The following is a 48,797-nucleotide window of genomic DNA, read 5'->3' as shown; positions in this document are numbered from 1 at the left end:
CCCCCCCCCCCCCCCCCCCCCCCCCCCCCCCCCCCCCCCCCCCCCCCCCCCCCCCCCCCCCCCCCCCCCCCCCCCCCCCCCCCCCCCCCCCCGCGTCGGCGTTCCCCCGGGCGCCCCGCGGTCCTAAACGGCCGAGCGAACCGCTGAGACGGCCTTGCGGGCGGCGACCAGGACCGGGTCCCAGACCGGGGAGAACGGCGGGGCGTACCCCAGGTCCAGGGAGACCACCTGCTCCACCGTCATCCCCGCCGTCAGGGCGACCGCGGCGATGTCCACCCGCTTCGCGGAGCCGGCACCGCCGACGATCTGGACACCGAGCAGGCGGCCCGTGCGCCGCTCCGCCAGCATCTTGACCGTCATCTCCTCCGCGCCCGGGTAGTAGCCCGCCGTGTTCGTCGAGCGGATGGCGGCCGTCACGAAGCGCAGGCCCGCCTCCCGGGCGTCCTTCTCGCGCAGCCCCGTACGGGCGATCTCCAGGTCGCAGACCTTGCTGACCGCCGTGCCGACGACGCCGGGGAAGGTGGCGTAGCCGCCGCCCACGCCCGAGCCGATCACCTGTCCGTGCTTGTTGGCGTGGGTGCCCAGCGGGATGTGCCGCAGGCGGCCCGCCACCAGGTCCAGCACCTCCACGCAGTCACCGCCGGCCCAGATGTCCTCGTGGCCCCGGACCCGCATCGACAGGTCCGTCAGCAGGCCCCCCGACTCTCCCAGCGGCAGCCCTGCCGCGCGGGCCAGGGCCGTACGCGGCTCCACGCCGAGGCCGAGCACGACCACGTCCGCCTCGTACTCCCGGCCGTCCGCCGTGGCCACCGCGCGGGCCCGGCCCTCCTCGTCCGTGAGGATCTTCACCACCTCGGCGTCGGCGACCGTCACGATGCCCATGGCGTTCATCGCGGCGTGCACCAGGCCGCCCATGTCCGGGTCCAGGGTGGACATGGGCTGCGGGCCCCGGTGCAGGACGGTCACCTCGTACCCCCGGTTCACCAGGGCCTCCGCCATCTCCACGCCGATGTAGCCCGCCCCGACCACGACCGCCCGGCGGCCCTCCGTGCGCTCCAGGGTGTCCGCCAGGCGCTGCCCGTCGTCCAGGGACTGGATGCCGTGCACCCCGTGCGCGCCGATCCCCGGCAGCTTCGGCCGGACCGGGCGGGCGCCCGTCGCCAGGACCAGCTTGTCGTAGCCCGTCCAGGACTCGGCACCGCTCTCCAAGTCCCGGGAGCGCACCCGGCGGCCCGGCACGTCGAGCTCCACGACCTCCGTCCGGGTGCGCAGGTCGATGCCCCGGGCACGGTGCTCCTGCGGGGTGCGGGCGATCAGGTCGTCCCGCTCGCCCACAAGTCCGCCGACCCAGTACGGGATCCCGCACGCGGAGTACGAGGTGAAGTGCCCGCGCTCGAACGCGACGATCTCCAGCTCCGCCGGGTCCTTCAGCCGCCGTGCCTGTGACGCGGCGGACATCCCCGCCGCGTCACCGCCGACCACCACCAGTCGTTCCACCGCCATCGTCCGCCCCGCCTCCGCGCCGTCGCCTGCGTGTACGGGGACACGCTACGGGCGGACCCGGCGTCAGTCCTGGAGATCCGCTCCAGTCCGCTCTGGGGCACCGGCGCCCCCGGGGGCCGGCTCCGGTGCGGCGGGCGGGGCCTGGCGGGGCACCAGGGTCCGCCCGAGGCCCGTCTTCGGCTTCGCCGGGCGGAAGCGGCGGTACGCCCTGAACCCGAGGGCCAGCAGCCCGGCGGCGATCACGAACGGCAGGACCGCCGCCACCGCCAGGGCCAGGTAGCGCACGAGCGTGACGAACACGCCCCAGCCGCCGCTCAGGGCATCGCCCAGACCCGGCTCCTCTTCCTCCCGGGGCTTCTCCGGCCCGGCGGCGGGCTCCGAGACCGACACCGTGATCGTGCCCAGCGAGGTCTGGTCCTTCAGCGCGTTCTGCTGGGCCAGCAGCGATTCCAGGTCGGACTGGCGCCGGCTCAGCTCGCCCTCCAGCATCACCACGTCGCTCAGCGCCGAGGCCTTCTCCATCATCTCCCGCACCCGGGCCACGCTCGCCTGCTGCGACTTGACCCGGCTGTCGACGTCGGCGACCTTCTCGGTGACGTCCTGCGCCTCGACCTTCCGGTTCAGCAGCTTCCCGCTGCCCTCCAGTGCGCCGATCACCGCGTCGAAGCGCTCGCCCGGCACCCGCAGGGTCAGCGTCGAGGTCAGCCGGCCGTCGCGGCCGCGCTCGGTGGACTCGTTCCCGACGTACCCGCCCGCGCCCTCGGCCGCCGTGCGCGCCGCGGCGAGCGCCTTCTGCGGCTCGGCCGTCTCGAGGGCCAGCGTCCCCGTACGGATGACGTGCGGGCGCAGCGGCGCCTGCGACCCGGCCTTGGAGTCCTGAGCGGCCGCCGGGGGAGCGGCGGCCCCGGCCCCCGGCTTGCCCGGGGCGGCCGCGCCCTCCCGGGGGCCGGCGACCGCCGCCCGGTCGGAGGCGGCGCTTCCGCCGCCGTCCGCCCCGCAGCCCGTGAGCACGAGGGCCGCCGCGAGCGGGAGGCCGGCCAGCGCCGCGGCGCGGCGGTGTCTGTGGAGCGTGTGCATCGTCAGTACCCCCGGGGGATCGGCTGATGTCCCCGTTTCGACGTCCGGCGGCCCCCGCCGGGTTGCGCCCGCGAGGTTCCGGCCCGGTCCCGATGCGGTCACGTTCAGGCCTCACCGGCCGGTCTGAGACGATGTGTTCATGCACGAAGCGGACACACGTACGGACCGGCCGGGCCCCTCGCGGCACGCCGTCGTCATCGGCGGTGGCATCTCCGGCCTCGCCGCCGCCCACCGGCTGCTCTCCGACGGAGTCCGCGTCACCCTCCTGGAGGCCGGCCCGCGCCTCGGCGGCAAGCTGTACGCCGGAGAGCTCGCGGGGAACCCCGTCGACCTCGGCGCCGAATCCGTGCTCGCCCGCCGCCCCGAGGCGCTGGAACTGGCGCGCGCCGTCGGCCTCGGCGACGCCCTCCAGGCCCCGGCCACGACCACCGCCCGGCTGTGGACCCGGGGCACGCTGCGGGAGATGCCGCGCGGGCACGTGATGGGGGTCCCGGGCGACCCGGCCGCGCTGGCAGCCTCCGGCGTGCTGTCCGCCGAGGGCCTCGCCCGTATCGCCGCCGACACCGGGCTCCCGCCCACCGAGGTCGGCGAGGACGTCGCCGTCGGCGAGTACGTCGCCGCCCGGATGGGCCGCGAGGTCGTCGACCGGCTGGTCGAACCGCTGCTCGGCGGGGTCTACGCCGGCGACGCGTACCGCATCTCCCTGCGCGCCGCCGTTCCCGCCCTCTACGAGGCCGTCCGCACCCACCGCACGCTGACCGAGAGCGTCCGCGCCCTCCAGAGCGGGGCGGCGGCCCGCGCGGCCGCCGGGCGGAACACCGTCATCGGCGCGGGCGCCGCCGGAGCCTTCTTCGCCGGGATCTCCGGCGGCATCGGCCGGCTGCCGCTCGCCGTCGCCGAAGCCTGCCGGGCCGCCGGGGCGCGGGTCCTGACCGGCACCCCGGTGCGCGGCCTCACCCGTACGCCCACGGGCTGGCGGGTCATCGCCGACGGCGAGGCCATCGACGCCGACGCCGTGGTCCTCGCCACCCCGGCCGGACCCGCCGCCGAGCTGCTCGCCGACCTCGCCCCGGCGGCGGCCGCCGGGCTGCGCGAGGTCGAGTACGCCTCCATGGCCCTGGTCACGATGGCCTTCCGGCGCTCCGACCTGCCCGCCCCGATCACCGACGGGGACGCCAGCGGGTTCCTCGTGCCGCCCGTGGACGGCCGCACGATCAAGGCGTCCACCTTCTCCAGCAACAAGTGGTCCTGGGCCGGGGCCGACCCCGGGCTCTTCCTGCTGCGCACCTCCATCGGCCGCCACGGCGACGAGGGCGACCTCGAACGGGAGGACTCCGAGCTGGTCGACGTCTCCCTCGGCGACCTCGGCGAGGCCGTCGGGCTGGCCGCCCGGCCGGTGGCCGCCACCGTCACCCGCTGGGACGGCGGACTGCCCCAGTACCCGGTCGGCCACCTCGCCCGGGTGGAGCGGATCCGGGCCGCCGTGGCCGGGCTGCCGGGCCTCGCGGTCTGCGGGGCCCTGTACGACGGGGTCGGCATTCCGGCCTGCGTCGCGAGCGCCGGGAAGGCGGCCGACGCGGTGACCGCCGCTTTGGCCACCCCTGGGACAGACCACTGATCAGCACACGGGACAATGGACACATGACTGCACCAGAGAAGATTCCCAACGCGGGGAAGAAGGCGAAGGACCTCAACGAGGTCATCCGCTACACCCTGTGGTCCGTCTTCAAGCTGAAGGACGTCCTGCCCGAGGACCGCACCGGCTTCGCCGACGAGGTCCAGGAGCTGTTCGACCAGCTGGCCGCCAAGGACATCACCGTCCGCGGCACCTACGACGTCTCCGGCCTGCGCGCCGACGCGGACATCATGATCTGGTGGCACGCCGAGACCTCGGACGAGCTGCAGACCGCCTACAACCTGTTCCGCCGCACCAAGCTGGGCCGCGCGCTGGAGCCGGTGTGGTCGAACATGGCCCTGCACCGCCCGGCCGAGTTCAACAAGTCGCACATCCCGGCCTTCCTGGCCGACGAGGTCGCCCGCGACTACGTCAGCGTCTACCCCTTCGTGCGCAGCTACGACTGGTACCTGCTGCCCGACGAGGACCGCCGCCGCATGCTCGCCGACCACGGCAAGATGGCCCGCGGCTACCCGGACGTGCGCGCCAACACCGTCGCCTCCTTCTCGCTGGGCGACTACGAGTGGCTGCTGGCCTTCGAGGCCGACGAGCTCTACCGCATCGTCGACCTCATGCGCCACCTGCGTGCCTCCGAGGCCCGGATGCACGTCCGCGAGGAGGTGCCCTTCTACACCGGGCGCCGCAAGTCCGTCGCCGACCTGGTGGCCGGGCTCGCCTGATACCTCCCCTGGGGGGAAGGACCGGAGGAACACCCGTGACACAAGGGTGGCCTCCGGGGATCGGGAGGCCCTGCCCCCGAATCGACGCAGCCGGAGACCCCGCCCGGAAGTTCAGACGACCGGCGGCAGCAGCGCCCTGGAGGTGCCCGCCGCCCCGTCGTCCAGCGACACCGGCGCGGGCTCCGGATGCGGCGCACACGTGACACGCCACCCCGGGGTGGCGCCCGTCAGCAGATACCGCTCCACATGCCGGTCCACGCACGCGTTGCGTCCGCCGGACACCCCGTGGGCGCCCGCCCCCCGCTCCGTGACCAGCGCGGCCCGGGCCCCGAGCCGCCCCTGCAGTGCCAGCGCGCCCCGGTGGGGCGTGGCCCCGTCCCGCTCCGCCGCGACGATCAGCGTGCCGGGCAGACGGCCCGGTTCCGGCCGGACCTCGACGGGCCGCTGCCGGCCGGATACGGGCCAGGAGGCGCACGGCAGGTTCAGGAAGGCGTTGGCCCAGGTCTCGAAGGGGGCCCGGCGGGCCAGTTCGGTGTTGTCGCGGTCCCAGGTCTCCCAGTCGGCGGGCCAGGGGGCGTCGTTGCACAGCACCGCCGTGTAGACGGCCGTCGCGTTGGCCGCCTCGCGCGCCGTTCGCGGATCGCGGGCCGCCTGCCGCACGAGCGGGGCCGGGTCCCCGCGCAGGAAGGCGGCGAGGGCCGCGGCCCGGTCCGGCCAGACGTCGTCGTAGTACGCGGCCTGGAGGTAGGCGGCGTGCAGCTCGCCCGTCCCGACCACCCCGCCCGCCGGGGTGCGGGCCACGGCCGCGCGGACCTTCTCGTAGCTCCCCCGCACGGCCCGCGCCGTGGTGCCGAGCCCGTACGTCGCGTGGTGACGGGCCGCCCAGGCGCGGAAGTCGGCCCAGCGGCGCTCGAAGCCCGGGGCCTGGGCGAGGTTGTTGAGGTACCAGATGCGGCGCGGGTCGGGGTCGACCGCCGAGTCGAAGACCATGCGGCGCACGCGCTCCGGGTGGCGGGTGGCGTAGACGGCCCCGAGGTAGGTGCCGTACGAGGCCCCCATGAAGGTCAGCCGCCGCTCTCCGAGCGCGGCCCGGAGCACGTCGAGGTCGCGGGCGTTGTTCAGGGTCGTGTAGTACGCGAGCGCGGAGCCGGCGTGCCGGGCGCAGCCTTCGGCGTAGGCCCGGGCGGCGGCCAGCCGTTCCCGCTTGTGGGCGGCGGAGGGCTCGGCCGGGACCTGGGTCGGCCCCTGCGGCCACTCGGCCGGGTCCTGGCAGGCCAGCGGGGCGGAGCGGCCGACTCCGCGCGGGGCGTAGCCGACGAGGTCGTAGGCGGCCGCGATGCGCCGCCACGCGGGGCGGTCGGCGAGCAGCGGGAAGGACATCCCGGAGGCGCCCGGTCCGCCGGGGTTGTGGACGAGGGCGCCCTGCCGGGCGGCGCCGCCGCGGCCGCTCGCCGGAACCCGGCTGACGGTGAGGGAGATCTGCGGGCCGTCGGGGCGGGCGTAGTCGAGCGGCACCCGCAGCGTGGCGCACCGCACGGGATCGGGCAGTTCCTCGACGGCGGGACACGGCCGGAACTCCAGCCGCCCGCCCCCGACGGAGGGCCGGGGCACGGGCCGGGTCCCCGCCGCCGGAGCCCCGGCCGCCCCTGCCGGCCCGGCCGCCGGCCGCAGCGCGGCGGCAGCGGCCGCCCGCCGGGCGACGAGCTCCGCTCCGGCGTCCTCGGCAGCGGTGCTTCCGCCCCCGGGCCCGCCCCCCGGCCCGTCCCCGGTGCCGGTCCCGCTCGCCCGGGCCGGGGCGGGCGTGCACAGGGTGAGGCAGAGCGCCGCGGCGGCGGCCCCCTGCCGTAGGCGCGTCGTCGTCCGGAACGTCCGCATGGCGGCCCCTTCATCTCATCGTCCGGTCTGATGAGATGCCAGGACCGCGCGCCAGTACAGGCACACCGCCGGAACACCGCGACGGGTACGCCCTCTTGCCGTACGCCTCACGGCGTGTCGCGCCCCAGCGCCGCCCGCAGCTCCGGGTCCCGTACCGCGCGCAGTCCCCGGACGGCCGCGTCCGCCCCTCCGCCGGGAGGGCCGGCGAAGCCCCCGCCCCGCCACCACCGGCACGGCGGCCCACCGCACCGGCCGGACCGCCGGTGATGGACGGTCAGGAACTGCTGGAGCAGCTGGAACCGGAGGAACCGCCGCAACTCGACCCGCTGGAGCTGCTCGAACCGGAACCGCCGGAGCAGCTCGAACCGGAACCACCCGAACCACCGGAACACCCGTGGCCGGAGCCGCCGGAACAGCCGCTGCCCGAGGCTCCGCAGCCGCCCGCCCCGGAGGAACCGCCCCCGCCGTCGCTCATCGCGCACCAGAGCACCGGAAGCAGCTCCGCGGACGCACCGGACGTGCCCGCCGAACCGGTCCCGCGCCCCCGGGACTGCGCCGCCGCCAGCCGGGTACCGCGAGCCGCCGGCACCAGCTGCTCGCGCAGGTACGGATCCGGCAGGCCCCGCAGCCCGAACAGTGCCGTCCGCACCCGGGGCGCCGGATCGGCCGCGTACCGCGCGCGGAAGGCGGCCAGTGCCCGCCGCCCCGCCGGGGTGATCCGCCGCCCGGCCCGCCGCGCGCACACCAGGCCCGCCACGAGGCCGCCCACCAGGGCCGGGAGCACGGTGAGGGCGAACGGCACCCCGGGTTCCGGGTCCGCCAGCAGGAAGATGAAGGTGAGCGGCAGCGACAAGGGCAGCATCACCAGGCACGCCACCGCCTGCGCCAGCCCCCACCGCCGCACCACGCGCCCGGCGCCGGGAGCCGAGAGCAGCCCGCGCGCCGCCAGCGCGTCCCCGGTCTCCTGGACGGCCGGCTCGCACATGGCGGCGTACCGCACCTGGTAGAGCCACCCCGACGGCGCCCGGGACAGCGCCAGCAGCACGGCCCGCTCCACGGGGTCCGCGCCCCGTGCCCCGGGCCGGGCCTGCACGATGCCGGGGCCGCCGACGACCAGTCGGCCGTCCCCGAGCAGCGAGACGAGCGCGGTGTCGACCACCGTCCCGGGGCCGCCCGCGAGGAACGCCGCCTCGGAGAGGTCGTGCACGGCGGGCGCGGGCCCGGGCACCGGCGGCCGGGAGCGGCGCAGGGCGCGCAGCAGCAGGAGGGTGGAGACGGTCACCGCCGCCCAGACGGCGACGGCCAGCGTGTTCACGGCGACGCCTTTCCCACGAGGGCGCGGGCCCAGCGGGTGAAGCGGCCCGGCGGCCGCACCCCCGCCCGCTCCCGCCACCAGGCGGCGAGCCGGCCGCGGGCGGCCGGGTCGGTCGGCAGCTCCCGCACGAGCAGGTGCTCGGCGAAGTCCAGCGCGTCCCGGCGGTACCCGGCCGTCATCGGGCGGCTGCGGGCGTAGCGGAGGAAGGCCGTGCGGTACGCGGCGGGACCGCCCAGGATGCCGGGCAGCTCCGGCGCCACCTTCGCGACCACCGAGGCCCGCTTGGCGGCGAGCGCCCGCGCCTGCACGCGGACCCGCTGCCGGTCGAAGCCCTCGGGCACGGGTGTCCCGGCGACCAGCGCCGACAGCAGGGCCGCCTGCCCGAGCCCCAGCCGGGTCCGCGCGGTCTCACCGGCCGTGCCCGCCGCGTCCTCGCGGAGGGCGACCCGCTCCCGCAGGGCGCCGGGGGGCCCGCCCGCGTCCACCACCGCGCGGATCCGGCCCAGTTCGGCGGCCAGCTCCGCCTCGGGCGGGAAGTCGTCGTCCCGCTCCAGCAGGACGCCGGGCGGGTCCACCCGCTCGCGCAGCCGGGCCAGTACGTCGAGCACCACGGGCGGCACGGGGTGGGCGTGGGTGTCGTGCCAGACGCCGTCGCGCTCCACGCCCCCGGCGACGTGCACGTACGCCAGCGCCTCCAGCGGGATCCCGTCCAGCACGGCGGCGGGGTCCTCGCCGCGGTTGACGCGGTTGGTGTGCAGGTTGGCCACGTCGACGAGCAGCCGTACGCCGGTCCGCTCGACCAGCTCGGTCAGGAACCGCCCCTCCGTCAGCTCCTCCCCGGGCCAGGTGATCAGCGCGGCGATGTTCTCCAGGGCCAGCGGCACGGGCAGCGCGTCCTGCGCGATCCGGACGTTCTCGCAGAGCACGTCCAGCGCGTCCCGGGTCCGGGGCACGGGCAGCAGGTGCCCGGCCTCCAGCAGCGGCGAGGAGGTCCGTACGAAGGCGATGTGCTCGGTGACCAGCGGCGACCCCAGGGCCACCGCCCGCTCCCCGAGCGCCGCCAGCTTCGCCGGGTCGGGACGGTCGGCGCCGCCGAGGCCCAGCGAGACCCCGTGCGGCACGACCCGGACCCCCCGCTCGCGCAACCGCAGCAGGGACTCGGGCAGGTGGCCCGGACAGACGTTCTCCGCCACCACCTCGACCCAGTCCAGGCCGTCCAGCCGCTCGACCGCGTCCGCGATCTCCGGCCGCCAGCCGATGCCCACCCCCAGGCGTTCCATGGGCTTCATGTCCCCCTCGCCCCCTTCACGGACCGTGTGCCGAAGTGATGGCCCCCCACGGGCACGCCCAACCACGGGGAGGGGACGTTCAGAGCAACATTTGAGGTTCCCGCCGGTTCAAGGCGGGTTCACAGCCGGGCGCGCAGTGCCGGGTGGTCCGAGACCACCGTGCAGGAGCCCGGGGCGATCTCCGTGAAGCCGGCGTCCCGGACCACCGGCAGGCCGCTCCCGCTCAACCGCGCCCACCCCTCGCGCGGGGCGGTGCGTACCGCCAGCCGGAAGCCGGAGGCCTGCCACAGGGCCCGCTCGGCCGCGGTCAGCTCCCACCACGCCAGCTGCGCCGCGTGCCCGGCCTGCGCCATCGCCTTGCCCGCCGACATGTCGAGGTCCGGGTTCAGCCACAGCACCGGGACGCCCGGCTCGACCGGACCGGCCGGCCCGGGGTCGTCCAGGTCGGTGCCCGACACCTGGAGCTTGGCCAGCTCCTTGGGCCAGCCGTCCAGCGGCACCGGCGGGAAGACGCGGACCTCGGACGCCTCCCCCTCCACGGTGACCCCCGGCAGGGTCCCCGCCTTGCGCCACTCCGCCCCGCGCGCCCGCCGGACCACCTTGCGGATCCGCGCGTCCTGCCAGTCGCGCACCGCGCGGGCCCACTCGCCCTCGCCGTGCGACCGCTCGTCCGCCAGCAGGACCAGCACCGCGCGGGCCGCGGTCTCCAGCGCGTCGGTCCGCGCCGGCGGGCCGGTCTTCTCGATCCGCACCACCAGCGGCAGGACGAACTGGGGGGCCTCGTCGCGCAGGGCGTGCTCGCGCCGGAAGGGGCTGTCCGCGCCGACCGCGGGTAGGTCTGTGGTCTCGTTCGGGTGCTGGCTGCTCATCCCGCCAAGGATGCCAGGCTCCGCCTTCAGGAGGATGTCCCGGGTGGCCGGCGCGGGTGAGGATCGGGTCCATGAAGAGCGACTTATCGACGCACTCGCCGTGTCCCCCGAAAGTCGTGTCGTATAGGGGCCCGCTGGAGCCCGGGCCGGTGTCGCGTACGGTACGGGTCCCGGTGTCGCATTCGAGCGCGGCGAAGACCCTACCGCCGTGGCGGGCGTCACACTCGATGGAGTGAGGAGGCGCTGCGGTGGCACGTCTGTGTAGGTAGGGCCAGCACAACCAGATCCTGGCCGTCGTCGTCGGCGGCGATCAGATGACCGGGGGTCGGCCCAGCTGGGTCATCCGCCACACGGTCCGCCAGCGCATGGGTCGCCTTGGCGGGCAGGGCACCCGTACGCCTTCGAAGAATCCGGCCCACCAGGCGGCCAGGCCGGACGGCGGGGGTCGCTGCGCGAGCGTGTACGCGGCCCACGTCGCGAGGTAGACCGGGATCAGGACGGCGGGCAGGTGCCGCTTGGCCAGCCAGACGCGGTTCCGGCCGGTGTTGCGGTAGTAGACCGCGTGTCGGGACGCCTCGGTGCGGGGGTGCTGGAGCACCATGTCCGCCCGGTAGTCGATCTCCCAGCCGGCGTCGAGCGCCCGCCAGGCGAAGTCGGTCTCCTCGTGGGCGTAGAAGAACTGGGTGGGGAAGTCGCCTACCTGGTCGATCACGGTCATGCGGATGGCGTGGCCGCCGCCGAGGAACGTGGTCACCGGCCCGGACACCATGGGGTTCTTGCCGCCCAGACGGGGGACGTGCCTGCGCTGGCTTGCCCCGGTCTCGTCCGCGATGCGGAAGCCCGCGATGCCCAGGCGTGGCCTGCTGGCGAACACTTCCCGGACTAGGCGGAAGGTGTCGGTGCGGGGCAACAGGCCGTCGTCGTCCAGGACCACGACGACGTCCACGCCGCCGCGCTCGCGCAGCCAGGCCACGCCGGCGTTCCGGCCGCCGGGGATGCCCAGGTTGTGCGGCAGCTCCACGCCGTCCACGCCGTCCGGGAGGGGTGGGAGTTTCACGCCCTGGCCGAGGACGACGACGGTTGCCGGATCGCCTTCCTGGGCGCCCACGGAGGCCAGCAGGGCCCCCAGTTCTGCGGGCCGGTCGCCCATGGTCAGGACCACAACCCCGATCTTCGGCATTCTGGTGTTCGTTCCTTTCACGCCTGGTTGTTGAGCAGTTCGGTGGCGCGCTGGTTCAGGCTGGCCGCGCCGGCCACACCGCGCTTGCGGTACCGGGTCGCCGCCGCCTGGATCTCCCTGACTGCCTGTCTGTTGCGGTCGGAGACCACGCCGCCCATGAAGTCCAGGGACCTGGTCCACAGGCCCACGGCTTCCTCGTGCCGGTGCTGCCCGGCCACCGATCGCCCCAGGTTGGCCATGGTCAGCCCGTGCTTGAGCTGGTAGGTGCCCGGGGTTCGGCCCGCCAGGGCCCGCCGGTAGTGCCGTTCGGCTGCGGTGTGGTCCTTCATCGCGGTCAGGGTCTTTCCCATGTGGGAGGCGACCGTGGCCGCCACCGGGCCCGAGGCGGCGGCGTAGGCGGTGACTGGGTCGCGGGTGTCCGTCACGGCGTCCTCGGCGGCCAGAAGCGCCCGTGCCGCCCTGGCGCTCTGGCCGCCGGCCCCGTACGCGCGGGCGCACGTGACCAGGAGCAGGGCCTCGGTCTGCCGGTCGACCTTCCCCGCCGCCCTGCCCAGGGCGGCTTCGGCCAGCTCGGGACATGAGCGGGGGTGGCCCAGGTCAAGGGCCTGATGGGTCAGGGCCCGCATCATCCACGCGGCGTGGCCGTTCGGGTCGGCCTCGCAGGCGAGCTGGTAGCCCAGCAGGTAGTACCGCTGTGTGGCGCCCTCCCGGCCGAGGTCATGGTGTTTCCAGCCGACCAGGCAAGCCAGCTGGGCCGCCGCCGCGAACGCCTCGGAGCGGACCGTGGCGGAGGGGAACCGGGCGGTGAGCATCGGGGCGACGGTGTCGGTGAGGTAGGCAGTGACGGTGGTCAGGCCGTGGCCGCCGCCCATGCGTTCGTCCACGCTGCGGAACGTCTCGGTCAGCTGCCGGACCGTGGTCACCTCGGTCGGGCCGACGCTGCCGCCGGTCTCGGCGGCTCGGAGCGTCGCGGCGACCGCTTCGTGGTCGTAGGCCAGAGGCAGGCCGACGGCGGCGGCGGTGAACGCGGCGCCGAGGAAGTCGCGGCGACGTTGCATGACGGACCTCCCGAGATCGGCGATGGCGGCCAGTGGATCGGCTTCCAGGACGCCACCGATGACAGCGGAGCCTAGACCGATCTCGGCGACCGTCACCCGCCGCTTCGTCCGTCTCGTCAGGGCCTCGGCAATGTAGAACGGCGTCTGGCCGGAGGGTGTACCCCCCGCAACCCAGTAGGCGACGGCCGACGGCCCGGTACTCAACCGCTGGCCGGCCTCGGCCGCCACAGAGCGGATCTCCCTGGCCAGCGCGTAGTACGTGGCCCCGGACTCGGCGATCACGTCCGCTAACGCGCTGTTCGGTGTCCGGTCCCCTGCCAATGTCGGCCCCCTCGGAAGCGATCTTGAACGGGTTGAACGGGTTGCCACTTCGCCCACGGTACTCACTTTCCGTGCTGGGGCGTTCACTGTTCATCAGCCCGCCCGGGGCTGCACCACCGCTCCTTCCGGTGGAGCCCACCCCTGCCCCGGGCGGTGCCCGCCGGGGTGGCGGGAAGGCGGTCCCAAGCCGGTCCGGTCGCAACCTCCCCGTCGCCCCCTTCCGCCGAATCCGAGGAGACCACCGTGACGTTGACCGACGCCGACCTGTCCGCCGCCCTCGCCGACTCAACCGTGGTGGTCACCGGGGGCGGGGGCCTGGTCGGCTCCCGCATCACCGCCCGACTTCGCGCGGCCGGGGCCCGCGTGATCGCCGTGGGCAAGCTCGACGCCTACCCCGCCGCCGTCTACGCCGACCTGTTCGGCGTGCACGCCACCGACCGGGACACCATCGTGGGCGACATTGCGGACGCGACCCTGATGGACCACGTCGTCCGGGAAGCGGACTACGTGATCCATGCCGCGGCCGTCGCCGATGTGGCCGCCTGCACCCGCAATCCCATGGCCGCGATCCAGACCAACGTCACCGGCACGCAGGTCCTCCTGAACGCGGTCCGCCGCTGCAACGCCCGCGTACGCCGGTTCGTGTTCGTCTCCTCGGCGGCCGTCTACGGCAACGGCGACCCCAAGCGCCACGACGTGCAGACCTGGCACGAGGACCGGCCCCTGGCCCCGCTCTCGGTCTACGCGAACACGAAGGCGTGGGGTGAGGCGCAGACCGCGCTGGTGCTGGGCAAGGCCAACGTCTCCCACACCTCGGTCCGGTACTTCTCCGTCTACGGCGAGCCCCAGACCGTCAAGGAGGGATCGCACTCCTGGGTGGTCGCCTGGATGGCGATGCGCGCGAAGCTCGGCCTCCCTCTGCACCTGAACGGCGGCGGCCGGCAGGTCCGCGACTTCGTCCACGTCGAAGACATCGCCGAAGCCACCATCAGGGCCATGCTCGCCCCCGGCGCCGACCGGCAGATCCTGAACGTCGGCACCGGCCAGGCCACGTCCATCGCCGACGTGGCTCACCTCATCCGCCGCCACTACCCCGAAGCCGAGTTCCAGGACCGGCCGCTGCCCGAGGGCGACCCGCTCGGCGGGACGGCCGGCACGGCCCGCGTGACCGCCGCCCTGGACTGGGAGCCCCGGATCACGGTGGCCGAGGGCGTGGCCCGCTACGTCGCCTGGCTCGACAACACCCCCGCCGCCCTGCCCGACTTCCTGCGCCGTGAGGCCGCCGAAGCCGCCTGAACCTCCCGCCCCGACGACGACCAGGAGCAAGCCAGGTGCCCGAGTCCATCCGTATCGGTGACTACGTCCGCCCCCCGGCCGCGTCCAGCCTGGACGCCACCGGATACGCCAAGATCGGCGAGTTCGAGCTGTCCGACTTCCTCACCCGCTGGGACGCCCTCCACGACGACGCCCTACAGGTTGTGCCCGAGCGGATCCACCCCACCGCGCAGATCCACCCCACCGCGATCATCGGCGAAGACGTCATCATTGGGCCGGGGGTCCGCGTCCACGAGTTCTCGACCGTCCGCAAGCGGTCCGTCCTCGCCGCCGGCGTGTCGGTGGGCTTCGGGTGCGAAGTGACCCACTCCTTCTTGGGGGAGAACACCGTTCTCGGCCACCAGGTGGGCGTCGGGCACTCCATCATCGGGACCGACGCCCACCTGTCCGCGAACCTCGTGATCGCGGCGATCAGCTTGTGGAACTACGACATGCGCGTACCCGTCAAGGAGATCGCCCTGCACGGCCCCGGCGACGAACCGCCCTACCGGTGCACCACGTCCCAGTTCGGCGGCCTGATCGGCGACCACGTCCAGACAGGCAGCATGATCACCCTCGGCCCCGGCATTGCCGTGGGCCGGCATTCGACCATCGCCGCGAGCGTCTGCATGGGTAGCGCCATCGTTCCCCCGGCCAGCGTCGTACGGTCGTCTTCACCCGAAGTGATCATCGAGCCCCGCCGGATCTGACCGCCGTCCCCGCCGACTCCCGCCCCGACCTCCCGCCCCGGCGGCGGGCCCGCCTGTGGGTCTCGGTCCAGCGGGGCCGTGCCCACTCTGCCCGCACCGCGGCGAAGTATCCCGAGACCGGCGCCCGGGTCCGGGAGATCCTCGCGCAGCAGCCCGGCGCGGCCTGACCACCCGGGTACGCGAAGGGGCCCCCACCAGAACCACAGACCTGGTGGGGCCCCTTCTGCTGACTTGGGAGGGTCGTTGTGCCACTCCAGGCTACGCGGGACCGGTACGGCCGCTCAGCGGCAACGTGCGGACGTTCCCGGCGCCGTCCAGGGCCTTACGGAGCCGCTCGATTTCCTCGTACTGCGCGGCCAGCTGCGACACGGCCACCGTGCGGAACACCGTCAGTTCCGCGATGGTGTCCCGGTTGGCCGCCAGCCGCTCCCGTAGACCAGCATTTTCGGCCTTCAGACGCTCTATCTGGGCGTCCCGAGGGTCGATGATCTCCCCGGTCTCCTGCGCGGCCTTCACGCGCCGCTCAAACTCCTCCGCCAGGTGCTGGTACGGGCCGGGCCGCTCGTTTCCGGCCCGGATCGCTCCCTCGTTGTGCTGCTTCGTCTCCTCGGAGATCCGGGCCACGTCAGTCTCCTTCCTGTGCCGGGCCGGTCCCGGCGGCGTCGATTTCGTCCAGTACCCGGAGCGACCTGTCCAGGTCGGCCCGGACACGGTCCCGTTCGGCCTTGTGGCCCCGGGGGATGGAGCCGAGGAACACGCGCGTCCTCTCGGCGTTGTCGGCCCACACCGGCCGGTGGACCGGGTGGTGGGTGGCCTGCGGGCACCGTGCGGAGTCGCACATCCCCGCCATAGGCTTGGAGTCCGTGGTGACCGAAGCCCCGGTGATCTTCAAACACAGGGCCTTATGGGGGTCCTTGAACCAGCAGTAGTTCGCGGCGCCGGCGTGGAGGAACTGCAACTGGCTTCGCAGGAGGTTGACCAGCTGCCGGTCCGACCCCATCACCTTGGGTCCCCCGGCCTGGTGATCGGCCAGGGCGGCGTCCACGTGCGTGAACGCGGCGATCACGTCCCGGGCCCCGGGGCCGGACGGCATGATGCCGGCCTGGAACTCCCGGAACGCGGTGGCGGTCAGCTCCAGGTGGTGCTTCGCCTCCTCCTCCCCGACCTCGGCCAGGAAGATGCCTTGTGCGCCGCCGGGACGGTGCGCGTAGCCCTCGGTGGTGGCCACGTGCACATGCTTAAGGTGGATTTTCGCGGCGACCGTGGGGAATCGGGGTTCGTAGCGTTCCCGGATGCGCTGGGAGGTGCGCCGGAGGACGGTGTCCCAGTCCACGAAGGGGCGGCCGGTGGACTGCACAGCGACCATTGGTGACGTGCCGTCGGGGTTGACCAGGCGGAGGCGTTCGGCCGGTGAGAGGTGCCGCCACCGGGTGCGGTGGCCGTTGATCCGGGCGCCTTCGTGGTCGGGTGCTTCGATGAACAGCGGCGACCCGAGGCGGGCCGGAGGCCGGTAGGGGCCGCGGGTCACGGCGGCGTCCCGGTCCAGCTCGACGTACTGGTGGACATCGGCCAGGGCCCGGTGGCTGGTCCAGGTGGCGCGTGCCTTTTGTCCCTTGGTCGTGGATTCGGCAAGCGGGAACCAGACCGGGACCGGGGTCCGTCGTGCGGGCAGGGAGGGAAGTTCGTAGGTCAGCAGGTAGGTGAACTCCTGTGCGCGCAGGCCGGTGGCTGTGACCAGGCCGCCCACGGCGGCGTTGCGGGCCAGTTCTCGGCCGCGGAAGGAGTCGTCCGGGACGCCGTCCGGGTCCAACCCGGCCAGGGCCCGGAGGAAGGTGTCCCGGAACTCCGGCTCCAAGTACTTCATCGTCACGTGGGGCTTCGCGCGGCGGACGGTGGCGGTGTTGCGGCGTGCCTCTATCGCGCCGGCCTCCCTGCTGTAGCGGGTGCCCATGGCGTACGTGAACGGGACCTTCGTGCAGTGGTCGTTGTCGACGGCCCAGGAGTAGAAGCGGGACATCACGTTGACGCGGTGGTTCCAGGTGGCGCCGTCCCATCGGGCTTCGACTGGGCCGGCCAGCCGGTACTCCGCGAAGGCGCCCAGTGCGGCCCGCAGGTCTGCGCGCTCCGTGAAGGGATGCATGGAGCGGGAGGCCAGGAACTCCAGCCAAGATCGCATGGCCTGCGCGTACGAGCGCCAGGACTTCGCGGCCGGCACCCCGCTGATGGGGAGTTCGCGGAGCCATGCGTTCACCGCGACGGTGGGGCGGGGGCCGCGCTCGTCCTCGAATCGAAGGTCGTCATCAATCAGGACCGGCATGTCCTGGCGAATGAGGGGCTCCCGGCCAGGTCCCAGGACTCCCAGCCGTCCCGGGTGAAGTAGGTCAGCAACATGCCTACACCATAGGCAATGAGACGCACTCAAGTAGAGTGAATAGAAAGCTAGTTGAACTCCTCTTCTACCGTCTAAAGAGACAAGGTCAAAGCGCAGTGATAAGCGACCTTTTCGCGAGCGAGAACCTCGCCCGGCCCGCCACCGCGCCCGGTATGACCCTGCAGAACGCCAAGTGCGTCAAGTACGCCGTCAACGGGGAGATGCTGGCCCGGCAGGGCTCCATGGTCGCCTTCCGCGGGAACCTCCAGTTCGAGCGCCGGGGCCAGGGCATCGGCGGCATGCTCAAGCGGGCCGTCACCGGAGAGGGCCTCGCGCTGATGTCCGTACGCGGCCAGGGCGAGGCCTGGTTCGCCCACCAGGCCGGCAACTGCTTCATCATCGACCTCGAGCCCGGCGACGCCCTGACCGTCAACGGGCGCAACGTCCTGTGCTTCGACGCGACGCTCTCCTACGAGATCAGGATGGTGAAGGGCGCCGGCATGACCGGCGGCGGCCTCTTCAACAGCGTCTTCACCGGCACCGGCAAGCTCGCCGTCGTCTGCGACGGCAACCCGGTCATCATCCCGGTCACCGCGCAGTCGCCGGTGTACGTGGACACGGACGCGGTGGTCGGCTGGAGCGCGGCGCTGGAGACCGGGCTGCACCGCTCCCAGTCCGTCGGCTCCATGATCCGCGGCGGCTCCGGCGAGGCCGTGCAGCTCAAGCTGAGCGGCGAGGGCTTCGTCGTCGTCCGGCCCAGCGAGCTCACCGAGACGGCGGCCGCCCACTGAACCTCACCGACGTCGGCCGCCGCTACGGCAGGCGGCGGCCCTGGGTGCTGCGCGGGATCACGGCGGAGCTGCCGGCCGGTTCCCTGGTCCGCCTCGAAGGCGGCAACGGCGGCGGCAAGTCCACCCTGCTGCGCGTCATCGCCGGCATCGACGCGCCGACCGAGGGGCGCGTCGAGGGACGCCCGTCCCGCACCGCCTACGTCCCCGAACGCTTCCCGGCGGCCTTGCCGCTCACGGCGGGCGCCTACCTGACCCACCTGGGCCGGGTGCACGGCCTTACGGCCGCCGCGGCCGCCCGGCGCGCCGCCGAGGCCCTGGAGCGGTTCGGCGCAGCCGGCCACGCCCGCACCCCGATGGCCGAACTGTCCAAGGGCACCAGCCAGAAGGTGGCCGTCGCCCAGGCGCTGCTCGCCGGGCCGGCGCTGCTCGTCCTCGACGAGGCCTGGACCGGGCTGGACGCCGCCGCCCGGGCGGAACTGGACCGGGCCGTCACCGAACGCACCGCCGCCGGCGGCACGGTGGTCTTCGTCGACCACGACCCCGCCCGGCTCGCCGGCCTGCCCGATGCCCACTACCGGCTCCGCGGCGGCACGCTGGCGCCCGCCGCCCCGCCCGCCCCGGCCGGCGCACGCGCCGTACGGATCCACGCGGCCGGCCCGCCCGGCGCCGCCCCGCCCGCGGGCCTGGCCGCCGTACCCGTCCCCGACGGCGGCGTCCTGCTGACCGTGGACGCCGCCCGCTCCGACGCCGTGCTGCGCGAGCTGCTCACCGCGCTCCCGCCCTGGCACATCCGTGCCGTGGAGGAACTCCCGTGACCGTGACCGCCCTGCTGCGCTACCAGGGCGCCCTGCTGCTGCGCTCCCAGCGCTGGATCGCCCCGTCCGTCCTGTACGCGGCGTTCCTCGCGGTCGGCATCCGCTCCGGCGACCCGGCACCGGACGCCCTCGGCTACGCGGCGGCCGGCCTGGTGCCGGTGAGCGCCTGGCTGGTCCGGATCTGCGTCACCGCCGAACCCCCGGCGGCCCGGGCCGTCTCCGCCGCCGCGGCCGGCCCGGTACGGGTCCACGCCGCGGCCCTGCTGACCGCGCTGGCCGGGGCGCTGCTCGCCGGGGCGGCCGGCGCGGCCCTCGCCCTGCTGCTCGGCGACCTCGGGCAGCGGCCCCCGGCCGCGACGGCCCTCGCCGGGGCGGTGGCGGCGGCGGTGTGCGCCCTGACGGGGGCGGCCGTGGGCGCGGTGTGCAGCAGGCCGCTGCTGCGGTCACGGGGCCTCGCGGTGCTCGCCGGGGGCGTGGGCTCGGTGCTGGCCTGGGTCGCGTCCTTCTCCCCGGCCCGCCGCGCGGTGTCCGCGCTGGTGGAGGCCGCCCGTTCGGACGCCGTTCCGCTGCCGCTGGGCGCACTGGCGGGGGCGCTGCTGCTGGCGGGCGCGGCGGGGGCGGTGGCCTGCCTGGCCGGCACGCGGCGGAGCTGACGGGGCCGGACCGCGCGGGCCGTGCGGGACGCGCCGGGCCGCCCAGGCCGCTCACGCCACCCGCACCACCCGCGCCGAAACGTTACTTCCCCATCAGCTCCGACACCTTCACGAAGCGGAATCCCCTCTTTCGCAGCTCGGGGACGATCTTCTGGATCGCAGGCTCGGTCACCGGTGCCGCGCTGCGGGTGCAGTGCATGACCACCACCGAACCGGGTTTGACCCCGGCCAGCACCTGCTCCGCCACCGCGTCGGGGTCCTTCGCGAAGGCGTCCCCGCTGACCACGTCCCACTGCACCGCGGTGACCCCGGCGGCGGACAGGGCCCGCAGCGCCCGGTCGTCGTAGCAGCCGCCGGGGAAACGGAAGTACGGGACGGTGTTGACCGCGCCCGCCTTCCGGAACGCCGCGAAGGCCCGGTCCACGTCGGCCCGCGCGGCCTCGCCGTCCAGCGCGGGCAGTCCGTAGCAGGGGGAGGTGAAGGCGTGGTGGCTGTACGAGTGGTTGGCGATCTCGAAGTTCTGGTCCGTGCCGATGGACTTGGCCTGGTCGGGGTACTCCTCCGCCCAGCGGCCCGTCATGAAGACCGTCGAGGGCACCTTCAGCCGGCGCAGGGTGGCGATCAGGTCCGGGTTGTCGAACCGTTCCCCCGAGGCGGCGCGCGGCCCCTGGTCGGAGGTCATGTCGGCGTCGAAGGTGAGCGCGACCGTCTTCTCGGAGTGCTGCCGGGCCCGCTCGAAGACGGGGGTCAGGCCGTTCGGGCCGGGGGGCAGGACCGGGACCCGGGCGGGCGCGCCGGGCAGCGCGGAGGCGGGGGCGGAGGGGGAGGCCGGGGCGGACGCGGTGGCGGGGCCGGGGGCCGCGGGGCTGGCCAGTCGTGCCTGCCCGGCGCCCTGCGAGGTGCCGGAGGGGCCGCCCCCGCATCCCGCGAGGGCGGCACCGAGCACGGCCGTGGCCGCTACTTTGCGTACAGAAAGGGTCACGTACGCAAAATATATGACTATGTGGCAAGTAGGCGCTCGCGGCACTCCTGGACGTCGAAGTCACCCGGCGGGTACTGCGGGCCGACCGCCTCCAGATGCTCCAGCAGCAGTTCCGCGACCGCCCAGTTGCGGTACCACTTGTGGTCCGCGGGGACCACGTACCAGGGCGCCGCCGCCGTGGAACAGCGCTCCAGCGCCAGCTCGTACGCCTCCCGGTACGCGGGCCACGCCGCGCGCTCGTCGATGTCCCCGGGACTGAACTTCCAGTGCTTGTCGGGATTGTCGAGCCGCTCCAGGAGCCGCGCGCGCTGCTCCCCGTACCCGATGTGGAGGAAGACCTTGACCAGGGTCACGCCGTCGTCGGCGAGGGCCTCCTCGAAGCGGTTGATCTGCGCGTAGCGGCCCTCCAGCCGCTCGCGCGGCACCAGCTCGCGGACCCGCGCGACGAGGACGTCCTCGTAGTGCGAGCGGTCGAAGATGCCGATCTCGCCGGGCAGGGGGAGGGCCTTCTCGATCCGCCAGAGGAAGGAGTGGGCGCGCTCCTCCTCCGTGGGGGCCTTGAAGGCCTTGATCCGGCAGCCGGAGGGGTTGAGGTGGCCGATCACGTGCTTGACGGTGCCGCCCTTGCCGCTGGTGTCCATGCCCTGGAGGACCAGCAGGACCCGGCGGCGGTCACCGGCGGTGCTGGCCGCGTAGAGCCGTTCCTGGAGGGAGGCCAGCGGTTCGGCCAGCCGGGCGGTGGCCGCGAGGGCGGCAGCCTTGTCCGACGGCCCGCCCGGGGTCGTAGAGGGGTCCAGGGCGGCGAGAGCGATCCGCTCCCCGGGCGTCACCCGCAGCAGGGGCGCGAGCGCCCGGCCCTCCTCCCCGCGCGCTCCGTCGGCCTCGCCCGCGCCCCCGCGCGCTCCGTCCGCCTCCCGGGCGTCCCCGCGCTCCCGGGTGCCCGCCGCCTTCCGGGCGTCCCCGGCCTCCGGCGCGTCCCCGGACTTCCGGGCGCCCCTGCCGCTCTTGTCCTTCTCGGCCACCGCTTTCCACCCCGATCCGCTCGGCTCCGTACGATCCTGCGGCACGCCGGACGGGAGCGCGAGACGGCCGCGGCCGCGGCGCGGGTCAGCGCCAGGGGCCGGTCACCGCGAAGGTGGTGCCCGGCGCGTAGGCGTTGACGAACATCGTCCGCCGGTCGGGGGAGAAGGTCACCCCCGCGAACTCCCCCCACTCCGGTGCCCCCGGCGCGCCGACGTCGTCGGCGTTGCGGGCCATCGGATAGACCTCACCGCCCGGGGTCACGCCGAAGACGTACTGGTCGCCGCCGCCGTCCTCGCACACCATCAGCCCGCCGTCGGGGGCCAGGCAGATGTTGTCGGGGGAGTCCCCGGGCGGGGAGGTGGCCGCCGCCGGGCCGAAGAGCACCTCCAGCCGGAGCCTGCCGCGCAGCGGGTCGTGGAACCAGACCTGGCCGTGGTGGTCGGCGGCGGCCCCCTCGCCGCTGCGGGCGTAGCTGGAGACGAAGTACACCCCGGTGCCTCCCCAGTAGCAGCCCTCCAGCTTCTGCGCGTGGGTGATCCCGCGCGGGCCGAAGTCCTGGAAGCGGACCGGTGTCCCGGCCGCCGAGGGGTCCGGTACCGGGACCCACTCCACGGGGAACTCCGCCCCCGGCTCGTCCACCGCCGACAGGTCCGCGACCCCGGGCACCCGCAGGGCCTCGAGGACGCCGCCGGCGCGCAGGGAGCCGCGGCCGCCGAGCGGCAGCGCCGGGAGGAAGCGGTAGAAGAGCCCGAAGGGCCGCACGAAGGCGTCCTCGGTCTCGTAGACCACCCCCCGGTACGGGTCCACGGCGACGGCCTCGTGCGCGAAGCGGCCCAGCGCGGTCAGCGGGACGGCGCCGAGCCGGTGCGGGTCGGCGGGGTCCACCTCGAAGACGTACCCGTGGTCCCGGGCGTACCCCGACTCCCCGGCCCGCTCCTCGGTCTCCTCGCAGCTCAGCCAGGTGTTCCACGGGGTGCGCCCGCCCGCGCAGTTGACGGCGGTCCCGGCGAGCCCGACCCGTTCGGCGCACACCTTCCCCGCCGGGTCCAGCTCCAGCACCGTGCAGCCGCCCAGCGCCGCTGGGTCGTACGTGAGCCCGGCCGCGGCGGGGACGCGCAGCGCGGCGGTGGCGCGGTTCTCGTGGTTGCGGACCAGGCGGAGCCGGCCGCGGCCCGCGCCGAAGGCGGCCATGCCGTCGCAGTTGGCCGGCACCGTGCCCTCCCCCGAGCGCAGCGGGTCCCCGGCGCGCGAGAGCACCTGGTACGAGAACCCGGCGGGCAGGTCCAGCAGCCCGGCCGGGTCGGGCAGCAGCGGCCCGTACCCCCGGGCGGAGGCGCGGGCGCCCCCCGTGGCGAAGAGCGCTCCGAGGGCCCCGCTGAAGGCGACCGCGCCGGCGGCGAGCAGGCTGCGTCGGGTGACGGACATCGGTGACTCCGCGGTGGGCGGCTGGAGAAGTGACCGGCCCGTGGTACCACGGCGCACCGCGGCGGGGACCGCGACGCGTGCGCCGGACGCGGCCCGTCACCCCACCGGGCCCCGGCGGCGTGCGCGGGAGCCCGGCGGCGGTGGGCGGGATCAGACGAGCTTGGCGCTCAGGGTGATCGTCGTACCCGTCAGGGCCTGGCTGACGGGGCAGTTCTTCTTGGCGTCCTCGGCGGCGGCGACGAAGGCGTCGTTGTCGAGGCCGGGGACCTCGCCCTCGACGGTGAGGTGGATGCCGGTGATGCCCTGCCCGGGCACGAAGGTGACCGCGGCCGAGGTGGTCAGCTTCGCCGGCGGGTTGCCGGCCTTGGCCAGGCCGTTGGAGAAGGCCATGTTGAAGCAGCTGGAGTGCGCCGCGGCGATCAGCTCTTCGGGGCTGGTCCGTCCGTTCGCCGCCTCGTCGGTCCGCGCGGGCCAGGAGACGGGGTAGCTGCCGAGGCCGGACGAGTCGAGGGTGACGACGCCCTTGCCCTCGAACAGGTCGCCTTCCCAGACGGCGTGTGCGTTACGTGTGGCAGCCATGGTGATCCCTTCGCAGAAGTGGAAACGGCCGGGCCGCGAGAAGCGACCCGGCCGTGCCAAACCTACTGCGACACCAGGGGTTTCGCGTCGCGTGCGAGCGCGGTGAGCCGCGATATGGCTCGGAAGTACTTCTTCCGGTAACCGCCGTTGAGCATGTCCTCGCTGAACAGCCTGTCGAAGGGCACCCCGGAGGCCAGGACCGGGACCTCGCGGTCGTACAGCCGGTCGGCCAGCACGACCAGGCGCAGCGCCGTCGACTGGTCCGGCACCGGCACGACGTCCGTCAGGCAGACCGCGGCGATCCCGTCGGTCAGCGCCCCGTAGCGGCTCGGGTGGACCTTCGCCAGGTGCTCCAGCAGGCCCGGGAAGTCGTCGAGGCTCGCGCCCGGGGTCGCGTACGCGGCCTTCGTGACCTGCTCGTCGGAGAAGGGCGCCGGGGCCTCGGGCAGGCCGCGGTGGCGGTAGTCCTGGCCGTCGATGCGCAGCGGCCGGAAGTGGGCGGACAGCCCCTGGATCTCGCGCAGGAAGTCGGCGGCGGCGAAGCGGCCCTCGCCGAGCTTGCCGGGGAGCGTGTTGGAGGTGGCGGCCAGCGCCACGCCCTGCTCCACCAGGCGGCTGAGCAGCGAGGACACCAGCACGGTGTCGCCCGGGTCGTCCAGCTCGAATTCGTCGATGCACAGCAGCCGGTGACCACCCAGGGTCTGGACGGTCTGCTGGAAGCCGAGCGCGCCGACCAGGTTGGTGAGCTCCACGAAGGTGCCGAAGGCCTTGAGGGCGGGCTCGGCCGGGGTGGCGTGCCAGAGGGAGGCGAGCAGGTGGGTCTTGCCGACGCCGTAGCCGCCGTCGAGGTACACCCCGCGCGGTCCGGCGGCGGGGGCCGGGGCCTTCTTCTGGAACCACCTGCGCTTGCCGGCGCCGCTGGCGTGCGCGCCGCCCAGGCCGGCGGCGAAGCCGCTCAGCACGGTGACGGCCTCGGACTGGCTCGGCTGGGCCGGGTCCGGGTCGTACGTGTCGAAGCGCACCGAGTCGAAGCGCGGCGGCGGCACCATCTCGGCCACCAGCCGTTCGGCCGGCACGCGCGGCTCGCGGGCGCACAGGGCGAGGGGCCCCGCGTCGGCTATCGGGGGCCGCCCGGAGGCAGGACCGGAGGTGGAGAGTGATGTTGACACAGCTCTTAACTCTACGGGGCGTGTCACACTGCACCGATGCGACGCCTGTTCCCTGTGACCGATCAGACATCCGCCCCGTCGGGGGCCACGGCCGACCGCGAGTGGTCGCTGGACGAGCTGGCGGAAGCGTACGCCTATCCCGACCTCGCCCCCGGCGCGCACTGGCTGCGGGCCAACATGGTCTCCACCCTCGACGGCGCCGCGCAGCACGACGGCCGCTCGCAGCCCATCTCCGGCGAGACCGACATGCGCATCTTCGGCACGCTGCGGGCCCTGGCCGACGTGGTGGTCGTCGGGGCGGAAACGGTTCGCCAGGAGGGCTACCGCCCGGCCCGGGCCCGAGAGGCCTTCGCGGCGCGCCGCACGGCCGCCGGACAGGGGCCCGCGCCCGTCATCGCCGTGGTCACGGCGAGCCTGGACCTGGACTTCGGCCTGCCCCTGTTCACCTCCCCGCTGGTCCCCACCCTGGTGGTCACCGGCGCCGGCGCCCCCTCCGACCGGGTGGCGGAGGCGACCGCGGCCGGCGCCGAGGTCGTGGTGGCGGGCGAGGGCGCCGCCGTGGCCCCGGAGCGGGCGGTGCGCGAGCTGGCCGCGCGCGGGCTGCGCCGCCAGCTGACGGAGGGCGGGCCCCGGCTGCTGGGCCAGTTCGTGGCCGCCGACGTGCTCGACGAGCTGTGCCTGACGATCTCCCCGACGCTCACGGCCGGTGACGCCCAGCGGATCTCAGGCGGGCCCTCCGTCGCCGTTCCGCACCGGCTCGCGCCCGCCTGCGTACTGGAAGAGGCCGGGTTCCTCTTCACCAGCTACCGTCGGATCTGACAAGAGCGGAATTTCTCGTTCCGCTTAGCTTCCGACGGGCACATACCTGGGCACACATACCTGCGAGGCTCCGCGCGCCAGCGGGGCAGGATGGTTTTTGCAGGGGCCGGCCGACCGGTCTCGGCCATGAAGGAGAGGGCGTCCGTGTTCACGAGCGTATTGATGATCGAGCAGCCGCTGACCCCGGTGGACGTGGACTTCGTCACCACTCTGCACGGAGAGGACCCGGTCTCCTTCTTCGTCCTCATGCAACCCAGGGGCGACCAGGACCGACTGCTGCGGGCCATCGACGACGTAGCGCTCGGCGAGCTGCCCGAAGCCCTCCGCGAGGCCGACGTACCCGAGGGCGAGGCCGCCCTCGGCCCGGCCGCACATGCGCTCGAACACTCACTCGCGGCCCTGCGGGCCAAGGGCGCCGAGGCCGTCGGCCAGATCGTCGAGGACCACCCCCTCGACAAACTGAAGGCCGTGGTGGACGAGACCGACGCCGACGAGGTGATCGTCCTGACCGCCCCCCACCTGGTCGAGGAGTTCTTCCACCGCGACTGGGCCTCCCGCGCCCGGCACAAGGTGGAGGTTCCGGTGCTCAAGCTCTTCGCCCACAACGAATAGGCTGGGGCGGACACACCCCGGCGGGCAGCGCGTCCCGCACTCGATCCTGGAGCGACCTGAATGAAGCCCGGCCTGCCGACCGCGATGGAACGGCCCCACTTCATCGGCATCGGCGGCGCCGGCATGTCCGGCATCGCGAAGATCCTCGCCCAGCGCGGCGCGAGGGTGGCCGGCAGCGACTCCCGTGACTCCGAGACCGCCCAGGCGCTGCGCGCCCACGGGGCCACGGTCCACATCGGGCACGCCGCCGGCCACCTCGCCGCCGACGCCACCTGCGTCGTCGTCTCCAGCGCGATCCGCGCCGACAACCCCGAACTGGCCCGCGCCGCCGAACTCGGCATCCCGGTCGTGCACCGCTCCGACGCCCTGGCCTCCGTCATGGAGGGGCTGCGCCCGATCGCCGTCGCCGGTACCCACGGCAAGACCACCACCACCTCGATGCTGGCGGTCTCCCTCTCGGCGCTCGGCCTCGACCCCTCCTACGCCATCGGCGGCGACCTGGACGCCCCCGGCTCCAACGCCCACCACGGCGAGGGCGAGGTCTTCGTGGCCGAGGCGGACGAGAGCGACCGCAGCTTCCACAAGTACACCCCGCAGGTCGCGATCATCCTCAACGCGGAGCTCGACCACCACGCGAACTACGCGTCGATGGAGGAGATCTACGAGTCCTTCGAGACCTTCGTCGGCAAGATCGTCCCCGGTGGCACCCTGGTCGTCGCCCACGGCCAGGAAGGCGCCGCCGAGATCGCCCGCCGCGTCGCCGGCCGCGACGGCCTGAACGTCGTCACCTACGGCGAGGACGAGGACGCCGACGTCCGCATCACCAAGATCACCCCGCGTGGTCTGACCAGCGAGGTCACCGTCCTCCTCGACGGCCGCCCGCTCACCTTCACGGTCTCCGTCCCCGGCCGCCACTACGCGCACAACGCCGTCGCGGCCCTCGCCGCCGGCGTCGCCCTCGGCATCCCCGCGCACAACCTGGCCTCGGCCCTCGGCAAGTACACCGGCGTCAAGCGCCGCCTCCAGCTCAAGGGCGAAGCGGCCGGCGTCCAGGTCATCGACTCCTACGCGCACCACCCCACGGAGATGACCGCCGACCTGGAGGCCATCCGCGGCGCCGCCGGGGACTCCCGCATCCTGGTCGTCTTCCAGCCCCACCTCTTCTCCCGCACCCAGGAACTGGGCAAGGAGATGGGCCAGGCCCTGGCCCTCGCCGACGCCTCCGTCGTCCTCGACATCTACCCGGCCCGTGAGGACCCGATCCCCGGCATCACCAGCGAACTGATCATCTCCGCCGCCCGCACCGCCGGCGCCGACGTCGCCGCCGAGCACGACAAGGACGCCGTCGCCGACGTCATCGCGGGAATGGCCAAGCCCGGCGACCTCGTTCTCACGATGGGCGCGGGCGACGTCACGGATCTGGGCCCCCGGATCCTGGAAACCATCGCCCGCCTGTCGAACTGAGGGAGCGGGAGAGTCATGGCGTACGAGGTCCAGAAGACGGACGAGCAGTGGCAGGCGGAGCTGACCCCGTCGGAGTACCAGGTGCTGCGCCTCGCCGGCACCGAGCCCGCCTTCCGCGGCGAGTACACCGACACCAAGACGGAAGGCGTCTACTCCTGCCGCGGCTGCGGCGCCGAGCTCTTCCGTTCCTCGGAGAAGTTCGAGTCGCACTGCGGCTGGCCGTCCTTCTACGACCCGAAGGACAGTGAGGCGGTGGAGCTGAAGGCCGACATCTCGCACGGCATGGTCCGCACCGAGGTCCTCTGCGCGAAGTGCGGCTCCCACCTCGGCCACGTCTTCGAGGGCGAGGGCTACCCCACCCCGACGGACCAGAGGTACTGCATCAACAGCATCTCCCTGCGGCTCACCCCCGCACGGAGCTGAGGTAGTCCTCCAGGGTCCGCCGCGGGGTCCAGCCCTGGGAGCGGGCCCTGGTCAGGTCCAGGACCACCGGGTGCGCCAGCTGGTCCACCGCGTAGCGGCTGAGGGCCGGCTCGGTGCCGGTGAGGCGGGCCAGTGACTGCGCCGCCCGGGCCGCCGTGCCGGCCGCCGGGAGCGGCAGGTGCCGGACGCGGGCGCGAATGCCGTGGGCGTGCAGCACCGCCGCGACCGCCGCGTCCCGGCCGTACGGGGCCGCGTCCGCCACGTTGTACGCGCCCGGGGCCCAGCCGGGCGCCGCCAGGCAGGCGTCCGCCAGGTTCTCCACCGCCGTCAGGCTCAGCCGCACGTCCGGGCCCGGCAGGAGCAGGGTCCCGGCGCGGACCCGGGAGACCAGCCGGGGCAGGAGCTGGGTGTCGCCCGGGCCGTAGACCGCCCTCGGGCGCAGGACCACCGCGCCCGCCTCCAGCGCCAGGGCCTCGCCCGCCGCCTTCGTACGGCCGTACGCGTTCAGGTGGTGCGCGCGGGGATGGTCCTCCGTCACCCGGCGACGATCCCGGCGCGGGTCGTAGACGCTCGCGCTGCTCACCCACACCACCGGCCGCCCGGCAGCCGCGCGCAGCAGCCGCGCGGTGCCGTCGACGTTGACGGCGCGCATGGCGGCCTCCGCCCGCGAGCCCGGCGCCGGATCGCCCACCGCCGCCGCGCAGTGCACCACCACGTCCACGCCCGACAGGTCCGGCACGGCCGACGCCGCGTCCCAGAACCGGTGCTCGCCCAGCGGACCCGGTCTGCGGCCCAGACAGACCACCCCGGCACCCGACGCCGCGGCCGCGCGGGCCACCTGACCGCCGCAGAAGCCGCTCGCCCCCGTTATCCCGATCCTCATGAGCCCGCCCTCAGCCGCAGCACCCGCCACCCCGGCAGCGCCGCCCGCCGGTCCACCCGGGAGCGCGTCACCACCGGCCGGTACGGAGCCAGCGCCTCCAGGACGTCGCCCAGCAGGACGGTCGCCAGCCGGGCCCCCGGGCACACGTGCGGCCCCGCCCCGAACACCAGCCGCGCCGTCCCCGCCCCCGCCGGGTCCCGCCCGTCAGGGTCGCGCCGGTGCGCCCCGGCCGCGTGCCGGGCCACCAGCAGCAGCCGGTCCCCGTCCCGCACCGGACAGCCCCCGACCGTCCCCGCCCCGGCCGCGACCCGGGGCAGCACCGGCGAGGCCGCCGTGACCCGCAGCAGCTCCTCCGCCAGCCGGGGCCGCAGCCCCGCGTCCGCGGCCTGCCCCCACAGCCCGGCGTCCGCGCACCAGGCGACGGCCCGGGGCACCGCCGCCACGGTGGTGTTCACCGCGGCCACCGCCACCATCGCGTCCAGGGCGTCGCCGCCGCCCAGCAACTCCCGCAGGCGCTCCGCCGCCCGGGCCGCCGCCGCCCCCGCGCCGGGCCTCGGCGGGCCCGGCAGGTGGCTGCGCACCGAGGCCGACGCGGCCCGGGCGGCCGCCTCGGCGAGCTTCCGCGGCGCGGCCGGGCTCTCCAGCAGGGCCGCCGCCACCGCGCCGGCCAGCTCCCGCGCCAGCGCCGCCACGTCCACCTCCGCACCCCGGCCCAACGGCGCCAGGCCCCGTACCAGCAGCGGCCGCCACACCGCGCGCAGCTCCTCCACCCCGGCCGCGCCGAGACCCTCCGCGAGCGAGCGCCGGCCGGCCCGGTGCCCGCCGCCCTCCTGGTCGAACAGCACCCCGCCGTCCCCGCGCAGCGCCTCCCGCGCGGCCCCGCCCGTGGTGCCCGCCGCCGTCCGGTCCAGCGGGATCCGGGTCAGCGCCTCCCGGTAGGCGTCGGCGTCGTGCACCAGCACCGTGCCCCCGATCCGGCGCACGGCCCGCCCGCGCGTGGCGGCGAGCAGCCCGAAGAGCAGCGGGTGGCTGCGCAGGTAGACCCGGCGGTCGCGCCGGCGCGCCCGTGCCTGGGCGGTGGTGGTCATCGGACGTGGACCTCTTCCGTGTCGGTGGGCCGGTAGCGCCGGTCCCAGTACCAGAGCAGGGTGCGCCGCGCACCCCAGGAGCGCAGCCGCCGCAGGCTGTTCTCCACCACCAGGTGCTCGGCGCGCACGACCCGTGCGCTGTGCTCGCGGGCCCGGTTGAGCAGGGTGACGTCCTCCGAGCCCTCCTCCAGCCGCTCCCGCGGCGCCCCGCCGCAGCGCACGTACAGCTCGGCGGTGATGCCGAGGTTGTGGCCGTGGCACAGCACGTACGGGGCCAGGTGGCGCGGGCCGCGGTGCGCGGTGCGCACCCGCCCGTACAGCGCGGCCAGCCGCACCAGCGCCGGCAGCAGCCGGGACTCGGCGAAGGACGGCCGCTCGTCCCGGCGCGGCACGCTCCGCCCGCACAGCACCTCCGCCCCCCGGCCGAACTCCGCCCGGGCGACGGCCGTCCAGTCCCGGGCGGGCAGACAGTCCGCGTCCGTACGCAGCAACAGGCGCGCCCCGCCGCGTACGGCGTGCCGGAAGCCGGTGTCGGCGGCGGTCCCCGCCCCCGGCTCGGGCTCGTGGACCAGCTCGACGGGGAAGGGCGCCGACCGGGCGAACTCCCTGACGATCCGGGCCGTCCCGTCGGTGGAGGCGTTGTCCACCACCACCAGGCGGAAGCCGGTGTCCTGCTGCGCGGCCAGCGCCGCCAGGGTCGCCCCGATCGACCCCGCCTCGTTGTACGCGGGGACCACCACCCACAGGTTCACGGACGCGTCCCCGCAGCCGTCACCAGCCGGGCCGCCAGTGCCGACACCGCCGCCCGGTCCGGTTTGCGCGAGCGCCCCGACAGCGGGATCCGCGCGAACAGCAGCGCGTCCGGCCGGGCGGTCCCCATCCGCCGCAGCGGCTCGGACAGCGCGGCGCGCAGGGCCGGTTCGGGGACGCCCGGGCGTGGCTGGACCACCGCCACCAGGCGCTCGTCCCCGTCACCCGCCGGCACCCCGACGAGGACGCCCAGCTCCACTCCCGGCACGTGCAGGCCCGGCTCGTACAGGCCCGGGTAGATGTTCTCCGCCCTGCGCAGCACCATGTCCTTGCAGCGGCCCCCCAGTACGATCCGCCCGGCGCCGTCCAGGGCCGCCCGGTCCCCCGTGGCCACCCACGGATCGGGAGCCTCCCCCAGATAGCGGTCCCGGGCCGCGGGCCCGGCCAGCAGCAGCTGGCCGTCCGCGTCCACGGCGGTCCGCACCCCGGGCAGCGGGGCGCCCACCAGGTCCCCGGCCCCCTCGAAGGCGGCCTTCTCCCGGGACTCCACGGCCGCCGCGGGGAACAGCTCGGTCAGCGCGTACACCCCCCACGCCTGCTCCGCGCCCGCCTCCCGGACCCGGCCCAGCAGCTCGGCGCTCGCCGGAGCCGAACCCGTCCACACCCGGCCCCCGAACCGGGCTCCCGCGCCGAGCGCGTCCCGCAGCTGGGGCGGCGTCAGATAGGTGTCCCGGGGCCGGAGCCGGTCCAGCTGCCGGGCCAGCGCCGCGGGGGAGCGGGCCGGCAGCGCGACCGGCGCCCCGCGCGTCAGCGACGGCACCAGCACGAAGAAGGTCCCGCCGAGCACGGGCTCGCCACGGTCGCCCCCGGCGGCGAACAGCGCGGACACCGTCTCCATGCCGGCGGCCAGCCCCGCCCGGGTGTGCACCACGGCCCGGGGCCGCGAGGTGGTCCCGGAGGTGAACACGATCACCGCGTCTGCGTTTTCGTCGTATCCGCCGTCCCCGGTCGGCAACCCCGCCCGGGGCGCCCCCCGCTCGAGGGCGGGCGCGCACCCCGGCAGCCGCGGCCCCACCGTGGCCACCGGCCCCAGCGAGGCCAGCTCCGGCAGCTCCAGCGCCGCCCGCCGGGCCAGCGGCCGGGCCCACCCGGCCACCGCCTGCGCGGCGCCGTCGGCCAGCACCAGCGCGGGCCGCGCCAGCCGGAGCCGGGCCCGCAGCACCTCCGCCCCGGCACCGGGGTCCAGGACCGCGCCGCGCAGCCCGAGCCGCCACAGCGCGAGCAGCACCGCCAGCGCGCGCGGCCCCGGCCGCACGGCGACGCCGACGGTGTCCCCGGCGCGCAGTCCGCGCGCGTGCAGCGCCGCGGCGAAGTCGTCTGCCAGTTCGGCGACTTCGCCCCGGGTGGCGCGGACGCGGGTGCCGCCGGTACGGGTGGCGGAGAGCACGGCGGGCTGCTCGGGGCGGGCCCGCAGCGCGTGTTCGAGTCGGTCCAGCATCAGCGGGGGTCGTCCGTTCCGTGCGTGCCGCTGCCCTGGTCGAGGTACCAGCGGGCGGTCCCGGCGAGGCCGTACGCGCGCAGCCGGCGCGTGGAGTTCTCCACGACCATGCCCCGGCAGCGGGAGATCCGGTCGGTGTGGCGGCGCACCGCGTTGAGGAAGAGCCGGTCCGTCGGCGAGGGGCGCCGCGGCATGCCGCCCACGGCCAGGTACAGCTCGGCGGTGATCGCCATGTTGTTCCCGGCGTGCATCCGGTACGGCGCCCGGAAGCCGTGCCGCCGGGCGTGCCCGGGCCGCAGCCGCCCGAACAGCGCCGCCAGCGCGACCAGGCCCGTGAAACCGGCCCGGCCCAGCGGACCGTGCTCGTCGCGCCGGGCCGTGACCCGCCCGCACACCAGGCCCGGCCGGGCCAGCAGCGCGGCCCGGGCCGCGCCCGTCCACCCCGGCCGGGGCAGACAGTCCGCGTCCGTGCGCGCCAGCAGCGTGGCGCCGCGCCCGATCGCGTACCGGAAACCGGTGTCCACCGCCGAGCCGACCCCCTTTTCCGGCTCCTCGATCACCTCCACCGGGAAGGGCGCCCCCGCCGCGAACTCCCGCGCGATCCCGCCGGTGCCGTCCGCCGAGGCGTTGTCCACGACCAGCAGGGTGAAGTCCCGGTCCCGCTGCGCGGCCAGCGCCCGCAGGGTCTGGCCGAGCCGCGCCGCCTCCTCGTGCGCGGGCACCACCACCCACATGCGGGTGCTCACGACTTCTCCCAGACCATCGTCATGATGCTGATCCCGCCGCCCAGCCCGACGAACAGCACCCGCTCCCCGGCCGCCAGCCCGGGGAAGACCCGCTCCAGCTGCACGCCGATGCTCGCGCTCGCCACGTTCCCCAGCTCGGGCACCGTGACCACCAGCTTCCGCGCGGGCACTCCGGTCAGCTCCGCGAACCGCTCCAGGTACGGCACCGTCACCTGGTGCACCAGCACCTTCGCGAAGCCGTCCCAGTCCATGCCCGTGCGGTGCAGCGTCCGGTCGATGACCGCGGTCCCCACCTTCTCGAACACCCCGCGCAGCTCGTGGCCGTCCCCCTGGAAATAGGTGTACGCGTCCCCGCGCGGGTGCCGCGACCCGCCGCCCGGGATGCCCCCGACCTCCCAGTGCTCCGAATGCGTCTCACTGTCCACGTCCAGGATCCCGCCGCGCCCCACCTCCTCCAGGAGGACGGCCGCGCCCGCGTCGCCGAAGGTGTAGCCCGCGAAGGCGCCGCGGAACTCCGCGAGGTCGGCGGGGTCCTTCCGCACCGCCCGGCTCGGGGTCTCCCCGGTGACCACCAGCGCCCGCCGGGCCCGCCCGGCGAGGACCGCGCTGCGGGCGAGGTCGATCCCGTTGACGAAGCTGTTGCAGGCGTTGGTCACGTCCACGGCGTGCGCCCTGGAGCCCAGTTCGGCCTGCACGATGTGCGCGGTCGCCGGCTCGACCACGTCCCGCGAGGCGGAGGCGAAGACCAGCAGGTCCACGTCGAGCGGCGAGAGCCCGGCCGAGTCCAGCACCCGGCGGGCCGCGCCCACCGCGAGCGTGGAGGCGTACACCCCCGGGCCCGCGACCCGGCGCGACACGATCCCGGTGGCCTGCGTCAGGAGCCGCGCGGGCAGCGCGAGACCGCTGCGCCGGGACACCTCCCGCTGGAGCTCGTCGGACGACACGACGTCCTCGGGCAGCAGGCTGGCGACGGCGGTTATGCCGACGCGCGGGCGCGGATCACAAGACTGTATGGACATGCCTCCACGATGACGGCCCGGCCGCGCCGGGGCCTGAGTACGGATGCTCAGTTCCCTTGTGGGGGTGCTGAGTAGGGCCCCCGCCGTTCACCTCAGGGCAGGCGGGTGGCCCAGCCGCTCGGGCGGCCCCCGTCCCCGGCGCCCGGGGCGGATCAGTGCGTGCGTGCCGCTGCGAGGTCAACTGGCGTGGCGCACGGGTCTGTTGTGCGGGGTGCGGTGGGACGTACCGTACCGGCAGCGGAGCGCACGGCACGCCCCTTCACGTCCCCCGCCGTCCGTCCGGCCCCCCGCCGCAGTGCGCGGGGGCCGTCGCGGCGGCTGTCGGGGCCGTTCGGGAGCTGTCGTCCACGGGGCCTTCCGTTCGTCCGCTGTACGGCCCGACGTCAGACGGGGATCCCCCTCCGGTACCCCGGGACCGCTGTCCTTGGGGCGCCCCTCGATCCCCCCTCACCCCCTAGAGGTCGTCACCCATGGCTGAACTCAACCGACGCAGGTTCCTCCAGATCGCCGGCGGCACCGCGGCCGCCACGATGCTCAGCGAGAGCATCGCGCGCGCCGCCGCCATCCCCGCGCAGGGCGGCACCGGAACGATCCAGGACATCGAGCACATCGTCGTCCTCATGCAGGAGAACCGTTCCTTCGATCACTACTTCGGCGCGATGAAAGGGGTCCGGGGCTTCGGGGACCCGCGGCCGGTCCTCCAGGACAACGGCAAGCCGGTCTTCCACCAGTCCGACGGGTTGAAGGACGTCCTGCCCTTCAACCCGCAGGTGGAAGACCTCGGGATGCAGTTCCTCACGGGCCTGGACCACGACTGGGCGGGCGGCCACCAGGCCTACAACAACGGCAAGTACGACAAGTGGGTCCCGGCGAAGACCGCCACCACCATGTCGTACATGACCCGGAAGGACATCCCCTTCCACTACGCCCTCGCCGACGCGTTCACCGTGTGCGACGCCTACCACTGCTCCTTCATCGGCGCCACCGACCCCAACCGCTACTACATGTGGACGGGCCACACGGGCAACGACGGCCTGGGCGGCGGCCCGGTCCTCGGCAACCAGGAGGCCGGGTACGGCTGGAAGACCTACCCCGAGCGCCTGGAGACCGCCGGGGTCTCCTGGAAGGTCTACCAGGACATCGGCGACGGCCTGAACGCCGCCGGCCACTGGGGCTGGATCAACGACGCCTTCCGCGGCAACTACGGTGACAACTCGCTGCTGTACTTCAACGCCTACCGCAACGCCCAGCCCGGCAGCGCCCTCTACGAGAAGGCCCGCACCGGCACGAACGTCAAGGCGGGAGACGGCTACTTCGACCGGCTGCGCGCGGACGTGCTGAACGGCACCCTGCCCCAGGTGTCCTGGATCGCCGCCCCCGAGGCGTTCAGCGAGCACTCGAACTGGCCGACGAACTTCGGCGCCTGGTACATCTCGCAGGTCCTCGACGCGCTGACGGCGAACCCGGCGGTGTGGGCGAAGACCGCCCTCTTCATCACCTACGACGAGAACGACGGCTTCTTCGACCACGTGGTCCCGCCGTACCCGCCGGCCTCCTCGGCCTGGGGCCTGTCCACGGCCGACGTCACCCGCGACCTCTACCCCGGCGGCGGCGGCTACGCGGCCGGCCCCTACGGACTCGGTCCGCGCGTGCCGATGATCGTGGTCTCCCCGTGGAGCAAGGGCGGCTACGTCTGCTCCGAGACCTTCGACCACACGTCGGTGATCCGCTTCATGGAGAAGCGCTTCGGGGTGCACGAGCCCCACATCTCCCCGTGGCGCCGCGCGGTCTGCGGCGACCTGACCTCGGCCTTCGACTTCACCCTGGCGGACGCGGCGCCCGCCGCGCTGCCGTCGACGGCCGGGTACGTCCCGCCGGACAAGAACCGCCACCCGTCCTACTACCCGACCCCGCCGGCGTCGGGCACCCTGCCGAAGCAGGAGGCCGGCTCCAAGCCCGCCCGCCCGCTCGGCTACAGCCCGTACGTGGACGGCTCCCGCACCGTCTCCACCGGCAAGTTCACGCTCACCTTCTCCTCCGGTCCCAGGCTCGGCGCCCACTTCCACAGCACCTCGGGCAACCGTACGGACGGCCCCTGGCCCTACACGGTCGAGGCGGGCAAGACCCTCTCCGACACCTGGTCCACCAGCAGCTCCACCGGCAACAGGATCGACCTCACGGTCTGGGGCCCCAACGGCTTCCTGCGCACCTGGAAGGGCCCGGCGAAGAAGGCCGGCCCCGAGGTCACCGCCCGCCACGTGGACGCCACCGGCAACCTGGCCCTGACCCTGGTCAACGGGGGCACCGCCGCGGTGAACCTCACCGTGACCAACGCCTACGGGGGCGCCGCCCAGACGTTCAAGGTCAACCCGGGCGCCACCGTCTCCCACACCGTCGACCTGCGCGCCTCGGGCCGCTGGTACGACGTCTCCGTGGTCTCGGACGCCGACACCACCTTCCTGCGCCGCTTCGCGGGGCACGTGGAGACGGGGGCCCCGAGCGTCTCGGACCCGGCGATCAAGACCGTCTGACACGGGCTCCCTCCGGGTGGACCGGCCCGGCTGCGCGCTCGTCGGGGCGGCCGCGGGCGGTGGTGTGACCGTGGGCCGGATGGGCAGTACCTACGGCGTCGCTTTCCACCACCCCCGTCACCGAGGGAGAACGCATGGCCATCGCCCATCGCCGGATCGGCACCGGACCCGTCCGTGTCATCGTGCTGCACGACTGGTTCGGTACCTCCGCCAACTGGGGCTCCGTGCTCGACTACCTGGACCCGCGGGGGTTCTCGTACGCCTTCCTCGACTACCGGGGCTACGGCGAGCGCCGGGACGTGTCCGGCCGCTACACCCTCCCCGAGATCGCCGACGACGTCCTCGCCCTCGCCGACCAGCTGGGCTGGGACACCTTCTCCCTGATCGGCCACTCCATGGGCGGCAAGGCCGCCCAGCAGGTCCTGGCCCGCGCCCCCGAGCGCGTCGAGAAGCTCATCGGGCTCACCCCGGTCCCCGCCGGGCCGTACGCGATGGACGACGCGACCCACGCCCTCTTCCACGGGGCCGCCGAGGACCCCGACAAGCGCCGCACCATCCTGGACCTCGTCACCGGCCACCGGGCGAGCCGCCACTGGCTGGAGCGCATGGTCGGCCACTCCCTCGCCGTCTCCCGCCCCGAGGCCTTCGCCGGCTACTTCGCCGACTGGCAGCCGCGCGACCTGTCCGCCGCGGTCAAGGGCAGCACCGTGCCGGTGCTCGTCCTGGTGGGGGAGTACGACCTGGCCCTGACCGCCGAGGTCATGCGGGGAACCTTCCAGGCCTCGTACCCGAACTGCAGGGTCGTGACGATCCCCGGCGCCGGCCACTATCCGCCGCACGAGACCCCCGTGGCCTTCGTCACGGAGGTGGAGGCCTTCCTGCGCGGCTGACCGCGGGTCCGTCCGGGGGGAAAGCCCGTAGGGGGTACGAGGCGAACCTCGTACCCCCTACGGGACCAACAGGGTGAGTGACGGGACTTGAACCCGCGGCCACCTGGACCACAACCAGGTGCTCTACCAACTGAGCTACACCCACCACGAAGGGCGTTGACCACCCGTTCGTCGTGCACGCACAGCATAGCCGATCCCACGGGTGGTCCCGCGACGGGTCATCCGGCGGCCCGGCCGCCGGCGGGCGTCCCGGCCGTACGGCGCACGGCGCGGGCGACGGCCGCGACGGCCAGGGCGCGGATCACCGGGTGCGGACGCGACCCGTCCCCGGCGAGCTCCGGCTGGAAGAGGGTGGCGAGGAAGAAGGGGTGCCCGGGCAGTTCCGCCATCCGCACCCGCCCCTGCCCGTCGTGCCCGGACAGCCGCAGCCCGTGCGCGGCGAGCACCGGCAGGTGGCGGGCCGCGGGCCCGTAATGGCAGTGGTAGCGCTCCGTCGACCGCTCCGCCCCGAGTGCCGACTCGGCCAGGGAGCCGGGCTGGGCGTGGACGAGCCCCTCGTGCCCGGCCAGCGAGCAGCTCAGCAGGGCGATCAGCGGGTCGTCCGCCCCGGGGTCGTTCTCGGCGTGCGCGGCGCCCTCCAGCCCGCAGACGTGGCGGGCGTACTCCAGCAGCGCGTGCTGGAAGCCGCCGCACGTCCCGAGGAAGGGGATGCCCTCCTCCCGGGCGACCCGGATCGCCGCCAGCGCCCCGGCCTCGCTCGCGTACGGGCTGCCCGGCAGCACCCACACGGCGTCGAACCCGGCCAGGGTCCCCGCCGCGGCCTCCGCCGCGGCCCCCGAGGTCGGGATCCAGTACGCGTCCAGCACCAGCCCCTCGCGGGCGGCCAGCGCGTCGAGCAGGAGCGGGAGCCGGGTGTGGGACTCCACGTGCGGGGAGCGGTCGCCGACGAGGGCGATCCGGGCGACGGCCGAGCCGTACGCGGTCTGCGCGGTGGTCATGCGGATCATCCTGCGACCCCGTACCGCTCCAGCGCCAACGACCCTTCCTGCACGGCCGATAAGCGGTGCTGATGAGCGGTGCTGAGGGGCGGTGCTGATGGGCGGCGGTGCTGATAGCGGTGCTGAGGGGCGGTGCCATCCTGCGGGCATGGACCCGCACCTGCTCCGCACCTTCACCGCCGTCGCCCGCCTCGCCTCCTTCTCCGCCGCCGCGCGCGAACTCGGCTACACCCAGTCCGCCGTCTCCCAGCACATCGCCGCGCTCGAGGGCGACCTGCGCACCGAGCTGCTCACCCGGCGGCCCGTCGCCCCCACCCCGGCCGGGGCGCGGCTGCTGGAGCACGCCCGGCCGCTGCTGCTACGGCTCGACGCGGCCCGCGCCGACGTACTGCGGCTGGCCGCCGCCCCGCCCGGCCGGGTCACCCTCGCCGCCTCCCCGCTCGCCGCCGCCCCCCGGCTGCTCGCCGCCCTGCCCGCCACCGGCGTCACCCTGCGCGTCCTGCCCCCGGCCCGGGTGCCCGCCGCCGTCGCCGCCGGGGACTGCGACCTCGGGCTCGTCGACGGCCTCGCCGCCCCGAGCGACCCGCTGCGGCTGCCCGACGTGGCCCCGCTGCGGGTCACCGGCGTCGGCGAGGAGGAGCTCGCCGTCCTCTTCCCCGCCGGGCACCCCTTCGCCGCGCGGCACTCCGTCCGGCTCGACGACCTCGCCGACGCGCGCTGGCTCGACGCGCCGGACGTGGGGCTGCCGCTCACCGCCGGACGCGGCGGCCTGCGCTACGACGGCACCGACCTGCACGCCCTGTGCGCTCTCGCCGCCGCCGGGCACGGCCTCGTACTGCTGCCGCGTCCGCTCGCCGAATCCGCCCGCGCGGGGGTCGCCGTACCGCTCGCCGCACCCCGCCTCGCGCACCGTACGGAGCTGCTCGCGCCCGCCGGCCTGTCCGGCGCGGCCGCCGCGCTCGCCGCCCGCCTCACGGCAGGGTCCCCGGTATGACCACCGCACCGGCTCCTGACCCGGCCCGCGACGGGTGTCACGGGCGCTTGTGGCGGGCGTAATAGCGGGCCACTCGCGCACGGTTGCCGCAGGCGGACGCCACGCACCAGCGGCGTCGCGGATGCGCGGGCAGGAAGAGCAGGACGCAGTCCTCCGCCTCGCACGCGCGGACCGACGTCACGCGGGGATCGGTCAGGAGCTCCGTGACGGCTTCGGCCAGTTCCGCCGCCAGCCGCCGCGCGGGGCCGGGCGGCCGGTGCGGGGTCGCCGTGAGGCCGGCCTCCTCGGTCCAGGTCAGCTCCCGGTGGGACGGAGCCGCGGACAGGGCGCCGTTCAGCGCGCGCAGCGCGTCGGCCGGCGGCCGCTCACCGCGCAGGGCGGCGTCGAGCGCCGACCGCGCGGCTTCCCGTACGGCCAGTACGGCGGCCACCTCGGCCGTGCCCGTCTCTCCGACCGGCGTCAGCCTCCCGGCCTGCTCGGCCAGCCACGCCGCGAGGCCAGCGGGATCGGCGACGAGGTCGCCCGCGGCGGTGCGGGTGTTGAGGAGGTCCAGAGCCAGGGGCTCGCCGGTAAGCGGAAAGGTCACCTTCACATGGCTAATGCTACCTGAATCACTTGACCCATTAGTGCGTGATCGGCAAAGCTAATGCCACCACGCACCCAGGAGGCATGTGATGACCGCTCGCCACACCATCCCGTCCGTCCGGCACCGCACCGTCGACGTGGACGGCGTGCGCGTCGCCTACCGCGAGAGCGGCCCCGCCGACGGCCCCGTCCTCCTGCTCCTGCACGGCTTCCCGACCGCCTCGCACCAGTTCGCCCGCCTGATGGACGCCCTCGGCGACACCCCCTACCGCCTGATCGCCCCGGACTACCCCGGCTTCGGCCGGACCGAGGCGCCGGAGGGGTTCACGTACACCTTCGACCGGCTCGCCGACATCGTGGAGGGCTTCACCGACGCCCTGAACCTCGACCGCTTCGCCCTGTACGTCTTCGACTTCGGCGCCCCGGTCGGACTGCGGCTCGCCACACGACGCCCCGAACGGGTCACCGGGCTGATCGTCCAGAACGGCAACGCGTACGAGGAGGGCCTGTCGGACGCCGCCCGCGAGTTCACCGCTCTGCGGCGGGAGGTCCCGGCCGACGAAGAGCGGGTACGGGGGCTGTTCACCCTGGAGGGCACCCGCTTCCAGTACGAGACCGGCGTCGCCGACACCGGCCTCCTCTCCCCCGACAGCTGGACCCTGGACGTGCACTACCTGAACCTGCCGGGGCGGACCGACGCCCAGGCCGACCTCGCCTTCGACTACGCCTCCAACTTCGCGCACTACCCGGCCTGGCAGGCCTGGCTCCGGTCGGCGCGGGTGCCGGTGCTGGTCGTCTGGGGCGCCGGGGACCCCTTCTTCACCCCGGCCGGGGCGAAGGCGTACCTGCGGGACGCCCCGGACGCGGACGTCCACGTCTTCGAGGGCGCCGGCCACTTCGCCCTGGAAACCCACCTCCCGGAAATCGCCCCGCTGATCTCCGCGTTCCTCACCGCTCTCCCGTAGCGGACCCTCCGCAGGACCGGACCGCGCCCGTCGAGGACCGGGCGGCGCCCCCGGGGCCCGCTGGCGTCACGGCCCCAGCACCACCGCCGACTCGCCCGGTACGTGGATCCGCCCGTCCGGACCCGGATGTTCCACCGGCTCCCAGGCGGCCAGCACCCGCACCCCGTTGCGGCCCAGCGCCACCGTCACCGACTCCGTCGACAGGTTCACCACCACCCGTACCTCGCCCCGCCGGAAGGTCAGCCAGCGGCGCTCCTCGTCGTACGCCACCCGGACCGCCGCGAGGTCCGGGTCGCGCAGGTCCGGATGGGTGCGGCGCAGCCGGATCAGGGTCCGGTACCACTCCAGCAGCCAGGCGTGCGACTCCCGCTCCGGTTCGGCCCAGTCCAGGCAGGACCGGTCGCGGGTCGCCGGGTCCTGCGGGTCCGGGATCTCCTCCGCTTTCCAGCCGTGCGACGCGAACTCCCGCCGCCGGCCGCTGCGCACCGCCTCGGCGAGCTCCGGGTCGGGATGGCCGGTGAAGTACTGCCACGGGGTGCCGGCCCCCCACTCCTCGCCCATGAACAGCATCGGTACGAAGGGCCCCGTCAGCGCCAGCGCCGCCGCGCAGGCCAGCAGCCCGGGGGAGCAGGAGGCGGACAGCCGGTCGCCCAGCGCCCGGTTGCCGACCTGGTCGTGGGTCTGGGTGTAGCCGACGAAGCGGTGCGCGGGGGTGCGGCGGCGGTCCACCGGCCGGCCGTGGGTGCGGCCGCGGAAGGAGGACCAGGTGCCGTCGTGGAAGAACGCCCGCGTCAGGGTCTTGGCGAGGGCGCCGAGCGGGGCCTCGGCGAAGTCGGCGTAATAACCCTGCGATTCACCGGTCAGGGCACAGTGCAGCGCGTGGTGGAAGTCGTCGTTCCACTGCGCGTGCATCCCCAGGCCCCCGGCGGAGCGCGGCGTCGTCAGCCGGGGGTCGCACTGGTCGGACTCGGCGATCAGGAACAGCGGGCGCGTGGTCTCCGCCGCCAGCCCGTCCACGGCCGCCGCCAGCTCCTCCAGGAAGTGCAGCGCCCGCCCGTCGGCCAGCGCGTGCACCGCGTCCAGCCGCAGGCCGTCGATCCGGTAGTCCCGCAGCCAGGCCAGCGCGCTCCCGATCAGGTACGAGCGGACCTCGTCGGAGCCGGGCGCGTCCAGGTTCACCGCCGCGCCCCAGGGCGTGTGGTGCGTGTCGGTGAAGTACGGGCCGAACGCGGGGAGATGGTTCCCGGAGGGACCCAAGTGGTTGAGGACCACGTCCAGCACCACCCCCAGCCCGGCGGCGTGCGCGGCCTCCACGAAGGCCGCCAGTCCCGCCGGACCTCCGTACGGCTCGTGCACCGCCCACGGCGCCACCCCGTCGTACCCCCAGCCGTGCCGGCCCGGGAAGGGGCACACCGGCATCAGCTCCACGTGCGTGACGCCCAGCCCGGCCAGATACCCCAGGCGGGCGGCCGCCGCCTCGAAGGTGCCCTCGGGGGTGAAGGTGCCGACGTGCAGCTCGTACAGGACCGCGTCCTGGAGCGGGACGCGCGGCGGCGGCACCCGGGGCGTGAGGGCCGTCAGGTCGACCACCGCCGACAGACCCTCCGTACCGTCGGGCAGCCGGCGCCCGCGCGGATCGGGCCGGACCACCGGATCGTCGCCGAGGCGGAACCCGTACCGGTCGCCGTCGGCCGCCGGGGCCTCGGCGACCCACCAGCCGGAGCGGCCGGGGGCCGGGTCGGGGCTCATCTCGTAGGTGGTGTCGTTCAGTCGCATGGCGACCCGACCTGTCAGCGGTGCCCACACCTCGAACTGCACGGACGGTCCCCTCGTCTCCGGCGGTGTCCAGCATGCGTATCCTGCCCGTATCGTGCCCATCATTCCGGGCGCGGCGGGGGAGTTCTGGACACTCCGCACCCGACGGGCCGACAATCACCCTGTGACGTCGAGTTTCGAGTTCCCCGCCTATCCGGCCCCCCGGCTCTCCGATGCGGAGCGCGACCGGGCGCTGGGCCACCTCAGGGAGGGTGCGGCCCTCGGCAGGCTGTCGCACGACACCTTCCTGCGCCGAATGGAACTCGCGCTGGCCGCCCGTCGCCCCGAGGACCTCGCCGTCCTCCTCGCCGACCTCCAGACGCGGGAGGGAGCGCGCGACGCCGCGAGCCCGTGGAGCAGCCGGCTGTTCGGCTGGGTGGGCCGGGCCTCGGCCGTGTCCGCCGGCGTGCGCCGCGCCTGGCAGGTGGAGCGCCTGCCCGCGCTGCTGTTCCCCCACCCGGCCGCCGGCCCGCTGCGGATCGGCCGCGACCCCGGCAACGGGCTGCGGCTCAGCCATGACACCGTCTCGCGGGCGCACGCGGAGCTGAGCATGCGGGACGGGACGTGGCTGCTGCGGGACCTCGGCTCGACCAACGGCACCACCGTCAACGGGCGCCGCGTGACGGGGGCGGCCGTGGTGCGGCCCGGGGACCAGGTGGGATTCGGACGGGTGAGCTTCCGGCTCTCGGAGTACTGAGGGCGGGGCCGGGGACGCGACCGGTGCGGTCACATTGCGCTGCCGTCGCCACGCCTCCGCGATCCCGTCGCCGTCCCGGCCTTTGACGGGGGGCCAGGGCCCGGCAGTATGCCCTCCATGGACCCCACCGGCCTCGTGCGCCCCGCCCGCCCCGAAGACCTTCCGCGTCTCACCGAACTCATCCACGAGCACGTCGCGTACGAGAAGTCGGCACCCCGCCCCGCGGACCTCGGCGAGCACCTCGGTCCCCGGCTGTTCGCCGAGGACGCCCGGCTGTGGGTGCTGCTCGCCGAGACTCCCGGGGGCACGGTGGCCGGATACGCCGCCTGCTCGGAGGAGTTCGCGTTCTGGGACGCCCGCCCTTACCTCCACATGGACTGCCTCTACCTCGCCGAGGAGGCCAGGGGCCACGGCCTCGGGGCGGCCCTGATGGCGGGCGTGGCCGGTCTCGCCCGACGCCTCGGCCTCGAGCACGTCGAATGGCAGACCCCCGACTGGAACGAGGGCGCGATCCGCTTCTACGACCGCCTCGGCGCCACGGGCCGCCCCAAGCGGCGCTACGCCTGGCCGGTCTGAAGACACCCGTACGCGGCCAGGACCGTCCGCGACTGGTGCTCCACCTGCGTGGCCACCGGCACCCAACGGGCCTGGAAGCGGGAGGAGAACTCCTCGCACCACCCCGTCACCAGGCGGTCCAGGGCGGGCGCCGACGGATGGGCCTGGGACCGCAGGACGCGCAGCAGCATCGCGGCGGCGCGCAGCGAGAGCCGCCGCCCGAAGGCGTCGATGCTGCCGAGGGAGGCCGTGGTGGCCTCGGAGGGGGCCCCGGGAGCCGTCCACCCGGCGGTGACCTGCGGGATCAGCCCGAGCGTCCAGTCCACCGCCCGCAGCAGGGCGGCCGCGCCCGGCCCGGCGGCCGCGATCCCCTCCCGCAGCCCGGCCACCCGCGCGGCCTCACCGGTCAGCCGCTCCGCCAGCATGCGCAGGGCGGCCCGGGGGTCCGGGTGCGGGGCGGGGTCCTCCACCAGGGGGGAGGCCCACATGGGGACTTCGACGATCGCGGTGGTCCCGTGGTGGCACCAGGTACTGAGCAGGGTGTCCTCGCTCCCGGCCTGCGGCATCACGAAGATCCCGGGCCCGGGGGTGGCCCACCCGGCCGCGTCGGAGGCCCGGGTCTCCACCGGGATCCGCAGCTCGGCCGCCGACGTCCCGAAGGGCTCGGCGAGCCCGGGTACGTCACGCGTCAGCTGGACCCAGGACCCGCCGAGATCCGTACCGTGCAGGGAGACCTGCAGGACCGGCCGCAGCCGGTCCAGGAGCGCGGTCAGGGTGCGGGTCTCGGGCGGGAGCCGGTCCGGGGGGAGTAAGGACGGGGCCCACTCGGGCTGTTCCGGGCCGGGCGGCCGGTAGAAGTTGCGGTGGTAGTCCAGCAGCGAGTACGGGCGGGGCGTGCGGTGCAGGTCGGCGCCGTCGGGGTCGGCGCAGAGCAGGAAGTGCCAGCCGGCCCCGCCGCCCCCGGCCCGGATCACCCGCCGTGCGAGGTCCAGCGCGGTCGCCCCGCCGACGGGCTCGTTGGCATGGGCCCCGGCGACGACGAGCACCTCCCGGGGCCCGCCCCGCTGCCCGTCGACGGAGAGCAGCCACAGCGGCCTGCCGCCCCGGGAGACACCGGCCTGCCGCATCCGCACCCGGCCGGGGTGCTCGTCCGCCAGTGCCCGGCCGGCCAGGGCGAGTTCGTGCGGGGTGGGGTAGCGCATGTCACGGATGAGGGTCACATGTGATGCCATGCCCGCCACACCGGCCGGCTACTGCTCCGCGGGGACCGAACGTGCGTGCGCCCGGCAGGGCCCCGTGGCCGGTGGCGCGAGAAGCCGGTCCGCTTCCGGCGGAGCCGGGGTCAGCCCCACTTCTGACGGTCCGACCGGTCGCAGGGCAGGGCGCGCAGGCCGGCGGGGCCGTCGTCCAGGCACTGGCCGGTGGTCCGGCTCTTGACCTCGGCCGAGGCGTCGGGCCATGTCGTGACGGTCCACCGCTGCGACGGGGCCTTGTCGCAGGAGCGGGCGTCGAGTCCGCCGTCGCCGCTGTCCAGGCACGCGCCCGTGGCGTGGTTCCTCAGGGTGCTGGTGCCGTCGGGCAGCGGGTGGACGGTCCAGCGCTGGTAGCTCATGCCGTTGGGCGGGAAGGAGCGCAGCCCCTGGTCGAGGCTGTGGTCCAGGCAGCTGCCCGTGGAGCGGTTGACGAAGATCCGCGTCATGTCGTTCCGCGGCGGCGCGGGTGCCCCGCCGGCCGCACGCGGCTGCGCCGACGGCTGCGCGGGCGGCGCCCCGGGCACCAGGACGAGCAGGCAGAGCGCGGTGCCGAGCACCAGACCGGCCAGGGCGCCGACGGCCGCCCATGCCCAGCGGCCGCGCCACCACGGTGAGGCCGGGGGCGGCGGCGCAGGCGCCGGCTGGCTGCGGTCCGCCGCCTCCCACAGGGCCCGGTACTCCGCCGGGTCGGCGCCCAGGGCCCGGCACAGGTCCCGGACGGTGCTCCACGGCGGGACCGTGCTGCCGCGCAAGTAGCGGGACAGCGAGGAGTCGCTGATCATCACCTCCGACTCCAGGGAGCGCAGCGTCCGTCCGGACCGCTGCTGCAGCGCCCTCAGCGCCCCGCCCAGTTGTTGCCCCGGGCTGCGCCCGCCGACGTCCACCATGCTCGCCCCTGTCCCGGGATGGTCATGTCCCAGCAGGTCAGAAGGGTAGGGATCCCGACTTGCCCGAAGCAAACGGGACAGCGTTGCGAGGCCTCGCCGGACCGCCGCAGACTCTGCATCAGCCGGCTCCCAGTCGAGTGAGCGGCGATCCCACCACCTGCGCCGTACCGGCGCATTCCCCCTGCCGGAAATCGGAGGACGGGCATGTCCGTCAATCTCACCCGCCGCGTGGCCATGGCCGCGTTGACCACCCTCCTGTCCCTGGGTTCCCTCGCGCTGACCGCGCCGCCGGCCCCGGCGGCCGGCTCCTCGGCCGAGGTGGTCCAGGCGGCTCCCCGCATCACCCGCTCGGAGGTCCTCGCCCGGGCCAGGACGTGGCTGACCGCCAACAACGGCCGCCCCGTCCCCTACAGCCAGACCAAGTACTGGAAGGACGGCTACCGGCAGGACTGCTCCGGCTACGTCTCCATGACCCTCGGTCTGCGCAAGCCCGGCCCCAACACCGTCTCCCTCAAGAACGACGGCTTCACCCGCCGCATCGCCATGAAGGACCTCGCCCCCGGCGACCTGGTCATCAAGGCCAACAGCAACAGCGCCGACAACCGCCACGTCGTCATCTTCGACGGCTGGGCCAACAGCGCGCACACCGTCTACAAGTCCTACGAGCAGGCCGGCGGCGTCGGAACGCGCTGGAAGAAGCACTCCTACGGCGTGAGCGGCCGCGACGGCTACCACGCCTACCGCCCCGTCAACATCGTCGGCTGACCCCTCCCAGGAGCGAACATGAACACCCGTACGACCATCCTGGCGGGCATCCTGCTCGCCACCGCCCTGGCGACCACCACCGCCGAGGCCGACACGCTCGACAGCGTCCAGACCTTCCGCAACGCGGCGACGTCGGCCTGCCTCGACGACAGCGACGCCGGCGTCCGCACCTACACGTGCCTGGGCAACGACCACCAGAAGTGGAACGTCCACCAGTGGGGGGACGGCACCCGCGAGCTCCGGAACCGCAAGACCGGTCTCTGCCTCACCGACCACCCGCGCGGGACCGCCTCGGCGCAGCCGTGCGACAAGGCCAAGGACGAGAGCTGGATCGTCCACCGCTACCCGGACGGCTCCGTCGAGTTCAAGAACCAGGCGACCGGCCTGTGCCTGGACGACAGCCCCCAGTTCCACCTGCGCACCTTCCCGTGCGGCACCCACGCCCAGAAGAGCCCCTACCAGACCTGGCACTGACCGTCCCCGGGCCCGGCCCCACCGGGGGGCCGGGCCCGGACCGGCAGGACTCCGGTCCCGCCTTCCGCCGGGGGAAAGCCCCACCCCGCGGCATCCGGGCAGCAGGATCGCCCGGACCGCCGCATACGGAAATGCTGGGCACACCACCGATTCCCCGCATTTCCATAGGAGTTCCCCCATGCCCAGGCAGACCCGGCGCAGGACCCTCGTACGAGCCGCGGCCGCGGCCGTCATGGCCCTCGGCGCCCTGGCCCCGGCCGCGGCCGCCACCGCCCGCCCGGACCCCGTCCAGCAGGGGCTGAACGCCCTGGTGGCCGACGACGGCGTGCCCGCCGCCCTGGCGAGCGTCAAGGACCGCGACGGGCGCACCCGTACGTACACCGCCGGCGCCAGGGACGGTCAGGTGCGCATCGGCAGCAACACCAAGACGTTCACCGCCGTGGTCGTGCTGCAGCTGGTCGGCGAGGGCAGGATCGGCCTCGACGACAAGGTCGAGACCCACCTCCCGGACCTCGTGCGCGGCGAAGGGATCGACGGGCGGCGCATCACCGTCCGCGAACTCCTCCAGCACACCAGCGGGCTGCCCGACTACGAGGCGGACGTCATCGACGACATCCTCGGCCACCGCTACCTCGAACCCCGCGACATCCTCGACATCGCCTTCCGGCACAAGGCCCTCTTCGCGCCGGGAACCGGCTGGGCCTACAGCAACACGAACTACGTACTGGCCGGCCTCATCGTCCAGAAGATCACCGGCCGCCCCCTCGGCGAGGAGATCGACAAGCGGATCGTCCGGCCCCTCGGACTGCGCCACACCTATTTCCCCACCGCCGGCGACATGACCATCCGGGAACCCCACCCCAAGGGCTACCACCAGGACTCGCCGGGCGCGCCCCTGCGCGAGGTCACGGAGATCGATCCCTCCCCGTCCTGGGCCGCCGGCCAGATGATCTCCACCAACGCCGATCTCAACCAGTTCCTCACCGCGCTCCTGGACGGCCGCCTCCTGCGGCCCGCCCAGCTCGCCCAGATGCGCACCACCGTCCCCCTCGGCGACACGGGCGCCGGCTACGGGCTGGGCCTGATGAGCAGGCCGCTGTCGTGCGGCGGCGTCTACTGGGGCCACGGCGGCGACATCGCCGGCTACGAGACCCGCGGGGGAGTCACCGAAGACGGCCGCGCCGCCGCCGTCGCGGTGACCACCGACCCGGTCGAGGGAGCGGTCACCAAGCACGTCGAGAAGCTCGTGGACACGGCCCTCTGCCGGAGCGCCTGAGGGCCGTCCCGCGATCCCCGGCGGGCGGCCCCTGCCCCCTGGTACGCCTACTCGCGCACCAGCACCGCCACCGGCACATCCTCCAGCAGCTCCGCCAGTGCCACCCGCCCCCCGTACTCGGCGCCGGCCGGCCCGC

47 protein-coding genes and 1 tRNA gene (1 of these 48 running past the window's edge) are annotated in these 48,797 nt (G+C 74.7%); 20 read left to right on the top strand and 28 right to left on the bottom strand.

The window, feature by feature from the left end; translation table 11 throughout:
* Nucleotides 1-123: 123 nt before the first annotated feature.
* Both ACZ4WZ_RS20060 and ACZ4WZ_RS20055 read right to left on the bottom strand, forming a co-directional pair.
* On the bottom strand, nt 124-1,503 hold the full coding sequence (locus ACZ4WZ_RS20060) for an FAD-dependent oxidoreductase (protein WP_467892087.1): 1,380 nt from the start codon (nt 1,501-1,503) through the stop codon (nt 124-126).
* A gap of 63 nt (nt 1,504-1,566) precedes the next feature.
* The gene (locus ACZ4WZ_RS20055; protein WP_467892084.1) at nt 1,567-2,580 is read right to left on the bottom strand and encodes a DUF4349 domain-containing protein; all 1,014 of its coding nucleotides are present in this window, start codon (nt 2,578-2,580) and stop codon (nt 1,567-1,569) included.
* Nucleotides 2,581-2,719: 139 nt separating this feature from the next.
* On the opposite strand from ACZ4WZ_RS20055, the gene hemG reads away from it, so the two are divergent.
* Both hemG and hemQ read left to right on the top strand, forming a co-directional pair.
* Entirely contained in the window at nt 2,720-4,198 is a 1,479-nt protein-coding gene (gene hemG / locus ACZ4WZ_RS20050; RefSeq protein ID WP_467892082.1) for a protoporphyrinogen oxidase, read from the top strand.
* A gap of 23 nt (nt 4,199-4,221) precedes the next feature.
* Nucleotides 4,222-4,935 (top strand): hydrogen peroxide-dependent heme synthase, encoded by a 714-nt coding sequence (hemQ, locus tag ACZ4WZ_RS20045; protein ID WP_388938559.1) that lies wholly within the window; start codon nt 4,222-4,224, stop codon nt 4,933-4,935.
* Between the two features lie 111 nt (nt 4,936-5,046).
* Here the strand turns inward: hemQ and ACZ4WZ_RS20040 are convergent, their stop codons facing one another.
* The 6 genes from ACZ4WZ_RS20040 to ACZ4WZ_RS20015 form a co-directional block, all read right to left on the bottom strand.
* Entirely contained in the window at nt 5,047-6,810 is a 1,764-nt protein-coding gene (locus tag ACZ4WZ_RS20040) for an alpha/beta hydrolase (protein WP_467892079.1), read from the bottom strand.
* Between the two features lie 274 nt (nt 6,811-7,084).
* The gene (locus tag ACZ4WZ_RS20035; protein WP_467892077.1) at nt 7,085-8,125 is read right to left on the bottom strand and encodes a TIGR04222 domain-containing membrane protein; all 1,041 of its coding nucleotides are present in this window, start codon (nt 8,123-8,125) and stop codon (nt 7,085-7,087) included.
* Nucleotides 8,122-9,414, bottom strand: a complete 1,293-nt coding sequence (locus tag ACZ4WZ_RS20030; protein WP_467892075.1) for an MbnB/TglH/ChrH family RiPP precursor modification enzyme — start codon at nt 9,412-9,414, stop codon at nt 8,122-8,124. The genes ACZ4WZ_RS20035 and ACZ4WZ_RS20030 overlap by 4 nt, the downstream gene beginning before the upstream one ends.
* A 119-nt stretch (nt 9,415-9,533) precedes the next feature.
* The gene (locus ACZ4WZ_RS20025) at nt 9,534-10,283 is read right to left on the bottom strand and encodes an aminoacyl-tRNA hydrolase (RefSeq protein WP_467892073.1); all 750 of its coding nucleotides are present in this window, start codon (nt 10,281-10,283) and stop codon (nt 9,534-9,536) included.
* A gap of 310 nt (nt 10,284-10,593) precedes the next feature.
* Nucleotides 10,594-11,463, bottom strand: a complete 870-nt coding sequence (locus ACZ4WZ_RS20020; protein WP_467892070.1) for a glycosyltransferase family 2 protein — start codon at nt 11,461-11,463, stop codon at nt 10,594-10,596.
* 17 nt (nt 11,464-11,480) lie between these two features.
* A complete protein-coding gene (locus ACZ4WZ_RS20015) occupies nt 11,481-12,842 on the bottom strand; it encodes a tetratricopeptide repeat protein (RefSeq protein ID WP_467892068.1) in 1,362 nt (453 codons plus the stop codon).
* A 243-nt stretch (nt 12,843-13,085) separates the two neighbouring features.
* Between ACZ4WZ_RS20015 and ACZ4WZ_RS20010 the strand changes: the two genes are divergently transcribed.
* Nucleotides 13,086-14,138: an NAD-dependent epimerase/dehydratase family protein gene (locus tag ACZ4WZ_RS20010; RefSeq protein WP_467892065.1), complete on the top strand. Its 1,053-nt coding sequence runs from the start codon at nt 13,086-13,088 to the stop codon at nt 14,136-14,138.
* Nucleotides 14,139-14,173: 35 nt separating this feature from the next.
* Nucleotides 14,174-14,866 carry an LbetaH domain-containing protein gene (locus tag ACZ4WZ_RS20005; protein WP_467892063.1) on the top strand — a complete coding sequence of 231 codons (693 nt, stop codon included), beginning with the start codon at nt 14,174-14,176 and terminating at the stop codon, nt 14,864-14,866.
* Nucleotides 14,867-15,124: 258 nt separating this feature from the next.
* Here the strand turns inward: ACZ4WZ_RS20005 and ACZ4WZ_RS20000 are convergent, their stop codons facing one another.
* Complete coding sequence (locus ACZ4WZ_RS20000) at nt 15,125-15,490, bottom strand: hypothetical protein (RefSeq protein WP_467892061.1); 366 nt, start codon at nt 15,488-15,490, stop codon at nt 15,125-15,127.
* Between the two features lies 1 nt (nt 15,491).
* Nucleotides 15,492-17,183: a site-specific integrase gene (locus ACZ4WZ_RS19995; RefSeq protein WP_467892059.1), complete on the bottom strand. Its 1,692-nt coding sequence runs from the start codon at nt 17,181-17,183 to the stop codon at nt 15,492-15,494.
* A gap of 170 nt (nt 17,184-17,353) precedes the next feature.
* On the opposite strand from ACZ4WZ_RS19995, the gene ACZ4WZ_RS19990 reads away from it, so the two are divergent.
* From ACZ4WZ_RS19990 to ACZ4WZ_RS19980, 3 genes are read left to right on the top strand one after another with little or no spacing between them, the layout of a single operon-like run.
* On the top strand, nt 17,354-18,028 hold the full coding sequence (locus tag ACZ4WZ_RS19990) for an AIM24 family protein (protein WP_467892057.1): 675 nt from the start codon (nt 17,354-17,356) through the stop codon (nt 18,026-18,028).
* A complete protein-coding gene (locus ACZ4WZ_RS19985; protein WP_467892108.1) occupies nt 18,025-18,843 on the top strand; it encodes an ABC transporter ATP-binding protein in 819 nt (272 codons plus the stop codon). The genes ACZ4WZ_RS19990 and ACZ4WZ_RS19985 overlap by 4 nt, the downstream gene beginning before the upstream one ends.
* Nucleotides 18,840-19,496 (top strand): ABC transporter, encoded by a 657-nt coding sequence (locus tag ACZ4WZ_RS19980; RefSeq protein ID WP_467892055.1) that lies wholly within the window; start codon nt 18,840-18,842, stop codon nt 19,494-19,496. The genes ACZ4WZ_RS19985 and ACZ4WZ_RS19980 overlap by 4 nt, the downstream gene beginning before the upstream one ends.
* 82 nt (nt 19,497-19,578) lie before the next feature.
* Here ACZ4WZ_RS19980 and ACZ4WZ_RS19975 read toward each other — a convergent pair whose 3' ends face one another.
* The 5 genes from ACZ4WZ_RS19975 to zapE all read right to left on the bottom strand — a co-directional run bounded on the left by ACZ4WZ_RS19975 (nt 19,579) and on the right by zapE (nt 24,674).
* Entirely contained in the window at nt 19,579-20,478 is a 900-nt protein-coding gene (locus ACZ4WZ_RS19975) for a polysaccharide deacetylase family protein (protein ID WP_467892053.1), read from the bottom strand.
* A 17-nt stretch (nt 20,479-20,495) separates the two neighbouring features.
* Nucleotides 20,496-21,317 (bottom strand): PPK2 family polyphosphate kinase, encoded by an 822-nt coding sequence (locus ACZ4WZ_RS19970; RefSeq protein WP_467892106.1) that lies wholly within the window; start codon nt 21,315-21,317, stop codon nt 20,496-20,498.
* A 268-nt stretch (nt 21,318-21,585) separates the two neighbouring features.
* The gene (locus ACZ4WZ_RS19965; protein ID WP_467892050.1) at nt 21,586-22,926 is read right to left on the bottom strand and encodes an alkaline phosphatase PhoX; all 1,341 of its coding nucleotides are present in this window, start codon (nt 22,924-22,926) and stop codon (nt 21,586-21,588) included.
* A 150-nt stretch (nt 22,927-23,076) separates the two neighbouring features.
* Nucleotides 23,077-23,505 carry an OsmC family protein gene (locus ACZ4WZ_RS19960; RefSeq protein WP_467892048.1) on the bottom strand — a complete coding sequence of 143 codons (429 nt, stop codon included), beginning with the start codon at nt 23,503-23,505 and terminating at the stop codon, nt 23,077-23,079.
* A 62-nt stretch (nt 23,506-23,567) separates the two neighbouring features.
* Nucleotides 23,568-24,674 (bottom strand): cell division protein ZapE, encoded by a 1,107-nt coding sequence (gene zapE, locus ACZ4WZ_RS19955; protein WP_467892046.1) that lies wholly within the window; start codon nt 24,672-24,674, stop codon nt 23,568-23,570.
* Nucleotides 24,675-24,710: 36 nt separating this feature from the next.
* Between zapE and ACZ4WZ_RS19950 the strand changes: the two genes are divergently transcribed.
* The 4 genes from ACZ4WZ_RS19950 (at nt 24,711) to msrB (ending at nt 27,992) form a co-directional block, all read left to right on the top strand.
* Nucleotides 24,711-25,493 (top strand): pyrimidine reductase family protein, encoded by a 783-nt coding sequence (locus ACZ4WZ_RS19950; RefSeq protein WP_467892044.1) that lies wholly within the window; start codon nt 24,711-24,713, stop codon nt 25,491-25,493.
* A 144-nt stretch (nt 25,494-25,637) separates the two neighbouring features.
* Nucleotides 25,638-26,105 carry an indole-3-glycerol phosphate synthase gene (locus ACZ4WZ_RS19945; RefSeq protein ID WP_467892042.1) on the top strand — a complete coding sequence of 156 codons (468 nt, stop codon included), beginning with the start codon at nt 25,638-25,640 and terminating at the stop codon, nt 26,103-26,105.
* Nucleotides 26,106-26,165: 60 nt separating this feature from the next.
* A complete protein-coding gene (gene murC / locus ACZ4WZ_RS19940; RefSeq protein ID WP_467892040.1) occupies nt 26,166-27,569 on the top strand; it encodes a UDP-N-acetylmuramate--L-alanine ligase in 1,404 nt (467 codons plus the stop codon).
* A gap of 15 nt (nt 27,570-27,584) precedes the next feature.
* Nucleotides 27,585-27,992, top strand: coding sequence for a peptide-methionine (R)-S-oxide reductase MsrB (msrB, locus tag ACZ4WZ_RS19935; protein ID WP_467892038.1), 408 nt, complete (start codon nt 27,585-27,587; stop codon nt 27,990-27,992).
* Here the strand turns inward: msrB and ACZ4WZ_RS19930 are convergent.
* From ACZ4WZ_RS19930 to ACZ4WZ_RS19905, 6 genes are read right to left on the bottom strand one after another with little or no spacing between them, the layout of a single operon-like run.
* Entirely contained in the window at nt 27,973-28,875 is a 903-nt protein-coding gene (locus ACZ4WZ_RS19930) for an NAD-dependent epimerase/dehydratase family protein (protein WP_467892036.1), read from the bottom strand. The two genes, msrB and ACZ4WZ_RS19930, sit on opposite strands and share 20 nt — an antisense overlap.
* Nucleotides 28,872-29,963: a cytochrome P450 gene (locus ACZ4WZ_RS19925; RefSeq protein ID WP_467892033.1), complete on the bottom strand. Its 1,092-nt coding sequence runs from the start codon at nt 29,961-29,963 to the stop codon at nt 28,872-28,874. Before ACZ4WZ_RS19925 ends, ACZ4WZ_RS19930 begins: the two co-directional genes overlap by 4 nt.
* Nucleotides 29,960-30,715, bottom strand: a complete 756-nt coding sequence (locus tag ACZ4WZ_RS19920; protein WP_467892031.1) for a glycosyltransferase family 2 protein — start codon at nt 30,713-30,715, stop codon at nt 29,960-29,962. The genes ACZ4WZ_RS19925 and ACZ4WZ_RS19920 overlap by 4 nt, the downstream gene beginning before the upstream one ends.
* Nucleotides 30,712-32,211: a class I adenylate-forming enzyme family protein gene (locus ACZ4WZ_RS19915; protein WP_467892029.1), complete on the bottom strand. Its 1,500-nt coding sequence runs from the start codon at nt 32,209-32,211 to the stop codon at nt 30,712-30,714. The genes ACZ4WZ_RS19920 and ACZ4WZ_RS19915 overlap by 4 nt, the downstream gene beginning before the upstream one ends.
* Entirely contained in the window at nt 32,211-32,957 is a 747-nt protein-coding gene (locus tag ACZ4WZ_RS19910; RefSeq protein ID WP_467892027.1) for a glycosyltransferase family 2 protein, read from the bottom strand. The genes ACZ4WZ_RS19915 and ACZ4WZ_RS19910 overlap by 1 nt, the downstream gene beginning before the upstream one ends.
* Entirely contained in the window at nt 32,954-33,976 is a 1,023-nt protein-coding gene (locus tag ACZ4WZ_RS19905; RefSeq protein WP_467892025.1) for a 3-oxoacyl-ACP synthase III family protein, read from the bottom strand. Before ACZ4WZ_RS19905 ends, ACZ4WZ_RS19910 begins: the two co-directional genes overlap by 4 nt.
* Nucleotides 33,977-34,446: 470 nt before the next feature.
* On the opposite strand from ACZ4WZ_RS19905, the gene ACZ4WZ_RS19900 reads away from it, so the two are divergent.
* Both ACZ4WZ_RS19900 and ACZ4WZ_RS19895 read left to right on the top strand, forming a co-directional pair.
* Complete coding sequence (locus tag ACZ4WZ_RS19900) at nt 34,447-36,507, top strand: phosphocholine-specific phospholipase C (RefSeq protein ID WP_467892023.1); 2,061 nt, start codon at nt 34,447-34,449, stop codon at nt 36,505-36,507.
* Nucleotides 36,508-36,641: 134 nt separating this feature from the next.
* Nucleotides 36,642-37,397, top strand: a complete 756-nt coding sequence (locus ACZ4WZ_RS19895) for an alpha/beta fold hydrolase (RefSeq protein ID WP_467892021.1) — start codon at nt 36,642-36,644, stop codon at nt 37,395-37,397.
* Between the two features lie 72 nt (nt 37,398-37,469).
* On the opposite strand, the gene ACZ4WZ_RS19890 is transcribed toward ACZ4WZ_RS19895, so the two are convergent.
* Together ACZ4WZ_RS19890 and ACZ4WZ_RS19885 are read right to left on the bottom strand one after the other, a co-directional pair.
* Nucleotides 37,470-37,542, bottom strand: a tRNA-His gene (locus tag ACZ4WZ_RS19890).
* Nucleotides 37,543-37,615: 73 nt separating this feature from the next.
* On the bottom strand, nt 37,616-38,395 hold the full coding sequence (locus tag ACZ4WZ_RS19885) for a CTP synthase C-terminal region-related (seleno)protein (RefSeq protein ID WP_467892019.1): 780 nt from the start codon (nt 38,393-38,395) through the stop codon (nt 37,616-37,618).
* 148 nt (nt 38,396-38,543) lie between these two features.
* On the opposite strand from ACZ4WZ_RS19885, the gene ACZ4WZ_RS19880 reads away from it, so the two are divergent.
* Nucleotides 38,544-39,389 carry a LysR family transcriptional regulator gene (locus ACZ4WZ_RS19880; RefSeq protein WP_467892017.1) on the top strand — a complete coding sequence of 282 codons (846 nt, stop codon included), beginning with the start codon at nt 38,544-38,546 and terminating at the stop codon, nt 39,387-39,389.
* A 37-nt stretch (nt 39,390-39,426) separates the two neighbouring features.
* Here the strand turns inward: ACZ4WZ_RS19880 and ACZ4WZ_RS19875 are convergent, their stop codons facing one another.
* On the bottom strand, nt 39,427-39,975 hold the full coding sequence (locus ACZ4WZ_RS19875; RefSeq protein ID WP_467892015.1) for a CGNR zinc finger domain-containing protein: 549 nt from the start codon (nt 39,973-39,975) through the stop codon (nt 39,427-39,429).
* 88 nt (nt 39,976-40,063) lie between these two features.
* Between ACZ4WZ_RS19875 and ACZ4WZ_RS19870 the strand changes: the two genes are divergently transcribed.
* Nucleotides 40,064-40,939: an alpha/beta fold hydrolase gene (locus tag ACZ4WZ_RS19870; protein WP_467892013.1), complete on the top strand. Its 876-nt coding sequence runs from the start codon at nt 40,064-40,066 to the stop codon at nt 40,937-40,939.
* Nucleotides 40,940-41,005: 66 nt separating this feature from the next.
* Here ACZ4WZ_RS19870 and treZ read toward each other — a convergent pair whose 3' ends face one another.
* A complete protein-coding gene (gene treZ / locus ACZ4WZ_RS19865) occupies nt 41,006-42,757 on the bottom strand; it encodes a malto-oligosyltrehalose trehalohydrolase (protein WP_467892010.1) in 1,752 nt (583 codons plus the stop codon).
* 121 nt (nt 42,758-42,878) lie between these two features.
* Here treZ and ACZ4WZ_RS19860 point away from each other — a divergent pair, with 121 nt between their 5' ends.
* Nucleotides 42,879-43,451, top strand: a complete 573-nt coding sequence (locus ACZ4WZ_RS19860) for an FHA domain-containing protein (RefSeq protein WP_467892008.1) — start codon at nt 42,879-42,881, stop codon at nt 43,449-43,451.
* Between the two features lie 117 nt (nt 43,452-43,568).
* Complete coding sequence (locus ACZ4WZ_RS19855; protein WP_467892006.1) at nt 43,569-44,027, top strand: GNAT family N-acetyltransferase; 459 nt, start codon at nt 43,569-43,571, stop codon at nt 44,025-44,027.
* Here the strand turns inward: ACZ4WZ_RS19855 and ACZ4WZ_RS19850 are convergent.
* Both ACZ4WZ_RS19850 and ACZ4WZ_RS19845 read right to left on the bottom strand, forming a co-directional pair.
* Nucleotides 44,009-45,226, bottom strand: a complete 1,218-nt coding sequence (locus ACZ4WZ_RS19850; protein WP_467892103.1) for a M14 family zinc carboxypeptidase — start codon at nt 45,224-45,226, stop codon at nt 44,009-44,011. The two genes, ACZ4WZ_RS19855 and ACZ4WZ_RS19850, sit on opposite strands and share 19 nt — an antisense overlap.
* 122 nt (nt 45,227-45,348) lie before the next feature.
* On the bottom strand, nt 45,349-46,146 hold the full coding sequence (locus tag ACZ4WZ_RS19845) for an RICIN domain-containing protein (RefSeq protein WP_467892004.1): 798 nt from the start codon (nt 46,144-46,146) through the stop codon (nt 45,349-45,351).
* A 204-nt stretch (nt 46,147-46,350) separates the two neighbouring features.
* Here ACZ4WZ_RS19845 and ACZ4WZ_RS19840 point away from each other — a divergent pair, with 204 nt between their 5' ends.
* The 3 genes from ACZ4WZ_RS19840 to ACZ4WZ_RS19830 all read left to right on the top strand — a co-directional run bounded on the left by ACZ4WZ_RS19840 (nt 46,351) and on the right by ACZ4WZ_RS19830 (nt 48,661).
* A complete protein-coding gene (locus tag ACZ4WZ_RS19840; protein WP_467892002.1) occupies nt 46,351-46,911 on the top strand; it encodes a C40 family peptidase in 561 nt (186 codons plus the stop codon).
* 18 nt (nt 46,912-46,929) lie between these two features.
* Nucleotides 46,930-47,385 (top strand): RICIN domain-containing protein, encoded by a 456-nt coding sequence (locus tag ACZ4WZ_RS19835; RefSeq protein WP_467892000.1) that lies wholly within the window; start codon nt 46,930-46,932, stop codon nt 47,383-47,385.
* 178 nt (nt 47,386-47,563) lie between these two features.
* On the top strand, nt 47,564-48,661 hold the full coding sequence (locus tag ACZ4WZ_RS19830) for a serine hydrolase domain-containing protein (RefSeq protein ID WP_467891998.1): 1,098 nt from the start codon (nt 47,564-47,566) through the stop codon (nt 48,659-48,661).
* A gap of 47 nt (nt 48,662-48,708) precedes the next feature.
* Here the strand turns inward: ACZ4WZ_RS19830 and treY are convergent, their stop codons facing one another.
* Nucleotides 48,709-48,797: the 3' portion of a malto-oligosyltrehalose synthase gene (gene treY / locus ACZ4WZ_RS19825; RefSeq protein ID WP_467891996.1), read on the bottom strand. Its footprint extends 2,206 nt past the window's final position; the window shows 89 of its 2,295 coding nt (coding positions 2,207-2,295); the start codon falls outside the window, past its right edge — the gene reads right to left on this strand; the stop codon is at nt 48,709-48,711.

Source organism: Streptomyces sp. NPDC029122 (genome assembly GCF_055569445.1).
Note: the sequence above shows the minus strand (reverse complement) of the source record. Positions and strands in the feature narration are given on the sequence as shown.

Excerpts from the sequence above, each read along its gene's own strand:
- ACZ4WZ_RS20060 (WP_467892087.1), bottom strand. The coding sequence starts at position 1,503 with ATGGCGGTGGAACGACTGGTGGTGGTCGGCGGTGACGCGGCGGGGATG.
- ACZ4WZ_RS20055 (WP_467892084.1), bottom strand. The coding sequence starts at position 2,580 with ATGCACACGCTCCACAGACACCGCCGCGCCGCGGCGCTGGCCGGCCTC.
- hemG (WP_467892082.1), top strand. The coding sequence starts at position 2,720 with ATGCACGAAGCGGACACACGTACGGACCGGCCGGGCCCCTCGCGGCAC.
- hemQ (WP_388938559.1), top strand. The coding sequence starts at position 4,222 with ATGACTGCACCAGAGAAGATTCCCAACGCGGGGAAGAAGGCGAAGGAC.
- ACZ4WZ_RS20040 (WP_467892079.1), bottom strand. The coding sequence starts at position 6,810 with ATGCGGACGTTCCGGACGACGACGCGCCTACGGCAGGGGGCCGCCGCC.
- ACZ4WZ_RS20030 (WP_467892075.1), bottom strand. The coding sequence starts at position 9,414 with ATGAAGCCCATGGAACGCCTGGGGGTGGGCATCGGCTGGCGGCCGGAG.
- ACZ4WZ_RS20025 (WP_467892073.1), bottom strand. The coding sequence starts at position 10,283 with ATGAGCAGCCAGCACCCGAACGAGACCACAGACCTACCCGCGGTCGGC.
- ACZ4WZ_RS20020 (WP_467892070.1), bottom strand. The coding sequence starts at position 11,463 with ATGCCGAAGATCGGGGTTGTGGTCCTGACCATGGGCGACCGGCCCGCA.
- ACZ4WZ_RS19995 (WP_467892059.1), bottom strand. The coding sequence starts at position 17,183 with ATGCCGGTCCTGATTGATGACGACCTTCGATTCGAGGACGAGCGCGGC.
- ACZ4WZ_RS19965 (WP_467892050.1), bottom strand. The coding sequence starts at position 22,926 with ATGTCCGTCACCCGACGCAGCCTGCTCGCCGCCGGCGCGGTCGCCTTC.
- ACZ4WZ_RS19960 (WP_467892048.1), bottom strand. The coding sequence starts at position 23,505 with ATGGCTGCCACACGTAACGCACACGCCGTCTGGGAAGGCGACCTGTTC.
- ACZ4WZ_RS19950 (WP_467892044.1), top strand. The coding sequence starts at position 24,711 with ATGCGACGCCTGTTCCCTGTGACCGATCAGACATCCGCCCCGTCGGGG.
- murC (WP_467892040.1), top strand. The coding sequence starts at position 26,166 with ATGAAGCCCGGCCTGCCGACCGCGATGGAACGGCCCCACTTCATCGGC.
- msrB (WP_467892038.1), top strand. The coding sequence starts at position 27,585 with ATGGCGTACGAGGTCCAGAAGACGGACGAGCAGTGGCAGGCGGAGCTG.
- ACZ4WZ_RS19930 (WP_467892036.1), bottom strand. The coding sequence starts at position 28,875 with ATGAGGATCGGGATAACGGGGGCGAGCGGCTTCTGCGGCGGTCAGGTG.
- ACZ4WZ_RS19925 (WP_467892033.1), bottom strand. The coding sequence starts at position 29,963 with ATGACCACCACCGCCCAGGCACGGGCGCGCCGGCGCGACCGCCGGGTC.
- ACZ4WZ_RS19915 (WP_467892029.1), bottom strand. The coding sequence starts at position 32,211 with ATGCTGGACCGACTCGAACACGCGCTGCGGGCCCGCCCCGAGCAGCCC.
- ACZ4WZ_RS19905 (WP_467892025.1), bottom strand. The coding sequence starts at position 33,976 with ATGTCCATACAGTCTTGTGATCCGCGCCCGCGCGTCGGCATAACCGCC.
- ACZ4WZ_RS19900 (WP_467892023.1), top strand. The coding sequence starts at position 34,447 with ATGGCTGAACTCAACCGACGCAGGTTCCTCCAGATCGCCGGCGGCACC.
- ACZ4WZ_RS19895 (WP_467892021.1), top strand. The coding sequence starts at position 36,642 with ATGGCCATCGCCCATCGCCGGATCGGCACCGGACCCGTCCGTGTCATC.
- ACZ4WZ_RS19885 (WP_467892019.1), bottom strand. The coding sequence starts at position 38,395 with ATGACCACCGCGCAGACCGCGTACGGCTCGGCCGTCGCCCGGATCGCC.
- ACZ4WZ_RS19880 (WP_467892017.1), top strand. The coding sequence starts at position 38,544 with ATGGACCCGCACCTGCTCCGCACCTTCACCGCCGTCGCCCGCCTCGCC.
- ACZ4WZ_RS19870 (WP_467892013.1), top strand. The coding sequence starts at position 40,064 with ATGACCGCTCGCCACACCATCCCGTCCGTCCGGCACCGCACCGTCGAC.
- ACZ4WZ_RS19855 (WP_467892006.1), top strand. The coding sequence starts at position 43,569 with ATGGACCCCACCGGCCTCGTGCGCCCCGCCCGCCCCGAAGACCTTCCG.
- ACZ4WZ_RS19845 (WP_467892004.1), bottom strand. The coding sequence starts at position 46,146 with ATGGTGGACGTCGGCGGGCGCAGCCCGGGGCAACAACTGGGCGGGGCG.
- ACZ4WZ_RS19840 (WP_467892002.1), top strand. The coding sequence starts at position 46,351 with ATGTCCGTCAATCTCACCCGCCGCGTGGCCATGGCCGCGTTGACCACC.
- ACZ4WZ_RS19835 (WP_467892000.1), top strand. The coding sequence starts at position 46,930 with ATGAACACCCGTACGACCATCCTGGCGGGCATCCTGCTCGCCACCGCC.
- ACZ4WZ_RS19830 (WP_467891998.1), top strand. The coding sequence starts at position 47,564 with ATGCCCAGGCAGACCCGGCGCAGGACCCTCGTACGAGCCGCGGCCGCG.